This is a genomic window from Mycobacterium sp. NGS59 (assembly GCF_059812345.1).
Genome location: NZ_JCALCN010000008.1, coordinates 113,847 through 171,517, shown reverse-complemented (window position 1 = coordinate 171,517; position 57,671 = coordinate 113,847). Strand labels below are relative to the sequence as shown.

Annotated in this window: 53 protein-coding genes, 1 tRNA gene and 2 pseudogenes (2 of these 56 cut by a window edge); 29 read left to right on the top strand and 27 right to left on the bottom strand. The window is 64.8% G+C overall.

Translation table 11 applies throughout. The features are described from left to right. From AC5Y46_RS12150 to fadD8, 4 genes are all read right to left on the bottom strand, one after another. Positions 1-334, bottom strand: partial view of a 1,4-dihydroxy-2-naphthoyl-CoA synthase gene (locus tag AC5Y46_RS12150; protein WP_499991235.1) — the start only. 569 nt of this gene lie to the left of the window's left edge; 334 of the gene's 903 nt are visible here — the first part of the coding sequence; its start codon is at positions 332-334; its stop codon lies beyond the left edge, outside the window. Then, positions 331-1,017, bottom strand: a complete 687-nt coding sequence (locus tag AC5Y46_RS12145) for a hypothetical protein (protein ID WP_499991234.1) — start codon at positions 1,015-1,017, stop codon at positions 331-333. Before AC5Y46_RS12145 ends, AC5Y46_RS12150 begins: the two co-directional genes overlap by 4 nt. Then, entirely contained in the window at positions 1,017-1,466 is a 450-nt protein-coding gene (locus AC5Y46_RS12140; RefSeq protein ID WP_499991233.1) for a nitroreductase family deazaflavin-dependent oxidoreductase, read from the bottom strand. The genes AC5Y46_RS12145 and AC5Y46_RS12140 overlap by 1 nt, the downstream gene beginning before the upstream one ends. Positions 1,467-1,562: 96 nt before the next feature. After that, positions 1,563-3,164: a fatty-acid--CoA ligase FadD8 gene (gene fadD8 / locus AC5Y46_RS12135; RefSeq protein WP_499991231.1), complete on the bottom strand. Its 1,602-nt coding sequence runs from the start codon at positions 3,162-3,164 to the stop codon at positions 1,563-1,565. A 66-nt stretch (positions 3,165-3,230) separates the two neighbouring features. Here fadD8 and AC5Y46_RS12130 point away from each other — a divergent pair, with 66 nt between their 5' ends. Continuing rightward, the gene (locus AC5Y46_RS12130) at positions 3,231-4,829 is read left to right on the top strand and encodes an amidohydrolase (protein WP_499991229.1); all 1,599 of its coding nucleotides are present in this window, start codon (positions 3,231-3,233) and stop codon (positions 4,827-4,829) included. Here the strand turns inward: AC5Y46_RS12130 and AC5Y46_RS12125 are convergent. After that, complete coding sequence (locus AC5Y46_RS12125; protein WP_499991227.1) at positions 4,826-6,301, bottom strand: wax ester/triacylglycerol synthase family O-acyltransferase; 1,476 nt, start codon at positions 6,299-6,301, stop codon at positions 4,826-4,828. The two genes, AC5Y46_RS12130 and AC5Y46_RS12125, sit on opposite strands and share 4 nt — an antisense overlap. After that, positions 6,279-7,508 carry an alpha/beta hydrolase family protein gene (locus tag AC5Y46_RS12120; protein WP_499991226.1) on the bottom strand — a complete coding sequence of 410 codons (1,230 nt, stop codon included), beginning with the start codon at positions 7,506-7,508 and terminating at the stop codon, positions 6,279-6,281. Before AC5Y46_RS12120 ends, AC5Y46_RS12125 begins: the two co-directional genes overlap by 23 nt. A gap of 80 nt (positions 7,509-7,588) precedes the next feature. Here AC5Y46_RS12120 and AC5Y46_RS12115 point away from each other — a divergent pair, with 80 nt between their 5' ends. Together AC5Y46_RS12115 and AC5Y46_RS12110 are read left to right on the top strand one after the other, a co-directional pair. Further along, a complete protein-coding gene (locus AC5Y46_RS12115) occupies positions 7,589-8,569 on the top strand; it encodes an o-succinylbenzoate synthase (RefSeq protein ID WP_499991224.1) in 981 nt (326 codons plus the stop codon). Then, entirely contained in the window at positions 8,566-9,354 is a 789-nt protein-coding gene (locus AC5Y46_RS12110) for an alpha/beta fold hydrolase (RefSeq protein WP_499991222.1), read from the top strand. Before AC5Y46_RS12115 ends, AC5Y46_RS12110 begins: the two co-directional genes overlap by 4 nt. 2 nt (positions 9,355-9,356) lie before the next feature. Here AC5Y46_RS12110 and AC5Y46_RS12105 read toward each other — a convergent pair whose 3' ends face one another. Beyond that, entirely contained in the window at positions 9,357-9,857 is a 501-nt protein-coding gene (locus AC5Y46_RS12105; protein ID WP_499991221.1) for a hypothetical protein, read from the bottom strand. Continuing rightward, positions 9,854-11,332 carry a serine/threonine-protein kinase gene (locus AC5Y46_RS12100; protein ID WP_499991219.1) on the bottom strand — a complete coding sequence of 493 codons (1,479 nt, stop codon included), beginning with the start codon at positions 11,330-11,332 and terminating at the stop codon, positions 9,854-9,856. Before AC5Y46_RS12100 ends, AC5Y46_RS12105 begins: the two co-directional genes overlap by 4 nt. Positions 11,333-11,398: 66 nt before the next feature. Between AC5Y46_RS12100 and menD the strand changes: the two genes are divergently transcribed. The 8 genes from menD (at position 11,399) to AC5Y46_RS12060 (ending at position 18,575) form a co-directional block, all read left to right on the top strand. Next, a complete protein-coding gene (menD, locus tag AC5Y46_RS12095) occupies positions 11,399-13,039 on the top strand; it encodes a 2-succinyl-5-enolpyruvyl-6-hydroxy-3-cyclohexene-1-carboxylic-acid synthase (protein ID WP_499991217.1) in 1,641 nt (546 codons plus the stop codon). Then, positions 13,036-13,524, top strand: a complete 489-nt coding sequence (locus tag AC5Y46_RS12090; RefSeq protein ID WP_499944300.1) for a DUF3592 domain-containing protein — start codon at positions 13,036-13,038, stop codon at positions 13,522-13,524. Before menD ends, AC5Y46_RS12090 begins: the two co-directional genes overlap by 4 nt. A gap of 62 nt (positions 13,525-13,586) precedes the next feature. Continuing rightward, the gene (locus AC5Y46_RS12085) at positions 13,587-14,714 is read left to right on the top strand and encodes a glycosyltransferase family 4 protein (RefSeq protein ID WP_499991216.1); all 1,128 of its coding nucleotides are present in this window, start codon (positions 13,587-13,589) and stop codon (positions 14,712-14,714) included. Between the two features lie 17 nt (positions 14,715-14,731). Beyond that, complete coding sequence (locus AC5Y46_RS12080; RefSeq protein WP_499944302.1) at positions 14,732-15,424, top strand: demethylmenaquinone methyltransferase; 693 nt, start codon at positions 14,732-14,734, stop codon at positions 15,422-15,424. A gap of 101 nt (positions 15,425-15,525) precedes the next feature. After that, on the top strand, positions 15,526-15,669 hold the full coding sequence (locus AC5Y46_RS12075; protein ID WP_499991215.1) for a twin-arginine translocation signal domain-containing protein: 144 nt from the start codon (positions 15,526-15,528) through the stop codon (positions 15,667-15,669). A gap of 5 nt (positions 15,670-15,674) precedes the next feature. Next, positions 15,675-16,388 (top strand): FAD-dependent oxidoreductase, encoded by a 714-nt coding sequence (locus AC5Y46_RS12070; protein ID WP_499991214.1) that lies wholly within the window; start codon positions 15,675-15,677, stop codon positions 16,386-16,388. Next, a complete protein-coding gene (locus tag AC5Y46_RS12065) occupies positions 16,334-17,305 on the top strand; it encodes an FAD-dependent oxidoreductase (RefSeq protein WP_499991296.1) in 972 nt (323 codons plus the stop codon). Before AC5Y46_RS12070 ends, AC5Y46_RS12065 begins: the two co-directional genes overlap by 55 nt. A gap of 25 nt (positions 17,306-17,330) precedes the next feature. Next, positions 17,331-18,575: a TetR/AcrR family transcriptional regulator gene (locus AC5Y46_RS12060; RefSeq protein ID WP_499991213.1), complete on the top strand. Its 1,245-nt coding sequence runs from the start codon at positions 17,331-17,333 to the stop codon at positions 18,573-18,575. Here the strand turns inward: AC5Y46_RS12060 and AC5Y46_RS12055 are convergent. The 3 genes from AC5Y46_RS12055 to menJ all read right to left on the bottom strand — a co-directional run bounded on the left by AC5Y46_RS12055 (position 18,572) and on the right by menJ (position 20,986). After that, the gene (locus AC5Y46_RS12055; protein ID WP_499944305.1) at positions 18,572-18,907 is read right to left on the bottom strand and encodes a DUF732 domain-containing protein; all 336 of its coding nucleotides are present in this window, start codon (positions 18,905-18,907) and stop codon (positions 18,572-18,574) included. The two genes, AC5Y46_RS12060 and AC5Y46_RS12055, sit on opposite strands and share 4 nt — an antisense overlap. A gap of 33 nt (positions 18,908-18,940) precedes the next feature. Then, entirely contained in the window at positions 18,941-19,630 is a 690-nt protein-coding gene (locus AC5Y46_RS12050; RefSeq protein ID WP_499991212.1) for a class I SAM-dependent methyltransferase, read from the bottom strand. Positions 19,631-19,756: 126 nt separating this feature from the next. After that, positions 19,757-20,986: a menaquinone reductase MenJ gene (menJ, locus tag AC5Y46_RS12045; RefSeq protein WP_499991209.1), complete on the bottom strand. Its 1,230-nt coding sequence runs from the start codon at positions 20,984-20,986 to the stop codon at positions 19,757-19,759. Positions 20,987-21,007: 21 nt separating this feature from the next. Between menJ and grcC1 the strand changes: the two genes are divergently transcribed. Continuing rightward, positions 21,008-22,015, top strand: a complete 1,008-nt coding sequence (gene grcC1 / locus AC5Y46_RS12040) for a nonaprenyl/(2E,6E)-farnesyl/geranylgeranyl diphosphat synthase (RefSeq protein WP_499991207.1) — start codon at positions 21,008-21,010, stop codon at positions 22,013-22,015. Between the two features lie 335 nt (positions 22,016-22,350). Beyond that, positions 22,351-23,214 carry a zinc metalloprotease HtpX gene (htpX, locus tag AC5Y46_RS12035; protein ID WP_499944309.1) on the top strand — a complete coding sequence of 288 codons (864 nt, stop codon included), beginning with the start codon at positions 22,351-22,353 and terminating at the stop codon, positions 23,212-23,214. A 267-nt stretch (positions 23,215-23,481) separates the two neighbouring features. On the opposite strand, the gene AC5Y46_RS12030 is transcribed toward htpX, so the two are convergent. From AC5Y46_RS12030 to AC5Y46_RS12020, 3 genes are read right to left on the bottom strand one after another with little or no spacing between them, the layout of a single operon-like run. Next, complete coding sequence (locus AC5Y46_RS12030) at positions 23,482-24,507, bottom strand: NAD(P)H-dependent glycerol-3-phosphate dehydrogenase (RefSeq protein ID WP_499944311.1); 1,026 nt, start codon at positions 24,505-24,507, stop codon at positions 23,482-23,484. Positions 24,508-24,567: 60 nt separating this feature from the next. After that, positions 24,568-26,070 (bottom strand): flavin-containing monooxygenase, encoded by a 1,503-nt coding sequence (locus AC5Y46_RS12025; protein WP_499991205.1) that lies wholly within the window; start codon positions 26,068-26,070, stop codon positions 24,568-24,570. Between the two features lie 49 nt (positions 26,071-26,119). Further along, on the bottom strand, positions 26,120-26,611 hold the full coding sequence (locus tag AC5Y46_RS12020; protein WP_499991202.1) for a YajQ family cyclic di-GMP-binding protein: 492 nt from the start codon (positions 26,609-26,611) through the stop codon (positions 26,120-26,122). Positions 26,612-26,678: 67 nt separating this feature from the next. Between AC5Y46_RS12020 and AC5Y46_RS12015 the strand changes: the two genes are divergently transcribed. Beyond that, positions 26,679-26,762 (top strand) — tRNA-Tyr (locus AC5Y46_RS12015). A gap of 15 nt (positions 26,763-26,777) precedes the next feature. Here the strand turns inward: AC5Y46_RS12015 and AC5Y46_RS12010 are convergent. Continuing rightward, the gene (locus tag AC5Y46_RS12010; RefSeq protein ID WP_499991200.1) at positions 26,778-27,491 is read right to left on the bottom strand and encodes a tyrosine-type recombinase/integrase; all 714 of its coding nucleotides are present in this window, start codon (positions 27,489-27,491) and stop codon (positions 26,778-26,780) included. 419 nt (positions 27,492-27,910) lie between these two features. Between AC5Y46_RS12010 and AC5Y46_RS12005 the strand changes: the two genes are divergently transcribed. Next, positions 27,911-29,278: an esterase/lipase family protein gene (locus AC5Y46_RS12005; RefSeq protein WP_499991199.1), complete on the top strand. Its 1,368-nt coding sequence runs from the start codon at positions 27,911-27,913 to the stop codon at positions 29,276-29,278. A gap of 173 nt (positions 29,279-29,451) precedes the next feature. Continuing rightward, positions 29,452-31,656 (top strand): hypothetical protein, encoded by a 2,205-nt coding sequence (locus AC5Y46_RS12000; protein WP_499991197.1) that lies wholly within the window; start codon positions 29,452-29,454, stop codon positions 31,654-31,656. 260 nt (positions 31,657-31,916) lie between these two features. Here the strand turns inward: AC5Y46_RS12000 and AC5Y46_RS11995 are convergent. The 4 genes and pseudogenes from AC5Y46_RS11995 to AC5Y46_RS11980 form a co-directional block, all read right to left on the bottom strand. Beyond that, positions 31,917-32,135 (bottom strand): annotated as a pseudogene (locus AC5Y46_RS11995) (transposase); the annotation flags it as partial. 48 nt (positions 32,136-32,183) lie between these two features. Continuing rightward, complete coding sequence (locus tag AC5Y46_RS11990; RefSeq protein ID WP_499991196.1) at positions 32,184-34,124, bottom strand: tyrosine-type recombinase/integrase; 1,941 nt, start codon at positions 34,122-34,124, stop codon at positions 32,184-32,186. Further along, positions 34,121-35,173 (bottom strand): tyrosine-type recombinase/integrase, encoded by a 1,053-nt coding sequence (locus AC5Y46_RS11985; RefSeq protein WP_499991194.1) that lies wholly within the window; start codon positions 35,171-35,173, stop codon positions 34,121-34,123. Before AC5Y46_RS11985 ends, AC5Y46_RS11990 begins: the two co-directional genes overlap by 4 nt. A 124-nt stretch (positions 35,174-35,297) precedes the next feature. Then, positions 35,298-36,311, bottom strand: a pseudogene (locus AC5Y46_RS11980) (IS256 family transposase); the annotation flags it as partial. 215 nt (positions 36,312-36,526) lie between these two features. On the opposite strand from AC5Y46_RS11980, the gene AC5Y46_RS11975 reads away from it, so the two are divergent. The 9 genes from AC5Y46_RS11975 (at position 36,527) to AC5Y46_RS11935 (ending at position 46,628) form a co-directional block, all read left to right on the top strand. After that, complete coding sequence (locus AC5Y46_RS11975) at positions 36,527-37,234, top strand: DUF7255 family protein (protein WP_499991193.1); 708 nt, start codon at positions 36,527-36,529, stop codon at positions 37,232-37,234. Positions 37,235-37,322: 88 nt separating this feature from the next. Further along, positions 37,323-39,299 carry an N-6 DNA methylase gene (locus tag AC5Y46_RS11970; protein WP_499991192.1) on the top strand — a complete coding sequence of 659 codons (1,977 nt, stop codon included), beginning with the start codon at positions 37,323-37,325 and terminating at the stop codon, positions 39,297-39,299. After that, on the top strand, positions 39,296-40,543 hold the full coding sequence (locus AC5Y46_RS11965) for a restriction endonuclease subunit S (protein ID WP_499991191.1): 1,248 nt from the start codon (positions 39,296-39,298) through the stop codon (positions 40,541-40,543). The genes AC5Y46_RS11970 and AC5Y46_RS11965 overlap by 4 nt, the downstream gene beginning before the upstream one ends. A 2-nt stretch (positions 40,544-40,545) precedes the next feature. Continuing rightward, on the top strand, positions 40,546-43,671 hold the full coding sequence (locus tag AC5Y46_RS11960; protein ID WP_499991189.1) for a type I restriction endonuclease subunit R: 3,126 nt from the start codon (positions 40,546-40,548) through the stop codon (positions 43,669-43,671). Next, positions 43,668-44,402, top strand: coding sequence for a hypothetical protein (locus tag AC5Y46_RS11955; RefSeq protein ID WP_499991188.1), 735 nt, complete (start codon positions 43,668-43,670; stop codon positions 44,400-44,402). The genes AC5Y46_RS11960 and AC5Y46_RS11955 overlap by 4 nt, the downstream gene beginning before the upstream one ends. Further along, positions 44,402-45,226 (top strand): GIY-YIG nuclease family protein, encoded by an 825-nt coding sequence (locus AC5Y46_RS11950; RefSeq protein WP_499991187.1) that lies wholly within the window; start codon positions 44,402-44,404, stop codon positions 45,224-45,226. The genes AC5Y46_RS11955 and AC5Y46_RS11950 overlap by 1 nt, the downstream gene beginning before the upstream one ends. Positions 45,227-45,305: 79 nt before the next feature. Next, entirely contained in the window at positions 45,306-45,761 is a 456-nt protein-coding gene (locus tag AC5Y46_RS11945) for an SHOCT domain-containing protein (protein ID WP_499991186.1), read from the top strand. 92 nt (positions 45,762-45,853) lie between these two features. Then, positions 45,854-46,267 (top strand): hypothetical protein, encoded by a 414-nt coding sequence (locus AC5Y46_RS11940; protein ID WP_499991185.1) that lies wholly within the window; start codon positions 45,854-45,856, stop codon positions 46,265-46,267. Positions 46,268-46,424: 157 nt separating this feature from the next. Beyond that, complete coding sequence (locus tag AC5Y46_RS11935; RefSeq protein WP_499991183.1) at positions 46,425-46,628, top strand: zinc-ribbon domain-containing protein; 204 nt, start codon at positions 46,425-46,427, stop codon at positions 46,626-46,628. Positions 46,629-46,636: 8 nt separating this feature from the next. Here the strand turns inward: AC5Y46_RS11935 and AC5Y46_RS11930 are convergent, their stop codons facing one another. The 6 genes from AC5Y46_RS11930 to AC5Y46_RS11905 form a co-directional block, all read right to left on the bottom strand. Continuing rightward, a complete protein-coding gene (locus AC5Y46_RS11930; RefSeq protein WP_499991182.1) occupies positions 46,637-47,422 on the bottom strand; it encodes an emopamil-binding protein in 786 nt (261 codons plus the stop codon). Positions 47,423-47,513: 91 nt separating this feature from the next. Next, on the bottom strand, positions 47,514-47,792 hold the full coding sequence (locus AC5Y46_RS11925; protein WP_499991181.1) for a hypothetical protein: 279 nt from the start codon (positions 47,790-47,792) through the stop codon (positions 47,514-47,516). 16 nt (positions 47,793-47,808) lie between these two features. Beyond that, positions 47,809-48,378 (bottom strand): isomerase, encoded by a 570-nt coding sequence (locus AC5Y46_RS11920; RefSeq protein WP_499991180.1) that lies wholly within the window; start codon positions 48,376-48,378, stop codon positions 47,809-47,811. Between the two features lie 23 nt (positions 48,379-48,401). Continuing rightward, complete coding sequence (locus tag AC5Y46_RS11915; RefSeq protein ID WP_499944329.1) at positions 48,402-49,379, bottom strand: YihY/virulence factor BrkB family protein; 978 nt, start codon at positions 49,377-49,379, stop codon at positions 48,402-48,404. Positions 49,380-49,637: 258 nt separating this feature from the next. After that, a complete protein-coding gene (locus AC5Y46_RS11910) occupies positions 49,638-50,441 on the bottom strand; it encodes a mycofactocin-coupled SDR family oxidoreductase (RefSeq protein WP_499944330.1) in 804 nt (267 codons plus the stop codon). Between the two features lie 50 nt (positions 50,442-50,491). Beyond that, positions 50,492-50,758: a hypothetical protein gene (locus AC5Y46_RS11905; protein ID WP_499944331.1), complete on the bottom strand. Its 267-nt coding sequence runs from the start codon at positions 50,756-50,758 to the stop codon at positions 50,492-50,494. A gap of 134 nt (positions 50,759-50,892) precedes the next feature. Between AC5Y46_RS11905 and ligD the strand changes: the two genes are divergently transcribed. Both ligD and AC5Y46_RS11895 read left to right on the top strand, forming a co-directional pair. Beyond that, entirely contained in the window at positions 50,893-51,852 is a 960-nt protein-coding gene (ligD, locus tag AC5Y46_RS11900; RefSeq protein ID WP_499944332.1) for a non-homologous end-joining DNA ligase, read from the top strand. Positions 51,853-51,865: 13 nt separating this feature from the next. Then, positions 51,866-52,135 (top strand): hypothetical protein, encoded by a 270-nt coding sequence (locus AC5Y46_RS11895; RefSeq protein WP_499944333.1) that lies wholly within the window; start codon positions 51,866-51,868, stop codon positions 52,133-52,135. Positions 52,136-52,141: 6 nt separating this feature from the next. Here AC5Y46_RS11895 and AC5Y46_RS11890 read toward each other — a convergent pair whose 3' ends face one another. Then, the gene (locus tag AC5Y46_RS11890; protein WP_499944334.1) at positions 52,142-53,500 is read right to left on the bottom strand and encodes a hypothetical protein; all 1,359 of its coding nucleotides are present in this window, start codon (positions 53,498-53,500) and stop codon (positions 52,142-52,144) included. 168 nt (positions 53,501-53,668) lie between these two features. On the opposite strand from AC5Y46_RS11890, the gene AC5Y46_RS11885 reads away from it, so the two are divergent. Continuing rightward, positions 53,669-55,111 carry an amidase gene (locus tag AC5Y46_RS11885; RefSeq protein WP_499944335.1) on the top strand — a complete coding sequence of 481 codons (1,443 nt, stop codon included), beginning with the start codon at positions 53,669-53,671 and terminating at the stop codon, positions 55,109-55,111. Between the two features lie 29 nt (positions 55,112-55,140). Here AC5Y46_RS11885 and AC5Y46_RS11880 read toward each other — a convergent pair whose 3' ends face one another. Then, complete coding sequence (locus tag AC5Y46_RS11880; protein ID WP_499944336.1) at positions 55,141-56,373, bottom strand: cytochrome P450; 1,233 nt, start codon at positions 56,371-56,373, stop codon at positions 55,141-55,143. A 272-nt stretch (positions 56,374-56,645) separates the two neighbouring features. Here AC5Y46_RS11880 and AC5Y46_RS11875 point away from each other — a divergent pair, with 272 nt between their 5' ends. After that, a protein-coding gene (locus AC5Y46_RS11875) for an acyl-CoA dehydrogenase family protein (RefSeq protein WP_499944337.1) crosses the window boundary here: on the top strand, positions 56,646-57,671 show its 5' portion. Its footprint extends 153 nt past the window's final position; 1,026 of the gene's 1,179 nt are visible here — the first part of the coding sequence; the start codon lies at positions 56,646-56,648; its stop codon lies beyond the right edge, outside the window.

Sequence of the window (57,671 nt, the reverse complement as noted above, 5' to 3'; positions counted from 1 at the left end):
CCGTGTCGGCGGTGTCGCCGCTGGCGTACTGGTAGCCGCTGCGGCCACGGATGCGCTGATCGCCGCCCGAGCAGAACGCCCAGCCGCCGTCCTTGGGGGAGGGACCGTTGCCGGTCAGCAGCACCGCGCCGACATCCGGCGACATCCGCGCGTGGTCGAGCACCCGATACAGTTCGTCGACCGTGTGCGGCCGGAACGCGTTGCGCACCTCGGGGCGGTCGAACGCCACCCGCACCGTCGCGTCGGTAACGTGGCGGTGGTAGGTGATGTCGGTCAGATCGCCGAAGCCGTCTACCACTTTCCAGATTTCGGCGTCAAATGGGTTGTCGCTCAAGGTTCTTGAACTCCGTCCTGGTCGATCGTCAGGGTTCCGCAGCTGATCGTCTGTGCACTGGTCACCACCGGGTCCTGCGGTGACGCGGCCGTCACGGTATCGGAGCGGCCGGTGGCGGCACGGGTACCGTCGACGTTGATCTCGGTGCGGCGCACGGTCCATTGGCCGCCGTTGTCGAGCGCCTGCAACGCGACGAGGCGGCGGCCGTCGCCGAGGTCGCTGCATCCGACGCCGGTGCCGTTGCCGGCCAGGTTCTCCAGGTCGAAGAGGAAGGGCCTGCCGTAGTGGGCGTCGACCACGGTCTGGAGCCGGCAGTCGGCGAACGCGTAGAGGTGCGCGTTGCGGCCGGTGCTGACGATGACCTGGTGGCTGCCGTCTTCCTGGGCGTCGATCGCCAACGCGCGCAACGGGATTGGGCTTGCCGACGAGACTTCGACCTGGGAGCGCGCGCCGCTGGCGGTACTTATACCGACGACACGGTTGGTGCCACCGCCGGCGCCCGGCACTCTGCCGATCCACAACGCGTCGGGCAGGCCGTCACCCTCGAGATCACCCGCTTGGCGCTGGACGGCACCGGGCGGCAGGGCGGCGCCGCCGGCTGGGCAGCCGGGTGACGCGGACGCGATCGGGGCGTTGATGATTCCGAGGAACAGCAGCGGCACAGCGGGCAGTACGCGGCGCATCAGGCCGGGTCGAAACGGAAGACGGCGCAGCGCCCGGCCAGCGCCTCGAACTCCTCGGGCCGTCCCTCGGTGATCAGACCGGACCTCTTCATGAAACTGACTCCGGTCGGCACCTCGGTGGGGAACGCCCGCAGCACCGGCTTGGCGTCCTGCGGTGAGAGTTCGACCATCCGGATCCGCTCGCTGGTGCGGCCGCGCTGCAGCGTGACTTCACCTGCGGCTCTGACGTTTTGGACCCAGTCGGCGCCGGGGAAGCCGCCGACGACGTAGCGTTGGCCGGCGTAGTTCATCGGGGTTATCGGTGTGGAGCGCGGGATGCCGGACTTGCGGCCCGGGACCGTCAACACGACGGGGCTCTCGCCGCCGAACTTCAGTCCCAGCTTCGACATCTGGATGAAGACCTTGTTCGCCGGCTTGAGCCACCACGGCGGTTTGACCTTGTCAGCCATGCCCGCCACAGTAGTCACCTTCTTGGCGCGAGCAGACGCAAAAGCCCCCTGAAACCGCGGTTTCAGGGGCTTTTGCGTCTGCTCGCGCAACCAGCGCTAGCCGACCGCGCGGCCCGCGCCCTCCCAGAACCGCGCGCGGACGGCCTTCTTGTCCGGCTTGCCCAGCCCGGTCAGCGGCAGCGAGTCGACGATCTCGACGCGCTTGGGCGACTGCACCGAACCCTTGCGCTCCTTGACCGCCGCCTGCACCTCGGCGGTCATCTTCTCGATCGCGGCGTCGTCGCTGGCGGCGTCGGCGCGCAGCACCACCACCGCGGTGACGGCCTCGCCCCACTTCTCGTCCGGAGTGCCGACCACGCACACCTGCGCGACGGCAGGGTGCTCGGCGATGACGTCCTCGACCTCGCGGGGAAACACGTTGAACCCGCCGGTGACGATCATGTCCTTGACCCGGTCGACGATGAAGTAGAAACCGTCCTCGTCCTCGCGGGCCATGTCGCCGGTGTGCAGCCAACCGTCCTTGAATGTCTCGGCCGTGGCTTCGGGGAGATTCCAATACCCGGCCGCCAAAAGTGGTCCGCTGACACAGATCTCACCCGGTTCGCCCTGCGGCACCGGCTGGCCGTCCTCGCCCAGCAACGCCACCCGCGCGAACAGCGTGGGACGCCCGCACGAGGTCAGCCGCTTCTCGTCGTGGTCGGCCTTGGGCAGGTAGGTGATCACCATGGGCGCCTCGGACTGGCCGTAGTACTGCGCGAAGATCGGCCCGAACCGCCGGATCGCCTCGGCCAGCCGCACCGGGTTGATCGCCGAGGCGCCGTAGTAGACCGTCTCCAGCGAGGACAGGTCCCGGGTGTGCGAATCCGGGTGGTCCATCAGCGCGTACAGCATCGAGGGCACCAGCATGGTGGCCGTAATGCGTTGCTCCTCAATGACTCTCAGCACCTCGGCCGGGTCGAACTTGGCCAGCACCACCATCTCGCCGCCCTTGACCACCGTCGGGGTGAAGAACGCGGCACCGGCATGCGACAGAGGCGTGCACATCAGGAATCGCGGGTGCTCCGGCCACTCCCATTCGGAGAGCTGGATCTGGGTCATGGTGGCGATGTTTCCGGTGGTGCCCATCACGCCTTTGGGTTTGCCGGTGGTGCCGCCGGTATATGCCATGCCGCCGACGTGGTCCGGCGGCAGGTCCGCGACGACCAGCGGCTTCGGCTCGTACTTGGCCGCCTCGGCGGACAGATCCACCGCCCGATCCTGGAGAGCCTCCGGCACCGGCCCGATGGTCAGGATCTGCTTGAGTGAGTCCACCTTCTCCAGCAGACCCAGTGCGCGCTCGACGAACATCGGGTTGGGGTCGATGATCAGTGAGCTCGCTCCGGCATCGGAGAGCACGTAGGCGTGGTCGTCCAGCGACCCCAGCGGATGCAGCGCCACCCGCCGATAGCCCTGAGTCTGGCTGGCGCCCAGGATCATCAGCACTTCGGGACGGTTCAGCGACAACAGACCGACGGTGACCCCGGTGCCGGCGTTCAGCGCCTCGAACGCCTGGACGTACTGGCTGACCCGCTCGGCCAGCTGACCGCCGGTGAGTGTGGTGTCGCCGAGGAACAGCACCGGCCGGTTCTTGTGCCGCTTGAGTGCGCCGGCCAGCAGGTGGCCGTTGTGGGTCGGGTTGCGCAACAGATCGTCACTCATAAGAAGAGACTAGAACGTGTTGCAATTCCGGTCAGCCGGCACCCTCGATCACTAGTATTTGCGCACATGACAGGTGCCGATCTCGTCATCACCGGAACCGTACTGACCGTCGACGACAACAGGCCGACGGCCGAGGCGATCGCCATCGCCGACGGCCGGATCGTCGCGGTGGGGGACCGCTCCGCCGTCGAGCAGCACGTCGGCCCGGACACCCAGACCGTCGACATCGGTGACGGCTGCGTGCTGCCGGGCTTCATCGAGGCGCACGGTCACCCGCTGATGGAGGCCATCGCGCTGTCGGACCGGATCGTCGACATCCGGCCGGTCACCATCCGCGACCCTGACGCCGTCGTGGAAACGGTGCGCCGGGAGGCCGCCAAGCGCGGGCCCGAAGGCGCCTACCTCAACGGCTGGGACGCCCTGCTGCAACCCGGGCTGCCCGACCCGACCCTGAGCTGGCTGGACGACATCGCACCGGACGGCCCGCTGGTGATCATCCACAACTCCGGGCACAAGGCGTACTTCAACTCCAAAGCCGCCGTCCAGGCCGGCCTCAACCGCGACACCCCGGACCCCAAGGGCGCCAAGTACAACCGCGACGCCGACGGCGAGCTCGACGGCACCGCCGAGGAGATCGGCGCGGTGTTCCCGCTGCTGGGCGGGGCAATCCAAGCCGGCACCTACCCGGACATGCTGCGCGCCGAATGCGTCCGCCTCAACCGCGCCGGGCTGACCACCTGTTCGGAAATGGCGTTCGATCCCAAGTTCGGTCCGCTGATCGCCCAACTGCACGACGAGCTGACCGTCCGGCTGCGCACCTACGAAGTCTCCAACGCCCAGATGCACACCGACGCGACCCCCGGCCAGGGCGACGACATCATCCGTCAGGTCGGCATCAAGATCTGGGTGGACGGCTCGCCGTGGATCGGCAACATCGCGCTGTCATTTCCGTACCTGGACACCCCGGCCACCCGCAGCGCCGGCATCACACCGGGCTCCTGCGGCTGCGCCAACTACACCAAAGAGCAGCTCACCGAGATCGTCGGCGCCTACTTCCCGCACGGCTGGCAGATGGCCTGTCACGTGCAGGGCGACGCCGGCGTCGACACCATCCTGGACGTCTACGAGGAAGCCCTGAAAGCTAATCCCCGCGACGATCACCGCCTCCGGCTCGAACACGTCGGCGCGATCAGGCCCGAACAGCTGCAGCGCGCTCAAGCGCTCGGCGTCACCTGCAGCATCTTCGTCGACCAGATCCACTACTGGGGCGACGTCATCGTCGACGGCCTGTTCGGACCCGAGCGCGGCTCCCGCTGGATGCCGGCCGGATCCGCGGTTGCCACCGGAATGCGCATCTCGCTGCACAACGACCCACCCGTCACCCCGGAAGAACCGCTGCGCAACATCAGCGTCGCCGCCACTCGGACGGCGCCGAGCGGACGGGTGCTCGGTGCGGAAGAGCGGCTCACCGTCGAGCAGGCGATCCGTGCCCAGACCATCGACGCCGCCTGGCAACTGTTCGCCGACGACGTCATCGGCTCACTGGAAGTCGGCAAGTACGCCGACCTGGTGGTGCTGTCCGCCGATCCGCGCAACGTGCCGCCGGAGCGGATCGCCGATCTCGAGGTACGCGCGACCTATCTGGCGGGACGGCGGGTGCACTAACTGCCGTTGCGCGCGCGGGCGGCGGTAAGCAGTTCGTCGACGGCGTCGCTCAGGCACTGCTCGTACACCTCGGGGTCGGGCAGGGCGGCGCGGTCGGCGGTGAAGCAGAACGTCACCCGGTCGCCGTAGCTGCCGATGCCGTTGTTCAGGCCCATCCCGTCGAGCACCGGGCCCAGCCCGGTGGTGTCGACCATCTGCGCGCCGCAGAAATACATCGGTGTCAGCGGTCCGGGCACGTTGCTCACCAGGGTGTGGGCCGCAACGGTCCGCCCGCGCCGGCTCAGGGCGCGCACCGCAGCCCGCTGCACCGTGCCCATCAGGCCGCCGAGCGCCTCCTCCGACATCTCGATGAGTGAGCGCACGGGATGGGCGCCGGACTCCTTCACGTGCGCTGTCGACGCCACGATGCGGGCCAGCCGGACCAGCGGATCGGCCTCGTCGGTCGCCATCGTGATCGGCGACACCGAATATTCGTTGCCGCTCGTCTTAGAGCTGGTCTTAGTGCTGGTCGCGCTGCCGGCACTGCCGCTGGCGCGGGTGCTGGTGGGCCGGACGGAGATCGGCATCATCGCCACCATCGCCTGGTCGGGAAGCTCGCCCTTGTCGAGCAGGTAGCGGCGGATGGCTCCGCCGACGATCGCCAGGCCGATGTCGTTGATCTTGGCCTCCGGCATCGCGGTACGGATCTCCTTGAGGACGTCCAGCGTCGTGTAGGCGGTACCGAAGACGCGATGCGGCGACACCACCTGGTTGAAGCGGGTCGCCTTGGGCAGCGACGCGGGCGACGTGACGTCGGGGTCCCGGTTGTCGAACACGATCGTGGGCAGCTGGCCCGCGACTTTGCGGACCTGACGCAGCACGTCGAAGGGCCGGATGACGCCGTGCAGCGCGGCGCGGCTGAGCAGCTCGGCATCGGACGGGACGGAGTCGGGTTCCCAGTGGTAGCCCTCGGGCGCAGGTGGCGGCGCGCCGTCGGGCTCGTGGGTATGGATCGCGGTGAGGATCTCGGCCCCGGCGACACCGTCGATGGCGGCATGGTGCACGCGGAGGAACACCGCGAAGGCGCCCTCGGGCAGGTGGTCGACGCCGTCGAGCCCGTCGATCAGATACAACTCCCACGGCGGCCGGCTCAGGTCCAGGGGCCGGGCGTGGATGCGGGCGATCTGGGTGCACAACTGCCGCCAGCTCCCGGGCCGGGGCAGGGCGATGTGCCGGACGTGGTACTCGAGGTCGAAGTCGCCGTCCCGGATCCACCACGGCCGATCGGCCGCGAAGGGTACGTGCACGAGCCGTTCCCGGAAGCTTTCGGCGACGTGCAGCCGCGCTTGGACGTAGGACAGCACTTCCTCGTAGGTGACGGGTTCGCCGCCGCGCGTGGCGGGATCGTAGATGCCGACGATGCCGATGGTGTTGTGCGCGTTCGAGGTGTCGAGTGACACCATCGTCCAGTCAGCGCTGGACAGCTGGCGCATAGCCGCCCTTTTCTGCTTGGTGTCGCAGTCCGCACGACGTGAGGACCGCGGCGATGTGGTCGTCGTAGTCTCTGCCGCGCCATGCGGTGAGGTGGCCGCGCGGGCGCCAGGCGATCGACGGCTGGTCCCAGTGTTCCCACAGTTGGACAGCGCCGCGGGGCGGGGCGATCCCGTCGACCTGGCCGGCCACGATGTGCCGCCGTTCGCGGGGAACCAGGCACGGCCCGGCAAGCGGCGACACGACCCGGTGCACGAGCGTCGACCGATCGTCATGCACCTCGCGGTGTAGCCGGCGCCGCGCCGGGGTCAGCGGCGCCGCCACCCGCATCGACGCGGCCAGGTCGCTGGTCGGCACCACCGCGACCAGGCAGTCGAGATCGCCTTCGAGCGTCGAGAGCAGGCTGATCACATACGAGCCGAGCGACACGCCGAGCAGGCCCAGTGCCCGAGCCCGCTGGTCCTCGCGCAGCCACCGCAGCAGCCGCCGGATGTCCCACACCGCCTGGGTGAGCCCCAGCACGTTGTTCGTCGCGAAGATGTTCGAGGCGAACTGCCGGTAGGGGGACCCGAAAAGGGATGAGCCGCCGGCGCGTGGGCCATGCAGGGGGAGCACGGGGAGGGCGACGTTGATGCCGAGTTGCTCGTGCAGGCGGCGCACACGCAGCATCCTGACGTCGGACGACCGTCCCATCCCCTGCCCGTGGACGACGACGAGCCACGGTCGGGGCGCACCCGGGTGACGCAGCAGCCGGACCGGCACGGAGTCGTTGGCGCCGAACGACATCCAGCGCTGCGCGCCGGGCTCGCCCGGCTCGGGCTGCCAACCACTGTCGAACCGGGCCAGCTCGATCCCGCTCGATAGCGATCCCACCTGACAGTCGGGCGCGTCGGGACGCCGGTGCCGGCGCGCGGGCTCGTCGAACCAGCCGGCGTCGCGGTAGTAGACGACGGCGGCGTCGAGTTCGGCCGAGGCCACCGCGTAATGCTCCGGCGACCCGAGCGAGGACAGCAGCGGCATCGGGCCGGCCACCAGCGCGTCGAGCGCGGCGGCAACACCGAGGCCGACGGACGGCTGCGCCACCGGAACGCCCTCGTAAACGGTGCCGCCCGGCCGGCACGCCCGCTGGGCCGCACGGACGCCCGCCGCGCCGGCCGCCGCCGCAACGGTGGCCGCGGCGACCAGACCAAGCCGGGCGGACCATCTCACCGCCACGCTCCCTCCACCACTCAAGAACAACCTTCTCTTTTAATGAGAATCACATTATCACAATGACCGCTTAACCTGCATTGATGCCTCCGCTCCCCGCCCTCGATGCCTTGCTGGACCGCCTGCATGTCGTCGCGTTGCCGATGCGGGTCCGATTCCGCGGCATCACCACCCGCGAGGTCGCCCTGATCGAGGGTCCCGCCGGGTGGGGCGAGTTCGGCGCCTTCCTGGAATACGGGCCGGCCGAGGCGGCACACTGGCTGGCCTCAGCCATCGAGGCCGCGTATCGCCGGCCGCCGCCGGCGCGCCGCGACCTGGTGCCGATCAACGCCACCGTCCCGGCCGTCAGCGCCGCCGAGGTTCCCGACGTACTGGCCCGCTTTCCCGGCGCGCGCACCGCCAAGGTCAAGGTCGCCGAGCCGGGGCAGGGTTTGGCCGACGACGTCGCCCGGGTGAACGCGGTGCGCGCGCTGGTGCCGACCGTGCGGGTGGACGCCAACGGTGGGTGGGACGTCAGGCAGGCCGCCGAGGCCGCCGCGGCCCTGACGGCCGATGGCCCGCTGGAGTATCTGGAGCAACCCTGCGCCACCGTCGCCGAGCTTGCCGAGCTGCGTCGGCGGGTCGACGTGCCGGTGGCCGCCGACGAAAGCATCCGCAAGGCGCAAGATCCGCTGGCCGTGGTGCGCGCCGGCGCCGCCGACGTGGCCGTGCTCAAAGTTGCTCCGCTGGGCGGCATTTCAGCGATGCTGAAGGTCGCCGAGCAGATCCCGATCCCGATCGTGGTGTCCAGCGCGCTCGATTCGGCCGTCGGCATCAGCCGCGGACTGGCCGCGGCCGCGGCGCTGCCGGAACTGCGGCACGCGTGCGGGCTCGGCACCGGAAGGTTGTTCGTCGAGGACGTCGCCGACCCCGCCGCGCCCGTCGACGGCTTCCTCCCGGTCCGCGCGGTGAGGCCCGACCCGGCGCGGTTGCAGGCGCTGAAAGCGTCGGCGGATCGGCGGCAATGGTGGATCGACCGGGTCAAGGCCTGCCACCGGTTGCTTGTACCGTCGACCGGGTGATCAACCTGGCTTACGACGACAAGGGGACCGGTGAGCCGGTTGTCTTCATCGCCGGTCGCGGTGGTGCCGGCCGCACCTGGCACCTGCACCAAGTCCCGGCGTTCCTGGCCGCCGGATACCGCTGCGTCACGTTCGACAACCGGGGGATCGGTGCCACCGAGAACGCCGGCGGATTCACCACGGCGACCATGGTCGCCGACACCGCCGCACTCATCGAATCGCTGAACCTGGGCCCGGTCCGCATCGTCGGGGTGTCCATGGGTTCGTTCATCGCGCAGGAGCTCATGGTGGTGCGCTCCGAACTGGTCAGCTCCGCGGTGCTGATGGCGACCCGCGGCCGATTGGACCGCTCCCGGCAGTTCTTTCACCGGGCCGAATCCGACCTGGACGCGGCCGGGGTGCAGCTGCCCGCCACTTACGACGCGAAAACCCGTCTGCTGGAGAACTTTTCGCGCAAGACCCTCAACGACGACGCCGCGATCGCCGACTGGATCGCGATGTTCAGCATGTGGCCCACCAAGCTCACGCCGGGCTTCCGTACCCAACTGGACGTCTCGCCGCAGAGCAACCGACTGCCCGCCTACCGCAACATCGCCGCACCGGTGCTGGTGCTCGGATTCTCCGACGACGTCGTCACGCCCCCGTATCTGGGACGCGAGGTCGCCGACGCACTGCCCAACGGCCGCTATCTGCAGATCCCCGACAGTGGGCATCTCGGGTTCTTGGAACGGCCGGAGGCGGTCAACGCGGCGATACTGAAGTTCTTTGCCGGGGTCAGGGCGTAGGTCTAGACCGGATCGAACTTCTCGATCAACCACTTGCCCTGAACCCTGGTCAGGCTCACGCGCGCGGAGCTTGCTGTGTTCTTTGGCTCCGGGTAGTCCTTGGCCGTCGTCGTCTGATTGACGAAAACCAGGATCGTCGCGGAATCTCTGGTGAGGGTCTCCACGCCGGTCCGCGCAACCTTGGCTGTAGCCGACAGGCTCTTCTCCTTCGCCGCCGGCGCGAGAACTTGTTTTGTGAACGTGTCGTAGTAGTTCAAGAAGTCGCCGGTGAGGCATGCTCTGGCCGCAGCGAAGTCCTGGTCCATGGTGCCGGACGTATAGCTCAAGATTTTCACGGTGCAGTCATTTGCGGCTTGGACCACGGTCTGTCGGGCTGCGGCCTGATCTGCCACGGGGAGCGGCTGCCGGCTCTTGGTGATGAATAGCCAGCAGCCCACCGACGCGGCGGCAAGCGTCGCGGCGGTCAATCCGGCGATGAGGAGCCACCAGGCGACGCGCCTCACGACACGAACTCCACTTTGGACACCTTGTAGTCGTCGCCGACCTTCTCGACCCGCATCATCATTCGCCACGAACGTGGCTCGTCCTTGGCGCCATTGCTGTTGGTTATTTTCGATGTCGCCGCGACCAGTACCTGGGCCGTCGTGCCCTTGATCGAGTCCAGGGCGGCGCCGCTGACGGATCCCTGGGTGTCGACGTTGGACTGCTCGACAACCTTGCGGAACTCGGAGCTTCGATTTGCGAAGTCGTCGTGGAATTCGCCTGTCGAGCCGTCGAGGAGGCGTTGGATGTCGCTGTCGGCGGATCCTGCTCTCAGGCTGGTCAACCAGACCGTGAACTGCTTGGCGTAGTCGACATACGGTTGCCACTGCGGTGCCGCGGTGGACGGCTGCGCCTGCGGACGCAGCACCTGCGTCGCGGCGAAGGCGAGCGCGCCGGCCAGCAACATCGCCAGCACCAGCGGAACCACGATCGCCGGCCAGCGCGGACGCGTGGCCACCGGCATCGGCGGATACGGCATCGGCGGGTACGGTGTCGGCGGCATGGGTCCCGGCCAGATCGGCGCGTGTTGGGTCGTCGGCTCGACGGGCGCAAACTCGATCGGTCGGGGCGCTGTCATCTCGGTCGCCGGCGCCGAAGTGCCTGCCATCGCCGCACCAAGCGCCCGCGCGAAATCAGCACAACGCGCATACCGCTGGTCCGGATCCTTGGCCATCGCCTTGGTCAACACCGCATCGAGGCGCGCCAGGTCGGGCCGGTGTTCGGCAAGCAGCGGCGGCGGCGCGGTGAGATGTTTGCCGACAATGGCTGCCGCATTGGAAGACTCGTACGGCAACACACCGGTCAGCAAGTGAAAAGCTGTGGCGCCCAACGCATATTGATCGGCCCGACCGTCCAGGGCTTGGCCCATGAGTTGCTCGGGAGCTGCGTAGGTGATCGAGCCGAGCGTCACGTTAGTCGCCGTCAAACCGCTGATGTCGTCAGCGCGTCGCGCAATTCCGAAGTCGGCCAACAATATCCGCCGCCGATCCGCGTCCGACGCGATCAGGATGTTGGCCGGTTTGACGTCGCGGTGCAGCAGATTTCGCTCATGCGCGTAGTCCAGCGCATCGGCGACAGCGGTGACGATGTCCAGTACGTCGCGCTCGGGCAGGCCGCTCGGTCCGGCATCCCGCAGTGCGCGCGCCGCATCGGTCCCGTCGACGTAGTCCATGGTGATCCAGAGTTGACCGTCGTACTCACCGCGATCGTGCAGACCCACGATGTTGGGATGCCACAGCGTGGCCGCGAGGTCGGCTTCCCGGTTGAAACGCTGCCGGAAGTCCGAATCGTCGGTCAACGAGGTGGGCAGGATCTTCAGTGCGTCCAGCCGCGGCAGTCTCGGATGCCGGGCCAGGTAGACCTCGCCCATCCCACCGGCCCCCAGGAGCCGCATGATGGTGAATCCAGCAAAGTCGTCGCCATCACCTAGTGGCATAGCGGAAAATCCTACTGGCGCGCCGGTGCCGCCGGTCAGGGCGTTCGGTTGTGACACCCTGTAGTGGTGAACCCCTCGACGACCCAGGCGCGCATCGTCGTCGACGAATTGATCCGCGGCGGCGTACGCGACGTGGTGTTATGCCCGGGCTCCCGCAACGCGCCGTTGGCGTTCGCGTTGCACGACGCCGACCGGTCCGGACGGATCCGGCTGCACGTGCGCATCGACGAACGCACCGCCGGGTTCCTCGCGATCGGTTTGGCGGTCGGGGCGGACGCGCCGGTGTGTATCGCGATGACGTCGGGGACCGCGGTGGCCAACCTGGGCCCGGCGGTGGTGGAGGCGAACTATGCGCGGGTGCCGCTGATCGTGCTCTCGGCCAACCGGCCTTACGAACTGCTGGGCACCGGAGCCAACCAGACCATGGAGCAGCTGGGCTACTTCGGCACCCAGGTACGGGCCGCCGTCAGCCTCGGGCTGGCCGAAAATGCGCCCGAGCGGATGGATGCTCTCAACGCGACCTGGCGATCGGCCACCTGCCGAGTATTGGCCGCCGCCACCGGATCTCGCAGCGCCAACGCCGGTCCGGTGCAGTTCGACATCCCGCTGCGCGAACCCTTGGTACCCGACGCCGATCCGATCGGCGTGCCCCTCCCGCCGGGTCGGCCCGACGGCCAGCCGTGGACCTACACCCCGCCGGTCACCTTCGATCAGCCACTGGACATCGACCTGACCCCGGACACCGTCGTCATCGCCGGGCACGGGGCGGCCCTGTACCCGAACCTGGCCGATCTGCCGACGGTGGCCGAGCCGACGGCGCCGGTTGCCGGCAGCAACCCGTTGCACCCGTTGGCGTTGCCGCTGTTGCGTCCGCGTCAGGTGATCATGCTGGGCCGCCCCACCCTGCACCGCCCGGTGTCGGCGCTGTTGGCCGACCCGAACATTCCGGTGTACGCGTTGACGACGGGACCGCGCTGGCCCGACGTCTCGGGCAACTCCCAGGCCACCGGCACCCGCGCGGCGGTCAGCGGTGCGCCCGACCCGGCCTGGCTGCGCCGCTGCGCGGATCTGAACCGCCAGGCCCTGAATGCGGTGCGCGGCCAGCTCGCCGAGCACCCGCTGACCACCGGCCTGCACGTCGCGGCCGCCGTCGCCGACGCGCTGCGCCCCGGTGACCAGCTGGTATTGGGTGCGTCCAACCCGGTGCGCGACGTCGCGCTGGTCGGGCTGAACACCTCCGGTGTCCAGGTCCGGTCCAACCGGGGCGTGGCCGGCATCGACGGCACGGTGTCCACCGCGATCGGGGCGGCTCTCGCGTACGAGAGGGTCGACCGGGGACGCACAGTCGCGCTCATCGGTGACCTGACCTTCGTGCACGACAGTTCCGGACTGCTGATCGGACCCACCGAGCCGACCCCGCGCGACCTGACGATCGTCGTCTCCAACGACAACGGCGGCGGCATCTTCGAGCTGCTCGAACAGGGGGACCCACGGTTCTCCGACGTGTCCTCGCGGATCTTCGGTACCCCGCACGACGTGGACGTCGGCGCGTTGTGCCGGGCGTATCACGTGGAGAGCCGGCAGATCGAGGTCGACGAGTTGGGCCCGGCCCTGGACGAGCCGGCCGGTGGGATGCGGGTGCTGGAGGTCAAGGCCGACCGTTCTTCGCTGCGGCAGCTGCACGCCGCCATCCGGGCAGCCCTGTGAAGTCGCCGAAGGCGTTGGCGCGCATCCTGATTCACGGAACCACCGAAGAGCTACCGGACACCCGACCCCGCATCGTCGTGCGCTGGGTGCGGATCGCGGTGCTGATCGTGGTGTTTCTGGTGACGTTGCAGTCGGTGCTGCTGGTGGCCGGCGCGTGGCGCAACGACCTGGCGATCCGGCGCAATATGGGAGTCGCGCAGGCCGAGGTGCTCAGCGCCGGCCCCCGCCGCTCCACCATCGAGTTCGTCACACCCGAGCGCGTCACCTACCGGCCGGAACTGGGCGTGCTGTATCCGTCCGAATTGGCCAAGGGCATGCGGATCTACGTCGAATACAACAAAAGAGATCCCAACCTCGTTCGGGTGCAACACCGCAACGCCGGGCTGGCCATCATCCCCGCCGGGTCCATCGCCGTGGTGGCCTGGTTGGCCGGCGCGATCGCGCTGATCGGTCTCGCTCTGCTCGACAAACGCCTGAAGCACTGATTTCGCGTCGCGTATCCCCGTCGGCAACCTCCAGGACAGTCGATGCTGCCACGGTTGACGGCGTGCGCGTCGCAATCGTCGCCGAATCGTTCCTGCCGCAGGTCAACGGGGTCAGCAACTCGGTCGTCCGGATACTAGAGCAGCTGCGCCGCGCCGGTCACGAAGCACTGGTGATCGCTCCCGACAACCCGCCCGGCCAGCCCCGAGCCGACCGCCTGCACGACGGGATCCGGGTGCACCGCACACCGTCGCGGATGTTCCCCAAGGTCACCACGCTGCCGCTCGGCGTGCCGACCCCGCGACTGCTGCGGGTGCTGCGGGGATTCGACCCGGACGTGGTGCATCTGGCCTCCCCGGCCCTGCTCGGCTACGGCGGGTTGAAGGCGGCCCGCCGCCTCGGCGTGCCGACAGTGGCCGTCTACCAGACCGACGTACCGGGATTCGCCGAGAGCTACGGCATCCCGATGGCCACCCGCGCCGCCTGGGCGTGGTTTCGGCACCTGCACAGTCTGGCCGACCGCACCCTGGCGCCGTCCACTCCCACCATGGAAACCCTTGCCGCTCAGCGCTTCCCGCGTGTCCACCGATGGGGGCGGGGGGTGGACCTGATCAGGTTCGCGCCGTCGGCTCGGGACGAGCGGCTGCGACGGTTGTGGTCTCCGGACGGAAAGCCGATCGTCGGCTTCGTGGGGCGACTCGCCCCCGAGAAGCACGTCGAGAGGCTCGCGGTTCTCGCGGCCGGCGGCGCGGTACGACTCGTCGTCGTCGGTGACGGCGTCGACCGCGCCAAGCTGCAATCAGCAATGCCCACAGCGGTTTTCACCGGCGCGCTCTACGGCGACGCGTTGGCCACCGCGTATGCCAGCATGGACGTCTTCGTGCACCCCGGCGAGCACGAGACGTTCTGTCAGGTCGTGCAGGAAGCGCTGGCGTCGGGGCTGCCGGTCATCGCCCCGGACGCCGGCGGCCCGCGCGATCTGGTCGCCCCGCGCCGCACCGGCCTGTTGCTGCCCGTCGAGGACTTCGAGGCGCTGCTACCGGGCGCGGTCGCCCACCTGCTGGCCGAACGTCAGCGCTACGCACTGGCGGCGCGACGCAGTGTGCTGGGCCGCAGCTGGGCGGCGATCTGTGACGAACTCTTCGCGCACTACGAGGCGGTGCTGGGGACGCGACGGGCTCAGGCCGCGTAGCGGGTAGCGTCGAACGGGTGAATCGCGCGGACCTCGACAAGGATCCCAAGGACGTCGCATCGATGTTCGACGGCGTCGCCCGTCGCTACGACATCACCAACACCGTCCTGTCGTTCGGTCAGGACCGGTTCTGGCGGCGGGCCACCCGATCGGCGCTGCGCCTCAAGTCCGGCCAGAAGGTACTGGACCTGGCCGCGGGCACCGCGGTCTCCACCGAGGAACTGGCGAAGTCCGGGGCGTGGTGTGTGGCGGCCGATTTCTCGGTCGGGATGCTGGAAGCCGGCAGCGCCCGCCGGGTACCGAAGGTCGCCGGGGACGCCACCCGGTTGCCGTTCGCGGACGAGGTGTTCGACGCGGTCACCATCAGCTTCGGGTTGCGCAACGTCGTGGATTTCCGCGCCGCGTTACGCGAGATGGCCCGCGTCACCCGCCCCGGTGGACGGCTGGCGGTATGCGAATTCTCCACTCCCACTAGCACTTTGTTCGCCACCGCCTACAAGGAGTATCTGATGCAGGCGCTGCCGCGGGTGGCGCGAGCGGTGTCGAGCAACCCCGAGGCTTACGTCTACCTCGCCGAGTCGATCCGAGCCTGGCCGGACCAGACGGCACTGGCGCAAGAGATTTCGCGGTCCGGGTGGTCGGCGGTGCGGTGGCGCAACCTGACGGGTGGCATCGTGGCCCTGCACGCCGGCTACAAGGCGCTGCGCTGACTTCTCCGACGCGGCGCAAGAGCAACAACCCCCCTTCACATCGTGGCGAAACGCCGAAAGCAATACCGCCACAATGCCAGAACACCCATTAACTTATTGGCGTGAGTCCGCGCAGCACCCAGTTGGTGTCACGGCGGTCGGTGCTCGCCGCAACCGCCGCTACCGCCGCGGCCGCGCTGTCGTACACGATGCCGGTCAGCCGGGCGGCTCCCGGAAATCGGTCGCCATCTTCGGAGCCGGGGTAGCGGGATTGACGGCGGCACACGAGCTGGTGGACCGCGGTTACACCGTGACCGTGTACGAACGCAAAGCCCTTGGCGGCAAGGCGAGGTCGATCCCGGTGCCGAACTCGGGCGCCACCCCGCTACCGGGCGAACACGGCTTCCGGTTCTTTCCCGGCTTCTATCGCAACGTCACGGACACGATGCGCCGAATCCCGTTCCCGGGCAACGCTAACGGCGTCTGGAACAACCTGACGCGGGCCACGTCGTACCTGCACTCCGGGCTGGGACGCGCCGATCTCACTGTCCCGCTGCCGTTTCCGTTGCCCACCGTTCCCAACCCGATCACCCCGAAGGCATTCGTCGAGTCGGTCACCACCGTATTCCAGACGTTGTTCCGGCTCCCGTTGTGGGAGGCCGCTTATGCCGCACAGAAACTCGCCGTCTACGTCACCAGCTGCACCGAACGCAAGCTCGGCCAGTGGGACAACATGACGTGGGAGGACTACATCGGCGCGAACAAGAGGTCGCCGGAATACAACCGCTACCTCGCCGACGGGATCATCGCAACCTGGCCGCCTCGAAATCCAAAGACGCCAGCGCCCATTCGATCGGGTTGGTGGGCGAGGCATCGGTCTGGTCGATCCTGCTGTTCGGCAACGACCGCGACTGCAAGGGATTCGACCGGGTGCTCAACGGTCCGACCAGTTCCCAATGGATCGACCCCTGGGTCGAGCACCTGACCGCCAAGGGTGTGACTTTCAGGGTGGGGCAAGCCCTTTCGCGTCTCACACCCAACGGATCACACATCGCGTCCGCCACCGTGGTCGACGGGAACGGATTCCCGCAGCCGGTGGTCGCGGACTGGTACGTGTCGGCGATCCCGTGCGAAAAGCTCGCCGCCGTACTCACTCCCGACGTGATCGCCGCCGACCCGGCGTTGTCCAACGTCGCGCTGTTGCGCACCGAATGGATGAACGGGCTGATGTTCTACCTGAGGGAGCGTGTCGACGTCACCAAGGGGCACGTCAACTACGTCGACTCGGGCTGGGGCCTCACCTCGATCAGCCAGGAGCAGTTCTGGAAGCGCAGCCTGACCACATACGGCGACGGCGGCGCCAAAGACTGCCTCTCGGCGATCATCTCGGATTGGAGTACGCCGGGAAACTTCAACGGCAAGAGCGCACGGCAGTGCACGCCGGCTGAGATCGCGCAGGAAGCGTGGGCGCAGATCAAGGCGCACCTCAACGACACCGGCCATGTGGTCGACGATGCGATGGTGCACTCCTGGTTTCTGGATCCTTCGATCATCGACTCCGGCACACCCAACGTCCGCAACGACGAACCGCTGTTCATCCAGGATCCGGGTTCGTGGGCGCGCCGGCCCGGCGCGGTCACCGCCATCGACAACCTGTTCCTGGCGGGGGAGTGGATCCAGACCGACCAGAACGTGACCACGATGGAAGGCGCCAACGAAGGAGGGCGGTACGCCGCCAACGGCGTACTGCAGGCATCGGGCTACTCGGGCCAATTGGCGAAGGTGGTCAATCTCTTTCAAGCGCCGTGGTGGGTGCCGCTGAAGACCGCGGACCGGCTGCGCTACCGCAAAGGGTTGCCCAATGCTCTCGACATCCTCGACACGCGAAGGCCGAACCACTAGATCCGCCAGCCGATAGAGTACGGCTATGGCGACTTCGTCTATGTCGGAACCCAATTCGGGGTCCGACTCGCCCGCCGAGCGACGACGCCGTCCCAAGGACCGCAAAGAGCAAATCGCCCAAGCTTCGGCCGAGGCGTTCAGCGAACTGGGCTACCACGGCGTGAGCATGGAGCTCATCGCGGCGCGCGTCGGGGTGACGGCGGCGTCGCTCTATCGGCACTATGCCCGCAAGTACGACCTCTTCCGTGAGGCTGTGCTGAATCTGGGCGAGCAGTTGGTGGTGTGTACGGCTTTCGTCGACGACTGGGACGGCGACGATGTGGACGCCGAGCAGACGTGGGATCGCGTTGTGGCAGAGCTCATCACCACGACGCTGAAGAATCGGGCCAGTGGCGGTCTGTACCGCTGGGAAGGACGTTATCTGGCAGCCGAGGACCAAGCGGTGCTCAACGCGCAGATCAAGCTGGTCAACCGGCGGTTACACAAGCCGTTGTCCCGATTGCGGCCGCACGTGGGTTCGCGTCAGCGCTGGACGCTGTCCTCGGCGGTGTTGAGCGTCATCGGCAGCATCACCGATCACCGCGCGCAACTGCCCGAGACGCAGATCCGCAGCACGTTGACGCGGATCGTGCGTGCCGTGCGCGACACCGACCTGCCCGACGAGGAACCCGGCACCGCTCCGGCGGCGAAGCCCGCGCCGGGCATCGACGTCGGTGACTACGAACAGATCCTGCAGGCCGCGATCACGCTGTTCAACGAACGGGGGTATCGCGAGACCGGCATGGACGACATCGCGGCCGCGGCGAACCTGCCCACCACGAGCCTGTACCGCTTCTTCAGTGGCAAGGGATCGATACTGGCGACCATCTACCGGCGTGCGGCCGACCGGGTGTCCGGCGATGTGTCCGAGATACTGGCCGCGGCGGCCGGCCCGGCGGACGCGGTCGCCGGACTGGTCGATGCCTATGTGCGCCGTTCCTTTGCCCGTCCCGAGCTGGCTTACGTCTACTACGCGGAACGCAACAACGTGCCGGCCGACGAGCGGACCGCGCTGCGCAGCATTCAGCACGCGACCGTCGAGGCGTGGGCGCGTCAGGTATCGCTGGCCAGACCCGAGATCACTACCGGCGAAGCACGATTCGCCGTGCATGCGGCGTTCAGTCTGGTCGTCGACCTGGGCCGGCTGATGCGGTACGAGAACACCGCCGGTGCCCGCAGGGTGGTGTGCCATCTGCTGCGCACGACCCTGCTGGACGCGATGGGGAGTTAGCTGCCCGCCCGCTGCAGGAAACCGACGTTTTCCGGGCAGTAGTGGTCGATCGCGGCGCCGAGGAACTGGAACGCCTGACCCTGCGTGGTCCTCAACGGCAGATTGCGCTGCAAGAAGGTCGCCGACTTGTAGGCGTCGCCGTCCACGCCCCGCTCAATACGTTGACAGCTGATCTTGGCGAGCCAGGCGTTGTAGTCCTGCGGGCCGTAGATGCCGTATGTGTGCAGCTGAGCGTTGAAAGGCGCGTCGTAATCGTCGGCCTGCGCGGGCGCCGCAAACCCGACAGCGGCGACCGCAAAGGCGGCGAAAGTAGCCAGCTTAGTCACCTTCATTAGACTGACTATACACCTGGCCGGTGGCTGCTATCAGCCCAGATGGGCGGACAGCAACCACGCACCGACCGACTTGCGACCGTCGCCCTCGTCGCGCGCCTGGAAGCCGGGCATCTCGGCGATGTCGGAAGGGACCTGGGCGTGGATGCGGGCCGGCCGGATCTCGTCGATCACCCAGTACTTGGAGACCACCTCGCGCAATTCGTCCTCGGTGACGGCGTTGACCGGACCTTCTCCGGATATCGCGGCCCGGTCGAAGACCAGGACGAAGTACGAGGCGCCGGGTGCGGCGGCACGGACGATCGCGCGCTGGTAGCCCTCGCGCAGCTCGACGGGCATGGAGTGGAACAACGTGCTGTCCACGATGGTCTGGAAACGGCCGGCCGAGCCCGAAGGATAGGCATCGAAATCAGTGATGTCGGCGACGGCGAAGGTGGAATTGGTCACACCCCGCTTCTCGGCTTCCTGCCGGGCCAGTTGGATGGCTGTGGGCGAGGAGTCCAAACCGACTGTGGTGTGCCCGCGCTCGGCCAGCGCCAGCGAAATGGCGCCCTCGCCGCAACCGGCGTCAAGGACGTCGCCTCTGAACTTGCCCTGCTCGATCAGGGCGGCCAACTCGGGCTGCGGTACGCCGAGGCTCCACGGGGGCCGGACGCCGTCGCCGAACGGACCGCCGTCGCCGCGGTATGCCGACTCGAACTCGAATTCCACATCTGAAGTCATGCTTCCAGTATATCAACACACCTGATATATGTCAACCAGCCTGATATGTCCCGTCCTTGGCGCGAGCAGACGCAAAAGCCCCCAAATCGAAACGATTTTGGGGGCTTTTGCGTCTGCTCGGCACACTCAGGTGAACGGCGGCCGCCGGTCGATCAGCCGGGAAGACCGCCCGCCGCTGCGCCACAGCCGGGCAACCCAGTCGGCGTCTTCGTCGGTGACCAGGTTCGCCATCACCCGCACGGCGATGCGCATCAACGTCGTGGAGCGCATCGCGATCGGGCCCGTCGCCGGCAGGAACCGCTGAAACGTCAACAACAACGCCAGCCTGCGGGCCACCGAGAATCCGCGGGCGTAGTGGTCGGTCAGCAACGCCGGCCACAACCGCGAGAGATCGTCGGTGTCCAGCACCTCGGCGGCCAACCGCCCGGTCTCCAGTCCGTAGTCGATGCCCTCGCCGTTGAGCGGATTGACGCACGCCGCCGCGTCGCCGATCAGCATCCAGTTCGGCCCAGCCACCCCCGACACCGCGCCGCCCATCGGCAGCAATGCCGAGGCCACCGCCCGCGGCGGACCCTCGAAGCCCCACTCGTCACGGCGCAGATCGGTGTAATAAGAGATCAGCGGCCGCAAGGCCAGATCCGCGGGCCGCTTGGTCGTCGACAGCGCTCCCACACCGATGTTCACCTCGCCGTTGCCCAACGGAAAAATCCAGCCGTAGCCCGGCAGCACCGCACCGTCGGGGGAGCGCAGTTCCAGATGCGACGTCAGCCACGGGTCGTCGGCGCGTTCGGTGGCGAGATAACCGCGGGCGGCGACACCGTACACCGTCTCCTGGTGCCACCGCCGGCCCAGTTTGCGGCCCAGCGTGGATCGTGCCCCGTCGGCGACAATCAGTTGCCGGCAGGACACCTCGGTGTGGTCGGCCAACGTCAGCGACGTCACCCGTCGAGACGAATCATGATGCACCGCAACGGCTTTGGATCCCAGCAACATGCGCGCCCCGGACTCCTCGGCGACCTTGCGGATCCGGTCGTCGAGCTCCAGACGGGCCACCGCGCTGCTGTAGGACGGAAACGACGGCGCCGGCCACTCGATCTCCACCTCACCGCCGAACCCGCTCATCCGCAGACCGCGGTGCGCGATACGGCCGGCCAGCCAGTCGCCCAGGCCCAGTCGTTGCATCTCCTCGACGGCGCGCGGCGTCAGCCCGTCGCCGCAGGCTTTGTCGCGCGGAAAGCTGGCCGAATCGATGACGAGCACGTCGCGGCCCGCTCGCGCGGCCCAGGCCGCCGCCGCCGATCCGGCCGGTCCGGCGCCCACGACCACCACGTCGGCCTGGGAGACTCTGGTGTTCACGTCCACCAGTATGTTGGTCGAATGAGAACTCCGGCGACCGTGGTGGCGGGCGTTGACCTAGGCGACGCCGATTTCGCCGCGACCGTGCGCGACGGTGTCGCCCGGGTCGAGGAGCTCATGGATGCCGAGTTGCGCGGTTCCGACGAGGTGCTCACCGAGTCGTTGTTGCACCTGTTCAAGGCCGGTGGCAAACGTTTTCGTCCGTTGTTCACGGTGTTGGCCGCGCACACCGGGCCGCGCCCGGCCAGTCCCGAGGTCACCTTAACCGGTGCGATCGTCGAGCTCATTCATCTTGCGACGCTGTATCACGACGACGTCATGGACGAGGCCGAGGTACGCCGCGGTGCGCCGAGTGCCAACGCGCGCTGGGGTAACAACGTGGCGATCCTGGCCGGCGACTATTTGCTGGCCACCTCGTCGCGGTTGGTGTCGCGGCTGGGCCCGGAAGCGGTCCGCATCGTCGCCGAGACGTTCGCCGAGCTCGTCACCGGCCAGATGCGCGAGACCCGCGGCGCGCCCGAGGGCGCGGACCGCATCGAGCAATACCTGAAGGTGGTCCACGAGAAGACCGGCAGCTTGATCGGTGCTGCGGGTCGGTTCGGCGGAATGTTCTCCGGCGCCGACGATGAGCAGGTGGAGCGGTTGAGCCGGCTCGGCGCGATCGTCGGCACGGCGTTTCAGATCGCCGACGACATCATCGACATCGACAGCGAATCCGACGAGTCGGGAAAGCTGCCGGGCACCGATCTGCGAGAAGGCGTGCGCACGCTGCCGATGCTCTACGCCTTGCAGGAGACCGATCCCGAAGGCGCACGACTGCGCGAGTTGCTGGCCGGTCCCATACACGACGACGCGGATGTATCCGAGGCGCTGACGCTGTTGCGGGCGTCCTCGGGCATGGCCAAGGCGAAGGAAACTCTCGCCCAGTACGCAGCTCAGGCGCATCACGAGCTGAGTTTGCTGCCCGAGGGGCCGGGCCGCGGGGCGCTGCAAGCCCTGGTGGACTACACCGTCAGCCGCCACGGCTAGCCGCTACGGCATTCAGCGTGCAGCCTGGGCATTGAGCGTGAAGCCTGGGTGTTCAGCGTGAAGCCTGGGCGTTGAGCGTGAAGCCTGGGTGGGATCCCGTCGATTTTCCCGCCGTGGGTTCACCCCGAAAGCCGTCATTTCACAATCAACGCCAAGGATGCACACTCAACGCCCCACCTGAGTCTGCTGCCCGAGGGGCCGGGCGCGGCAAGTCCTGGTGGACTACACAGTCAGTCGCCACGGCTAAATCCGATGAGCCGGAACCTTGACTGTCCCGTCGGGCGTTGATCGGCTGTAATCAGACAAAGCCGAAGTGTTCGTAGGAGGACACAGCAATGACTTGGCATCCGCATGCCAACAGGCTGAAGACGTTCCTGTTGTTGGTGGGCATGTCCGCGATCATCGTGTTCGTCGGGGCGCAGTTCGGCCGGACGGCGCTGATTCTGGCGACGCTGTTCGCCGTGGGCATCAACGTCTACACATACTTCAACAGCGACAAGCTGGCGTTGCGGGCTATGCATGCGCAGCAGGTCTCCGAATGGCAGGAACCCACGATGTACCGCATCGTGCGCGAGCTGGCCACCGCGGCTCGCCAGCCGATGCCGCGACTGTTCATCAGCGACACCAGCGCACCCAACGCGTTCGCCACCGGGCGCAACCCGCGCAACGCCGCGGTCTGCTGCACCACCGGCATCCTGCGCATCCTCAACGAGCGTGAGCTGCGCGCCGTGCTGGGTCACGAGCTCTCGCACGTCTACAACCGAGACATCCTCATCTCCTGTGTGGCCGGCGCGCTGGCCTCGGTGATCACCGCCCTGGCGAACATGGCCATGTGGTTCGGTGCATTCGGCGGGAACCGGGAAGGCGGCACGAATCCCTTTGCATTGCTGCTGGTTTCGCTGCTGGGGCCGATCGCGGCGACGGTCGTGCGGCTGGCGGTGTCGCGTTCGCGCGAGTACCAGGCCGACGAATCAGGTGCGGTGCTGACCGGTGACCCGCTGGCGCTGGCCTCGGCGCTGCGCAAGATCTCCGGTGGGGTGCAGATGGCGCCGTTGCCGCCGGAGCCGCAGCTGGCGAACCAGGCGCACCTGATGATCGCCAACCCGTTCCGCGCGGGTGAGCGCATCGGGTCGCTGTTTTCGACGCATCCGCCGATCGAAGACCGTATCCGTCGACTGGAGGCGATGGCGCGCGGCTGATCCGCCAAGCGGGACCGTCGGCGCTCAGACGGCGACTTCGGGTACCTCGCCTCGCTGCCGGCCATCGACACCAGCCGGCCCCGGATCAAATATCACCGAAGACGTAACATGTTGACGCACAAGCGAATCCGCCTGACCAAGAACGACGGTGTGCTGAGCTGAGCCGCCTGGCAGCCAATTCCTGACGGTATTGCTGGGCACCAAAGGCGGCAACCGGGCGCGCTATAGCGAACACAAACTTCATTTGCGACGCCCGGATTGAGAACGCTAGAAGCCTGAGCCGTGGACCTCGTGTCCGGGCACCTCGGCGGCCAAACCCTTGTAGGCCTGTTCGACGGTGGAGCCGTGGTTGATGACGGCGTCGACCTCGCGGGCGATCGGCATGTTCAGCCCGAACTCGTTGGCGAATTCCATGATCACGCTGGCGGCTTTGACGCCCTCGGCGACCTGGTTCATCGAGGCGATGATCTCGTCGATGGGCTTGCCCGCGCCCAGCTGTTCGCCGACGTGACGGTTGCGGCTGCGCTGGCTGGTACAGGTGACGATCAGGTCGCCGAGACCCGCCAGACCGGGGAAGGTCTCGGTGTTGCCGCCCATCGCCACGCCCAGCTTGGTCATCTCGCGCAACGAGCGTGCGATCACCAGAGCGCGGGTGTTCTCGCCGATCCCCAGCGAGTAACCCATGCCGACCGCGATCGCGAACACGTTCTTGAGCGCGCCGGCCATCTCGACGCCGATCACGTCGTCGGTGGTGTAGACGCGGAAGAGGCGGGTGCGGAACAGCCCGGACAATCGCGTTGCCAGGTGCTGGTCGGGCATGGCCAGCACCGCGGCCGCGGCGTAGCCCTCGGCGACCTCGCGGGCGATGTTCGGCCCGGCCAGGATGCCCGCGGGGTGCCCGGGCAGGATGTCCTCGATGATCTGCGACATCCGCATGTTGGTGCCCTGCTCGAGACCTTTGACCAGGGACACCACCGGCACCCACGGCCGCAGCTCTTTGCCCAGTTCGGTGAGCACGTCTCGGAACCCGTGCGAGGGAACGCCCATCACGATGACGTCGGCGCTGTGCGCGGCCTCGGCGAAATCGGTGGTGGCGCGCAGGTTTTCGCATAGCTCGACCGCGTCCCCGAGATAGCGGGTGTTGCGGTGGTTGTCGTTGATGTCCTTGGCGGTGTCCTCGGAACGCACCCACTGCAGCGTCGGTCCGCGGCGCGCGCAGATGGATGCGACGGTGGTACCCCAGGAACCGCCACCGAGGACAACGACTTTGGGTTCGCGTTTCTGGGCTGCCATGGACTTCACCCTATTGCGGTCACCCGGCATTTGACAGCGGTTCACCGACCGCGCGTCGTTCTAACCGGCCAGCGCGGCCCGGTCATCCGCGCGGCCGAAGGCCATCGCTTCCTCGATCCGGTCGAACCGGTAATCGATGGCGTCGGCGAAGTAGTTCTGCCGCACGTTCCACGGCCGCTTGGTGCCCGACTTGGGCAGCGCGTGCAGGGCCCGTCGTACATAGTTGGCCTGGATGTCCCAGGCCGGCTTCTCGGCCATCGGTTGGTCGCCCAGATGCGGGCTGGCGTGCGTGTAGCCGTGGACGGACATGTACTCCAGCAGTTTCGCCGTCGCGCGCGCGGTCATGTCGGCCCGCAGGGTCCAGGATGCGTTCGTGTAGCCGACGCACCAGAACAGATTGGGCACGTCTTCGAGCATGTGCGCCTTGTAGACGAAACGGTCGGTGGGGTCGATCGGTACGCCGTCCATGCGCAGCGTGACGCCACCGAGCGCCTGCAACTGCAGGCCGGTGGCGGTGACGATGATGTCGGCGTCGAGGTGCTTGCCGGATCTCAGCGCGATGCCGGTGGCGTCAACATGGTCGATGATGTCGGTGACCACTTCGGCCCGGCCCTCGCTGATGGCGTTGAACAGATCGCCTTCCGGTATCAGGCACATCCGCTGATCCCACGGGTTGTAGCGGGGCTTGAAGTGGATGTCGACGTCGTAACCCTCGGGCAGGTTCTGAATGGCCTTACGGCGCAGCGACCATTTGATGAATGCCGGTGTCTTGCGCGAGAGGAACCAGATCAGCCCTTCCGTGAGAGCGTTATAGAAGCGGACGACCATATGGGATGCCTTGCGCGGCATCATTTTACGGCTGACTCGCGCCAACCTGCTGTACCTGGATGCCGAGACGATGTAGGTCGGTGAGCGCTGCAGCATGGTCACCTTGGCGGCGCGTTCGGCCATTGAGGGGATGAGGGTTACGGCGGTGGCTCCACTGCCGATCACCACCACCTGCTTGCCGGCGTAGTCGAGGTCTTCCGGCCAGTGCTGGGGATGTACGACGGTGCCGGCGAAGTCTTCGAGGCCGGGAATGTCGGGTGTGTAGCCCCGGTCGTAGTCGTAGTAGCCGCTGCCGAAGAACAGGAACCGGCTTCGGCATTGCCTGGTGACTCCGTCCTGTTCGAAGGTGACGGTCCAGGTGTCGGTCCCCGAATCCCAGTCCGCACTGCGCACGTAGCTGTTGAACTGGATGTGGGAGTCGATGCCGTGCTTGCGGGCGGTGTCGACCAGGTACTGGCGGATATGGTCGCCGTCGGCGACACCTTCCTCGCGCGTCCACGGTTCGAACGGAAAGCTGAGCGTGAAAATGCTGCTGTCCGAACGGACTCCGGGATATCTGAACAAATCCCAGGTGCCGCCGATGCGTTCGCGCCGTTCCAGGATCGTGTAGGTCACTGCGGGGTTGCGCTGGGTGATCCGGTAGGCGGCTCCGATGCCGGAGATGCCGGCGCCGACGATCAGGACGTCGACTTGGGCCGTCTCGGCGGGGGCGTGGTCGGCTTCTTGAACGGTCACTTCACCAGAGTAGGCACCCACCGGTTGGTCGGGCCAGGGACCGTGGGTTCTATCGGTAGTTCACGAATTGCAGCGCGACGTCCAGGTCGGCTTGTTTGAGCATCGAGATGACGGCCTGCAGGTCGTCGCGTTTCTTGCTGGTGACGCGCACCTCGTCGCCCTGGATCTGGGTCTTGACGGTCTTGGGCCCCTCGTCGCGGATGAGCTTGGTGATCTTCTTGGCGTTCTCGCTGCTGATGCCCTGCTTGAGGGTGCCGGTGACCTTGTACGTCTTGCCCGAAGCCTGCGGCTCGCCCGCTTCGAAGGCCTTCATCGAGATGTCGCGGCGGATCAGCTTCTCCTTGAACACGTCGACGGCGGCCTTGACCCGCTCCTCGGTCGACGAGGTCAGTTCGATGCCCTCTTCGCCTTTCCAGGCGATCTTGGTGTCCGTGCCGCGGAAATCGAAGCGCGTGGACAGTTCCTTGGCGGCCTGGTTGAGCGCGTTGTCGACCTCTTGTCGGTCGACCTTGCTGACGATGTCGAACGATGAGTCGGCCATTCGGTGGGTCCTCCTTCGGGGCTAGCCGTTTGTGAACTGTCTACCCGGTCGTTGTACCCTGCTAGGCGGCAGGTTGCCCGAGCGGCCAATGGGAGCGGACTGTAAATCCGTCGCGAAAGCTTCACAGGTTCGAATCCTGTACCTGCCACCACCAGGTCAGAGGGGTTTACGTCTGACGCAACGGCCCGGAGATTTGTGATCGCCCGCAGGTCGCCTCCAGCAGTCTCAGCGGCCACGTCGAAAGAGGCTGCCACCGCGTCGAGGTCTTGGGGAACAGGTGCCCGTAGCGGTCCAGCGTCAGCACCGCCGACTTGTGGCCCAGCAACTTCTGCACCACCTTCAAGTTTGCTCCGGCACTGATCTCCAGCGACGCCCAGGTGTGCCGCAGATCGTGCAACCGGACCCCCACGCTACCGTCCACGGCTGCTGCCGCCTTCTGGAAGGTGTAGCGGGCCTGACCGAGCGTCAGGTGCCCGCCGCGCGCCGACTCGAATACCAGCGCCCCGTCGGCGCGGTCGGCGATTTCGGTCGCCAGTAACTGGGCCATGAATGCGGGCACCGGCACGGTGCGCGCGGTGTGGTTCTTCGTCGGACCCTCGACCAGTCCGGTCTTGCGCACGTACGTAATGGACCGGCGCACCCGTATCCGGCGGGCCGACACGTCGACATCGGCAACCCGAAGGGCGGCGGACTTACCAAAACGAAGACCGCAGTAGCCCAGCACCAGCACCAGGGCCCGCAGACGCCCCGACGCCACCGCCACGCGGTAGAGCTGCTCATTCGTAAGGTAGCGCTGGTCGACTTCCGGCAGCCGGGGCAGCTCGATGCCGTCGGCCACGTTGGTCGGTAGATGCTTGGCCTTGACGGCGAACTTGAGCACCGCGCCGACAAGCTGGTGGGCCTGTGGACACTGTCGACCGAGCCGTCTCCGCGTTTCAGGAGGGCGCGAAGGTTGGGGTGTTCGCCGAGCTTAGGTTCCGCGAACGGCAGATGGGTACGACATGGAGCGCACGCCAAGATATGCGCATCCGGTACGTCGCACCCCAAACCCGGCGACACGGACCCCGCGACAGTATGCGACCTTGAGGAACTATCGCGATCTGTAGGTCGTCCTGGATGACTAGCCACGCAGGTTGAGTTCGGGGCGGCGCAAACGACAGCCGGACGAACTCGCGCTATCGTTCCAAGTTCAGCCGATGGCGTACTAGCAATCTGGGGTGGATTTGTTGCAGCGGGTTGGTGGCCTCATCGAGCGGTTATCGGTGCGGTGGAAGCTCAACGAGTCGTGTGGTACATCCTGTGATTAACGAGCGACAACAGATCCACTTCGATTCGTTTGATTTCGAATCGAGCGCGATGAACTTGCACACGCACCCCCCGTCCGCTAACGATGTCGACGTCGCGGTCGTCTTTGTGCACGGTCTGATGGGCGCTGGGTACAAGACTTGGGGCAAGTTCCCCAAGTATTTATTCGAACAAACGTTTTCCCGCGCCTGCGATGTGGCAGTATTCGATTACAACAGCGGCCATCGACGCAGGTTCAAGGTGCGACCAAGTATCACACAAGTCACAGAATCGTTGGCTGAGCATCTGGCAATTTTGGGAAGACGGTACACCCATGTCTATCTAATTGCTCATAGCATGGGCGGCCTGATTTCGCAGATCGCGCTCAGGCGATATCTTGACACTCATGATCGTCAGATAGAGGCTCTAAAGCCCATCGCCGGCATAATAATGTTTGGATCGCCCCTGGACGGGTCGCGATGGTCGTCCCGCGCATTTTGGCTAATTTTTACCGAGGTCGGATTTCTCAGAAGGCATTCACCTCATCAAAGGGCGATTCGTGACTTTATGTTCAACAGCGTGGAGACCCGCAACATCGCTTATTTCGGAACCCGTCCATATCAGGCGATCCTTTATAGTGGGTACGGTGACTTCGACCGGTTTATTACAAAAGCAAGCGCGACCATAGGAGTGTTAGACACGCAATGCCAGAGCTTCGTGCAAGATCATCCCGGCCTTGTGAAGCCCGAAAACGCGACATCACCGCAAGTCATTTGGGCACAACAGATCATCGAAGAGGCATCAAGGAATCGCGAAAGCATACGAGAAACTTTACGTAAGGCGACAGAAAGCCGACGTATCGTTGCACCGAGGTTTCCCGGAGGCGCAGGCGACGAAGACCGCCTAGTTACCGAACTGCTACGGGAGTTTGATGCTCATGATTGGTGGACGATTTACCGTGAAGCAATCCGAGATTCTTCGAGTCAAAACATCCAAGTCGTTGATCGGTTGGATATAAGCCCTGGGCCAGCCGCGCCCGACTTGCTGATGTGTGTGTCCGATGCTTCTAACGTTATTGGTCGAAACCGCGAAACGTGGCAGTTAGTCGACGAAGCCCGTCGTGTATATGAAGGTGGAAATTCAGAAGTACGAATAGTGACGATTGGCAATGACTTGAGTAATGCCAAGCGCGCCGTGATGGATAGCTTGGATCCGAGCAGTGCTAGGTCGAATCCGCATAGCATTTTTGTCGATGCTGTCGAAGACGGCGCGGAACTCTACCGAAGATTCCGAAAATATATGGCCGTCCTCGTCGCTCACATCGAAGATAGATTACAGCTGGAATCTGATGATGACGGATACGCAGAAGGGCGGAGGCAATGAATTTGGCATGGATCGCCGCAGTCCTAAGTCCGTTCGAGGTCGCACCCCATCCCAACTTCGGATCGGCCCCTGGGTACCGACCGGAGTCTGACTTGGCACTGTTTGTCATGGAAAGGAGTCCTTCCTGGGACTCAATCGAACGCCGAATGGGCGTGTCCTCGGACGATCCAGCCGTGGACGAGGGCGTGAAGTTGATCTACGACACTTTTAACGACAGATCAACCGATCAGTCGGTAGATATATACGAATATCTGCTGACGTATCCCGCCGATGGTGACCCGGCTCGGAGGACTGCGTTGACACTCCTTGCATGCGTGCTAGCGGGAACGGCAGATGATTTTACGATGTGCGAGAAGCTCATTGGGAGTGCGCTAGAGGGTCTTCAGGAGGGTGAGCAAGAGGCCGATTTATGCCGCGCAGCCTTATTGCAACAGCTTGCACTTCGACAATTCGACGCGGGCGAGTCGGCGGTCAGCTCTTCGGTCGATGCTGCGGCGCTTCTCGACCAGATAGACCCCGCATCTTTTGGGAATTTTCAGCTAAACGGCGTGACGCCAATGACAACCTCAGAGGTGGTCGCGCGTATGGTCGAGGCACTAAAGCGGGCTGCATGGAGCACCGCGGGACTCGACATCTTCGACCCGAACGGTATCGGATCCATACCTTCTAGGCGCGACCAACTGTTCAAGGCCGAGTCGAGCCGTTTTTCCCGCGTGAGGGGCGACGAACTGTCGGAGTACTACCGGGTTATTGAAAATCAGTTTAGCCAATTATTCAATCGAACTGCCCGCACTGTGATGGGTGGCCGAGATCCAGATCTATATTTCGAAATGCTCGCATACGAGTTATACGGCCATGCAGGTGTCACGTATATCCGTAAGCAGGTCGCGATGATGCGGTCAATTCAAGGATTCCCGTTCCTCGTAGACGTGAACTTGGGGAATTCACTTCGTCTGCTGCGGCAAGCTGCAGCCGAATCCGAGCTGAGACAACTGATCGCACATGTCGAATCAAGTGGGCCGCTCTTAGGAGTTGTAGATGATGCCCGCAGGATTTTGACGAATCGACGACGAGTTCACGCGATCCGCTCGGTTGAATTGGTGGTATTGGCGGCGGCGGCGGACCTCCTCGGAGAGCCTGAGGCTGCTGAAATCCTGGATCTCATTTTCGCCGTCATCGATGGCGGTGGCCCCGTGGACCCGCCGGGCCGTTGGCAGATCGACTCGAAACGGTACGAGACCGCAAGCGCTTCAGCCCTTGCGGTTGGTGAGGCCGTGGGTTCGGTTGGGAGAGTGGCCGATTATTTGTTGCAGTCGGTGACTGCTGAGAGAGTCTCGGACGAGTTGTGGGACAGAGCGTTTGCAAGCGTAATTCGTGGAATCGACTGGGATTCGGTTCCAGACACAATTCGGGCCGCTTGGCGCGAAGTTCTGCACACTAAAGAGTTCGCCAATAGCATCTCAGCTCGAACTTTCGACAGAGACCTTCCGCCTGACGCGAAACTGGATTTAGATCCCGCCAAAGCGCACTCGCTGGCTGAGTGCGCAGAGTTGATCAACCGGTACATAAGGCATGGTCAAGCGATTCCTGAGGTGATTGTCGACCGCGCCTCAGAATTAAGTCAGCAAGGAGTCGCACGGATACGATCTGATGCGCCAAATAGGTATGGCAAAAGCGTCCCCGATCCCGCCGAAATCATGACTGTCCTCGCTCTGGAAACAGATAGACAGGAATTGTGGGAGCCTCTGCTCGGGCTCCTTTCAGATCCGAACGTGCCACAAACGGCGAAACGGCGGAGCTTTGACCTCTTGGCGGTCGAAAAGGTCGATATTGATGCTCAAGCGCTCGCAAACCACCGCGATGCGTTGCTTAAAGTGGTCACAGGAGCGGACCCATTCGCGGTATTCGACGACCGAAGCGGTGTGATTTTTCCTGCTGCGATGCGCTTCGCTGCGGTCTACGAAGTTATCGATGGCCCTACCGTCTTCAACTATGTTTGGACTTTGGCAACCGCTGATGATTGGTTCAACCGAATCGAGGCAGCGCGGAGTCTCCGGGCATTTTTGCGCAACAAACCATTCGATTGGCTGCTGACCGTTGCGCTGCAACTGAGCTATGACGTGTTTCCGGAGGTCAAGGTCCACGCGATTGACGTGCTGTCAGGCCTCGTTCATATCAGAGAGCGGGATTTGCCTACCGCCGCCGACCGATTGGGTGAGTTGCTCGATGAGGACGGAGTACTGATTCCATTGACGGTCTTGCAAGCTGTCGCCGGTCGCGGGGTCACTGACTCGCGGCTCCGCGCGAAGGCGAAGGCACTAAGATCGGGGCACCTGTCTCGGCGGGTGCGTCTAGTCGCGGCAGACATCGGCGAATAGGCCGTGCTATCTCAGACCTCCGTCCCAGGGGATCCGGAGACGAGCGCGGTTTGGCACAGCGACCCTTCTGCGCCCGCAGATCGCCCGCAGGAGCTTCAAGTCGACTTCCCGAAACCATTACGACTAAGCCCCTTCAGCTGCGACTTTGCGCGGTTTCCAACGCAGTTAAACCGTACAAACGCGAAGAAGGGCAGACTGTAAATGGTCAAGTCCAGGGACGTGGTGTACGACGTCGTCGTGTGATTCTTCGTCGTAGTGGTTCAGGCGGTCAGTGCCGCGGGGGTGTCCTCCTTGTCTGTCTGGGTCTCGCCGACGGTGCGTGATTTGCTCAGGACGTCCAGGCCCAGGTAGCGCCGGGACTCGGCCCATTCGTCGTGTTGTTCGGCCAGCACGGCCCCGACGAGGCGGATCAGAGCGCCTCGGTCGGGGAAGATGCCCACGACGTCGGTCCGGCGGCGGATCTCCTTATTGAGGCGCTCCTTTAACCGGCCCTCGGGGGCAGGGTCAACCGCTGTGCACGTTTGGTGTCAGTGATTGAGGCGTTGGAGGTGGTCGGTGAGGGCGTGTGCGACCCGGTCGTGGCGGGCGGCTTCGTCGGTCCAACCGCGGTTCTCGGCGTCGGATTTTAGGACTTGGATGTCGGCGAGTTGGTCGCTGAGGGCATCCCGGAATTCGGGCGCAGTGATGTAGTTGTCGCAGCTTTCGCAGATGTTGGCATACGGACAGGCGCCGGCCGCCGGGTGGCGGGCGCAGTAGCCGTGCGCGACACGGGTTTTGAGCATCTCGCTGTGTAGCCAGCCGACCTTGTCGGGCAGGATCGGTTTGCCGACCGGGGTGAGGGTGAATTGGCGGCGCATCTTGCCCATCGCGTGGTCGTAGGCGGCGCGCAGGGCGGGTGAGGCCAGGGTGGCGTAGCGCAGCGTCATCTGTGGGGTGACGTGTCCGAGTAGGGCCATCAACGCTTGCAGACTCATGCCGGCATTCGCCAGCTCGGTGGCCCAGGTGTGGCGCAGCTGATGCGGGGTGAGGACAAGCGCGCCCCCATCGGGCGCGCGTAATCCGGCGAATTGCGCGGCGGCGAGCAGCCCATTCCGCAGTCGGGCATAGCCGAGACGGCGCCCACGCTGGGTGAACAGAAAATCGGTGAGCACACCGGTGCGGGGGTGCGGCAGAGGTCGGTGCACGCCACGCAGGGTGACCCACTCGTCCAGGGCGGCGATGGTGGCCGCCGACAGCGGCACCATGCGTTCGGTGGCCAACTTGCCCAACGGCACCTTCAACCAGGTGCCAGCGGGCCCGTAGTTGATGATGCTGCCCAGTTCCAAGTCGAGCAACTCGCCGGCCCGCAGCCCAGCACCGCGCAATACGGTCAACCCAACCCGGGCGAACGGATCCTCAAGGCGAGCAATGGCGTTCATCACCGCCACATCGATGTCAGGAGCCAGGGCCCGCGGCAGCGGCTGATCCAGTTTGGGGACATCGGCGGCAAAGACCAGCCGTCGCGACGGTGCTTGCTCCCAGCCCCAGACGGTCATGTCTTCGAGCAGGTTGCGCAGACTCAGCACCGCGGACTGGGCGACCGCGGCTGACACCGTGCGCCCGGCGCCGGCTGCGGCACGTTGCCCGCGCCAGCCGCGGGTGCGGTTCCACGCCAGATAGCCCTCGACGGCGGCCCTGTCCAGCTGGCGCAGGCTGGTCAGCTGCGGGTGATGGGCGGTGAGGTATTCGGCGAACGGGAGCAGATCATTGACCAGCGATTCCACCGACTTCGGCCGCAGCACCGCCGCCCGCACCTGGACATAGCGCAGCAGGATGTCCCGGATCGGGTCGGCCATCGCCACATCGGTGAAGCGCTGCTCGATGCCACGCGCCCACGGCCGCCGCCGCGGCGCAGTGTCGAGCACGCGGGTCTCATACAACAGCTGGCGCAAGCTGGCCAACCGCGCTCGATAGGCACGCCGTGATGAGGCCGGGATGGAGCTTGTCGACAGCGCGGCGTCGAACTCGTCAATTACCCGCGTAGTGAGGTCGGCGGCCAGCCCGCCGCGCCAGGCCAGCACCACCGCTAGGCACTCGCCGAGCACGTTCTCGACCCAGGAACTGGTCCAGCCCAACCGGTTTCCCGCCCCTCGCAACCCCGCGAAACCAGCCGGATCGCGTGCCTCGACCGCGGCACCAAGTCCGGTCAGCTGCTTGACTGCGGCCAGCTCGACATCCAGCAGGATCCGGCCGACGCCGATGGCATAGCACAACAAGGGCCACGCCCGGCTCGCGCGCAGTTCGGCGGCCCGCTCGGGCGTGGGCAGTGCCATCCACAAAGTCAGATCCGGGTGACGGGACAGGAATGCCCGCGCGATACGGGTCCGATCTCGGACTGCGCGCCCACTCAACCCTAAGCCGGCGACGTGGTCGAGATAGCCGTTCAGCAGCACGTCGGCGTCGATGCAGCTGGCAATAGCGGCGGTCACCGCGGTCCTCCCGCCAACGACGCGCGAGCAGCGCCGTACTCGGCGGCGAGTTGTTCGACGGATAGGTGCACGTAACGCGCCGTTGTTTCTGGCGAGGTGTGACCCATCAACGCGCGCAATGCGAGCAGATCGATTCCCGCCGAAGCCAATTCGGTGCCGTACGTGTGACGCAGCCGGTGCGGCCGCACCCGGGCCGCGCCGGAGAGCTCCCGGTGGCGGCGGAACAGGCTGCGCAGCCCGGCCTCGCTGACCGGCGCCCCGATCGTCGGGCCGCGCAAGACCACGAAACACTGCGGCGTCGCCAGCCCCGGCGGACGCTCACACCGCAGATAGGCCGCCACCTCGGTGAAGAACGCCGCATCCACCGGCACGTGGCGTTCCTTGCCGCCTTTACCGATCACCCGCAACCGTCGTCGACCCATGTCTACATCTTCCAACAGCAGCCCGCGCACCTCCGCCGACCGCAGTCCGCCCAGCAGCATCGCCAACACCATGGCCCGATCCCGATGAGTACCCAACGAGGCAGTGAATGCGTCGATGTCGTTGGCTGGCAATGATTCCGGCAACAGCAGCGGCTGGCGCACCAACCTGCCGCCGGCACGGGCCCGCCCGGGACCCAGATGACCCAGCAGCCCGCGTTGCGAGCGACGCAGCCCCGCACCGCGCCGCGGCGAGGGCACCGGGTTGTCAGCACGCTGTCCCGTCATCTCCAGGTACCCGAAGAAGGCCCGCACCGCCGCTACCCGACGGTTCACCGTCGACGCCGCCGCCGTACGCGTCCGGTCCGCGCTGCCACGACCACCTAAGCGGCGCACGCCCTGCCAATCGATCCAGTCAAACACCAGCGGCACATCGACAGCTGCCAGCGTGACATTGTGCTCTTTAAGGAACCGCGCCAGGTTCACCACATCGAATGCATAGGCACGCACCGTGGCCGGGCTGAAGCCTCGCCCGCTCAGGTGAGCCAGGAACGCATTCGCAGGATCAACCCCGTCCCAGTCACCATCGATCCGATACCCGCCATCGACCTCGCTGACCCGCACCGCCATCGCTGTCTCCCGCCCTTCTCAGTCAGGGGCCCTGTTCTGAGCAGCATCCACCCGCTCCGGGGAATCGGTTCGGATCTCACGCCGCTACCCGGCTCGTGTCCGCTGAGAGCCGGTTAACGGATAGGGGATTGTTCGACCAGATCTGGCGCCAGATCTGTTTGGGGAACGCGGTGAACGCCAGCAGATCCGCGCGGGCGGCTTCCAGGTGTTCGGCGACCTTGGGCAGCTTGTCGGCTAGGGCGTCGATGATCCGATCATATTGGGCTCCAACGGATTCAGTGTCAGGTTGGTCGAACACCGAATGCAATAGTGTCCGCACCCACGGCCACGACGTCTTGGGCGTGATGGCCATCAGATTCGTTGTGTAGTGCGTTCGGCAGCGCTGCCAGGCCGCCCCGGGCAGGGTGGCCCCGATCGCGGCGACCAGACCGGCATGGGCGTCGCTGGTGACCAGTTTGACCCCGGACAGCCCGCGCGCGGTCAACGACCGCCAAAACGTCAGCCAGCCCGCCCCGTCCTCGGCGGTGGACACATCGATGCCCAGGATCTCCCGATAGCCGTCGGCGTTCACCGCAGTGGCGATCAGGGCGTGCACGTTGACCACCCGACCCTGCTCGCGCACCTTGAGCACCAGGGCGTCGGCGGCCACGAAGGTGTACGGGCCGGCATCGAGTGGCCGGGTGCGAAACGCCTCCACGGCGGCGTCGAGTTCCTTGGCCATCACGCTGACTTGCGACTTCGACAGCGACGTGATGCCGAGGGTCTCGACGAGCTTGTCCATCCGACGCGTCGACACCCCCAGCAGATAGCAGGTCGCCACCACGGTGGTCAGGGCCCGCTCGGCGCGTTTGCGGCGTTCCAGCAGCCAGTCCGGGAAGTACGAGCCCTGCCGCAGCTTGGGGATCGCAAGATCCAAACTGCCTGCGCGGGTGTCGAATTGGCGGTGTCGGTAGCCGTTGCGGGAATTGGTGCGCTCGGCGCTGCGCTCGCCATATCCGGCACCGCACAGCGCATCGGCCTCGGCACCCATCAGGGTATGGATGAACGTGGCCAGCAGCTCACGCAGCACATCGGGGTGGGCGGTGGTGAGTCGTTCGGCGAGCACAGTGGGCAGGTCGATATTGTGGGCAGTGGTCATCGCGTCGATTCCTTTGCTCGAGTGACTTTTGCGGGTCTCTCGAAGAATCACGCGATGACCTTCAATCATTCGGCTACGACACGCCGGTACCGCTCATCAGGTCCGACTCGTACACCACTCTGCTGGACGCAACCCTGTAAATCCGTCGCGAAAGCTTCACAGGTTCGAATCCTGTAGCTGCCACCACAGCGTCAGAGGGTGTTCTCTCCGATGCAATGGACTTGCGGATGCGCGTCGTCCGCAGCGCACTGAGCGGCCGCAACACCTGCTGGCACGGGCCGTGGAAGACTCGCCAGATGCCCGAGCAACAAGACCAGCTGTTTGCCATTCTGGCCGAAATGGGCTTCCGTCCCGCGTCGAAGCCGTCAAATCTCCGGCTCGACACGCTGCCTTCAGCGGCCCGGGCGGCAATCGTGGAACTGTACCGCGAACTCGGAGGCGTCCATCCCGAACCGCGCCTGGCGCCGGGCTCGTGGGATTCCTGTTACGAATCTGACCTGATTGTCGAATTTGACGAGAGCCAGCACTTCAATCGCTACCGCGCGACGACCCTCGGTCCCGACTGGGCAGCAGATTTGCCGTGGCGACACGACTACCTCAGCTATTGCGATCAGTTCGAAGGGGACTGTCTGAAGTCGCGGGGATGGGGCGGCTATTGGAGCAACGACTCGACAGAGCGGATGTTCGGTACGGCCGGCTCTCCGCGCGAGCTCGCCGGCGCAGGCTCCCCTCGGTGGAAGCAGAGGGCGCTGTATGACGCGATGCGTGACATTGCTGCCGCCGAAGGAATCGTCCGTCTCGCGCGGCTTGCCGTCTACGACACCGTCGGAGGCACCACACTCGGGCACATACTCTCGCGCCCTTCGCCGGTGGACGGTGCTGCGCTCAGAGCGCTCTTGGAATTGCGAACCATCTCCGGTTGATTTGAAAGCACGTGGAACGGCTGACGCTACTTTCTGTCGCCTATAGGTTGTAATTTTCACCTGTCTCTGCGGGGGAGTGAATCGACATATGGCCCAGACGAATGCCAACCTGATCTGGAAGATCGCCGACCTGTTACGTGGGCCGTATCAGCCCAACCAGTACGGCGACGTGATCTTGCCATTCACGATCCTGCGTCGCCTGGACTGCATCTTGTTGCCGACCAAGGACGAGGTGCTCGCCGAGTACAAGAAGATCCAAGCGACCAAGGTCGATCCTGGTGTGTTCTTGAAGGCCAAGTTCAAGCTGCCGTTCTTCAACACCTCGAAGTGGAGTTTCGCCTCTTTGATCGGCGATCCGGAGGGTGTGGCGGACAACCTGATCGATTACATCGAGAACTTCTCCCCGAACGTGCGCGACGTGTTCGACGGGTACAAGATGCTCGACGAGATCGCCAGCCTAGCCAAGTCTGACCGGCTCTACCTGATCGTAAAGGCTTTTGCTGCCGTCGATCTGCATCCAAAGGTCGTCACACAACACGATATGGGCTACATCTTCGAGGAACTGATCCGCAAGTTCGCCGAATCCAATTCCACACAGGCTGGCGATCACTTCACCCCTCGCGAAGTAATCGCTTTGATGGTCGACATCCTGTTCTCCACCCAGGACGACGTGCTCACCAAACCTGGTGTTGTTAGAACGATCTACGACCCTGCGGCAGGCACTGGCGGGATGCTCTCCACTGCCTTTGATCACCTTGTCGAGATGAATCCCAAAGCGAGTCCGGTGCTGTACGGGCAGGACATCAATCCGCGTTCCTACGCACTGTGCAAATCCGACATGATCATCAAGGGTCAGGATGTTGACAACATCTACCTCGGTGACACGCTCACCGACGACGGCTTTCGCACAGAGCATTTTGACTTTCTGCTGTCCAACCCGCCGTTCGGGGTGGCTTGGAACACTCAACAGAAGAAGGTCACCGACGAACACGAACAACGTGGCTTCGCAGGACGTTTCGGTCCCGGCCTGCCCCGCGTCTCCGACGGTTCACTGCTGTTCCTGATGCATCTGATCTCCAAGATGCGGCCAGCCAAGAATGGCGAGGGTGGCAGCCGGCTCGCCATCGTCCTCAACGGGTCACCGCTATTCACTGGCGGTGCCGGTTCCGGGGAGTCCAACATCCGGCAATGGATTATCGAGAACGACCTGCTCGACGCGATCATCGCGCTGCCGACCGACATGTTCTACAACACCGGAATCTCCACCTACATCTGGATCCTGGACAACAACAAGACCGTCAAACGTAGAGGCAAAGTGCAGCTCATCAATGCCGTCGACATGTACGGCAAGATGAAGAAGTCTCTTGGCTCCAAACGAAAAGAACTGCGGCAGGAGGACATCGAGCGGATATGCCGCCTGTATGAAAGCTTCCGCAACGAGCACGGCTCCGACGTACACGAAGCCCACTCGAAAGTCTTCAAGGGTAAGGAGTTCGGCTACTCCACCATCACCGTCGAACGCCCTCTGCAACTGCGGTTCACCCCGACCGAGGACAAGATCGAAGAAGTTTTTGCGCAGAAGAGTATCGACAAGCTCAAGGACGGCGACAAAGCGGCATTGCGAAAAGCGCTCAGTTCGCTGACGGGATGGGAATGGAAGGACCGCGACGAGTTCGTCGCCGAACTCAAAGATGCACTGCGCAAGGCCGGACTGACGAAACCGCCTGCGCCGCTTGTCAAGACAATCTGGACGACCGCCGGCGAGCACGACGACGACGCCGTAATCGTCACCGACGCTAAAGGCAACCCCGAACCGAATCCCGCGTTGCGTGACACCGAGAATGTTCCGTTGACTGAGGATATCGAGGAGTATTTCGCCCGCGAAGTTCTCCCCCACGTCCCGGACGCCTACATCGACCACGACAAGACCAAAGTCGGCTACGAGATCCCCTTCACCCGCCACTTCTACCGCTACCTACCGCCCAGGCCCCTTGAGGAGATTCAAAAAGACCTTCGGGTCCTCGTCAGTGAGATTCAGACCATGCTTGCTGAGGTCGGAGCATGAAGCTTCGATACTGCTATCAAGAGGTCGACACACGCCTTAGAAATAGCGCGCCACCGACCTTGCTCTCAGTTTCGCAGTATCGCGGCGTAGTGCCCAGGAGCGCTCTCACCGATGATCAACCACGTGCCGACAATTTCGAGAAATACAAAGTGTGCTGCCAGGGCGATCTTGTGCTTAACAGATTCAACGCCTACAGAGGATCGCTCGGTTTGGCGAGAGAGGGCGGGATCGTCAGCCCAGACTATTTGGTGTTGCGGCCAACGGCGGAGTGGAGCGGCATATTCCTTGAATACCTGCTTCGGTCAGACCCGCTGTCTAACGCGATGAAGCGCGGCATGGGCGGCATCGGCGGATCAGACCCCGATTCATCTGGCTTTGCGCGGATCGACACCCGAGACCTCGGACGTTTCGAACTCAATTTCGCCCCTGAGCTGGAAGAGCAACATGCAATTACACGATATCTGGACCGCGAGACCGCCAAGATCGATTCGCTCATCGCCAAGCAGGAGCAGCTCATCGCCACCCTGCGCGAGGACCGCGCCGCCACCATCAACCAAGCCGTCACCAATGGTCTAGACCCGGCTGCGCCGAAGCAAGACGTAGGCATTGAGGGACTTGACTCTATCCCTCTGGGGTGGTCTGTGAGGCCGTTCCTGCGGTGTGTAAATGGTCGAGTCGACTATCGAGGGGCGACCCCGAAGAAGGTCGACGGCGGTGTAGTCCTGGTGACTGCGCGAAATGTGCGACCTGGCTGGATCGACTACGACATCTCCGAGGAGTACGTGTCTGCCGAGGAGTACGACGAGATCATGCGTCGGGGCCTCCCAGAGATCGATGACCTACTTTTTACGATGGAAGCCCCACTAGGTAACGCCGCGCTAGTGGATCGGATAGATATTGCGTTGGCTCAGAGGATTATTAAGTTTCGCCCTGATCGCCAACTGGTGCTGCCCCGGTTTCTTCTGTACTCAGTCATGTGCGAATGGTTCCAATCTCAGCTTGTCGCCCGGGCGACGGGTTCGACAGCACTGGGGCTGAAGGCCAGCAAGCTGCCAGAGCTGCGCATAGCGCTGCCGGATCTAAGAGAGCAATCCCTCATAGTTGAGTTTCTCGAAGAGCGGTGCACGAAGATCGATGAGTTGACTGCGAAGGCCGCCCAAGTGATCGACACTTTGCGCGAGTACCGTTCGGCTCTGATCACCGATGCAGTGACGGGCAAGATCGACGTGCGCGGGGCGGCGTAGCGATGGCCCAGCAGCATCACGAGTCGTCATTCGAGGTCGAGATCTGCGAATACCTCGCCGAACACGGCTGGCTGTACTCGCCAACCGATGCGGGTTACGACCGTGAGCTGGCGTTGTTTCCGGAAGACGTGTTCGGTTGGCTGGCAGACACCCAACCGGAACAGTTGGCCAAGCGGGTCAAGCCGGGACTATCCGGAGCAGCATTGGGCAAGGCGAGGGCCGGGGTGTTGGCGACTCTGGTGAAGCAGCTGGGCGCTGATCCAAAGGTGAACGGCGGGACATTGTCGGTGTTGCGCCGTGGGTTCAAGGACCTCAACGCACAGTTTGCGATGTGTCAGTTCCGGCCCAACACCACTTTGAATGAGACTACCGAGAAGCGTTACCGCGCAGTCCGTTTGCGGGTGATGCGCCAAGTTCACTACTCGACACAGAACGCCAACAGCATCGATCTGGTGTTCTTCGTCAACGGCATCCCGGTTGCCACCGCCGAACTGAAGACTGACCTCAGCGTCCAGAACGTCACGGACGCAGTGCTGCAGTACAAGCATCACCGGCTACCCAAAGGGGAACCGTTGCTGCAGTTCGGTTCTCGCGCCGTGGTGCACTTCGCGGTGTCGAACTCCGAAGTGCAGATGACCACCAAGCTCGCCGGCAAGGACACCGTCTTTCTACCGTTCAACCGAGGCGATCACGGTCATGCCGGAAACCCGGCCAACCCGCACGGCTCGCCAACGGCCTATCTGTGGCAGCAGATCCTCGAGCGTGACACCTGGCTCGACATCCTCGGACGGTTTCTGCATTTGCAGATCGACGAGAAGATCGACCCGATCACCAACAAGAAAGTCCGCTCTCAAAGGATGCTGTTTCCCCGCTACCACCAGTGGGACGTCGTGTCCCGTCTGGTCAACGACGCGCGCGTTAAGGGGCCGGGGCAGCGTTACCTGATTCAGCACTCCGCCGGCTCAGGCAAGACCAACTCTATTTCGTGGCTGGCGCATAGACTTTCGGTGCTGCACGACGACAGCAACAAACCGGTATTCGACTCCGTCATCGTGATCACCGACCGAAACGTCCTTGATGCGCAGTTGCAAGAGGCGATCCGCCAGATCGACCGCACCCCAGGGGTAGTCGCCCATATCGCCGGGCTGGGCGGCGCCAAATCTCAGGAGCTGGCTGAGGCGTTGACCGGTGGCACGAAGATCATCATTGTCACCATTCAGACCTTCCCCTACGCCCTGCAACTGATCCAGGAGCAAGCCGACCTCAAAGGCAAGAGCTTCGCGATCATCGCCGACGAGGCCCACTCCTCCCAGGCGGGCGAGGCCTCTAAACGGCTCAAGGCTGCGCTCTCGGCAAGCGAACTCGAAGACCTGGAAGACGGCGGGGCCGTCGACGCTGAAGATGTGCTGGCCGATGAGATGGCCGCCCGCGCCGAATCAAAGAACCTGTCGTTCTTCGCCTTTACTGCCACCCCCAAGGCCAAAACCTTGGAGTTGTTCGGCCACAAATCGAGCATCGACAGCAAACCGCACCCCTTTCACCTGTACTCAATGCAGCAGGCCATCGATGAGGGCTTCATCCTCGACGTACTGCGCAACTACACCCCCTACAAGACGGCATTTCGGCTCACGCACCACGGGCAGACCTTCGAGACTGAAGACACCGCCGCATCAGGCACCGTTCAGGTCTCGGCTGAATCCGCCTGTGAATTGGTGGACAAGAGTGCGGCGATCAAGTCGGTGATGAACTGGGTCAAGCTGCACCCCACCAACATCAGTCAGAAGGTCGCGATCATCGTCGAGCACTTCCGCGACAACGTAGCGTGGCGGCTCGACGGCAAGGCCAAGGCCATGGTGGTCACCTCCTCGCGCAAGGCAGCAGTGCGCTACAAGCTGGCCTTCGACAAATACATTGCCGAGCGCAGCTACACCAATATTGCGGCATTGGTGGCCTTCTCCGGGGAGGTCACTGATCTCGACTCGGGGCTGGAGAAGGTCACCGAGACCAGCATGAATCCGGGACTCAAGGGTCGCGATCTACGCGATGCGTTCGCCACCGACGAGTACCAGGTGATGTTGGTGGCCAACAAGTTTCAGACCGGATTCGATCAACCGCTGCTGGTCGCGATGTACGTCGACAAACGCTTAGCAGGGGTGGCGGCGGTCCAGACCTTGTCGAGACTCAACCGGACTGCACCGGGGAAGGATCAGACCTTCGTCCTGGACTTCGCGAACACCGCCGAGGACATTGTGGAGGCATTCGAGCCCTACTACGCTGCTACCACCCTGGCCGATGTTACCGACCCCAATATCGTGCACCAGACGGTCAACAAGCTTGATACTGCAGGGATTTACAAAGAGTCCGAGGTCAACGGTCTGGTCGCGGATTACCTCAAATACGCCCAGCAGCCTGGTAAAGGCCATGAGGCACTGAACAAGTGGGTCCAGCCGGCGCGAGACGTGTTCCGGGACCGGGAACGCCGAGCTCGCGATCACGGCGACAGCCTGGCTTTGGAAGAGTTGGACATCTTTCGCAAGGACATCGGCACGTTCCTGCGCCAGTACGACTTCCTGTCTCAGATCGTCAACTACGAAGACCCCTCGATCGAGAAACTCTCGATCTACCTACGGCACCTCGCGCCCGTGATCGCCGGCGAGCAGCTTCATCATGAGATCGACCTGTCCGGCGTCGACTTCGATTACCTAGCCCAGCACGCCGGGAGTTCCACCGACGGAAAGCTGTCCGGTGGTGTGATGCTCGAACCGGCGAAAGCCGGGGGGACCGGGATGGCCCACGATCCCGAACTAGTCGCCCTGGAACAGGTCATCGCCCAGATCAATGACCTGTTCTCTGGAGACCACCCCGACTCCAGCGTCCGCAACGTCGTTACTCACATCAAGGACCGGCTCGAAGAAAGCGAAATCCTGCAACAGCAGGCCCAGAACAACACGCTGGCCCAGTTTTCGGTCAGCCCGGACCTGAAGAACGAGTTCGTCAGCGCCGTGATAGGCGCGATGGCCTCCTCCGAGGACTTGTCCACGCAGATCCTGGGCAATCCCGAGCTGTCGTCGAAACTGCTCGGCGAACTTGTGCCCATCATCTATCAGGGGTTGAAGCCGACGGCATGACAGGCTCCTCGCCCGCAGCCTTGTTGCTGCGCAGTAGTTCTCAGTGGAGTGTGGCGATCCAGAATTTGAGCGACCTCAACCGCGCTCATGGTGCGGAAGCCCAAACGAAGGCGCTTGACTTCGTCACGAAGTATGAGAACTCGCGAGGTGCAATGATTGTCGACGTGGTTGCGTCGAGGCAACGTCGGTATACGACGCGGGTGCACGACATCGTGGCAGACTGGAAAGCGCATAACGCCGAGCACACCATCGCGTGGCTAGCCGCCCACCCTCTGCAACGAGACAAGTACGGTCTTTCCGAGGACGAAGTTGCGACGATTCACGAAGTGGCAAACAGGCTCTGCGCCTTTGCCTCCCAGGAGGGGCTGACTACCGCAGACCAAGAAGGCCAACTATGTCGGGTTTGGGCTGAGCGTTACGGAGCATTCGAGCATGCGCCCAAGCTCGACCCCGTAGTCGGTTCGGTCAAGGGTATCGGCGTCGCGCTCTTCGCCTATGCCCGGATGCGTTCAGGTGCCGATGCCATCAAGCCCGACACGCGCGTCGTGAAAGCACTGCGCTCACTTGGATTCTCGGTACCCGAAGATCCGCACGCGGTGCTCCTGGTGGCCCGAGCTGCTGCCGACGACATAGATGTATCACGACTTGTTCTCGACCAACTGTTGTGGTGGCAAGACAACGAGGACGTCCCAGTCTTTTCCCGACAAACCGTCACGGAAGGTCTTAAATGATGGCTGCGATCCCGCTGAGGAGCTTGATCGGCGACCTTGAACCAACCGAGTGCAAATTGCACTGCGCGGTGTGGAACGGTGAAGACCACCCCATTGACGTGTTGACTCGCTCATGGGACGAGTGGGTCAATTGGAGCCAATGGCGGCCAGCTCGCGACGAGTTCAACCGGCGATACATCTTCGCGATGGCACGAAGCCGAAATGACCCATCGCACTGGCTTTTTGGCGGTGTCTTCGAGGTACTGAAACGTCGCAACACTCCAAATGCCTATTCGTACGAGATCGCTCTTCGAGAGGATCTATTGAGTCCATTCATCAAGCGTCTATGGGTGCAGTTCCGCCCACCAGGGCGTGCCATCCGACTGAACCTGGAGACTCACCTGGACAACATCGAAGTAGTATCCATTCTCCGTCTTCCCTACGCAGGGGAGCCTTTTCCAGGCCATGACAGGATCAACCATCCGCTCGGAATATTGGAAACCGCAGTCACCCAAGATTGGAATGACTGGCGCGGTGCGCTTCAGTACATGAAGGGCGTGTACGTCATCCACGACCAGGAGACCGGCCAGGCTTACGTCGGCTCTGCCTGCGCCGACACCGGGATTTGGTCGCGGCTGCGTCAGTATGTCGATAGCCTGCACGGCAACAATGCCGCGCTTCGCGAGTTGGTAGGCCAGAAAGGGCCCGACTACGCGCGCAAGAATCTTCACTTCGCTCTTCTCGAGTTTTGGTCGATGCGAACCGACGACAATGAGGTGCTGGCCCGGGAGAGATATTGGAAAGACGTCCTGCTCTCGCGCAAGTTCGGCTTCAATAGGAACTAACGTCGTGCTGCAATGCCAGGTGTCCGATATTAGGGGTGTTTCTCGCGCGCTGATTAAGAACGAGGAAGGACTGAGTGCCGTGGCAGGCAAGCCAATCTCACATGGGCTGGGGTTCGGGAACGGAGGCTTGATTGAGCACCCTGACGGGACGGTCGAGTATCGGCAGACGGGGAAGCTGTTGCCTGCCTTCAGAGTGCGGGTGCGTGATGTGGCGGGGTTCTCGGTTCGAAGGGTGACTCGGGACGATAAGAAGCGCCTGAAGGCGTCGAGTTTGCAGGAGGTGCTGACCGTGCAGGGATCTGGCACCACCCTCGCGGAGGTCGCGATCAACTATGGAACGGCTCAGAAAATCGAGGACTGGTTCCGCGCCCACCCAGATTTCGGACCCGCTCTGCAACCGCACGAGTCACGGCTTCCACCGCACCAGGCACCGACATCCGTCGCTGACGAGCTGATGAAACTTGTTCAGCTCAAGGATGCTGGCGTGCTCACGCTGCAGGAATTTGAAGCGCAGAAAGCAAAGCTTCTTGGTTGAACGGGATGATCACGGAGCCGGTTCGGGTACAGCCGTTCCGGTCCCGGACATGGATCGTGGCGACTGGGAACAGATTTTGGACAGGTGGCACCGTGGCTGAGAACGAGGACCGCCTCGCAGCGCTTCGGATGCTGCCGATGCTGGCCAAGTCGCAGCGCTTCGCATCGGAGCGTGCGCAGACGCAGGATCGGGCCGAGTTCGCTGTGGTTTGCCTTCCCACCGACCGGTACTGGGACGTTGTCGAGAAGACCCGCCGCTACCCCGGCTGGGTGATCGTTTTTGTGGTGACGCTGCCGCCGGGCGGCAGTGGTGAGGCGAACGTCGATATTCGTGAGTTCTTCCCGAGGCAGTCGCAGTCGGGTGATATCGCCGCTGCAATGGATCTGACCATTGGGCAAGCGATGGCGATGTTTGCGCAGGCAGAGGCGGCGGGGATCGACCTACTCGAGCGGGACAGTCCGGTTGCCGGCTCACACGCGCGGCAGCGTCCCGCCGCGCGTGTGTAGACGATTATTTGGCGCCTCTGGATAGTCGCGCTTACCACTTCAGACGTATTCGCATCTCAAGCACTGTTCGGCAATTCCGTCGCGAAGTTCGAATCCTGTACCTGCCACCACAGCACCGTCCGCGCGTGACGCCGGCGAACACCCCTACGCTGGTGTCGTGTTGCTCTTCTTCGGCTACGGCATCAAGCAGAAGTACGTTGGCGCTGGCCAAGTCCGGGACTGCCCGCGCTGCCACAACACCACGCAGTGGTCGCGGATGCGGGAGTACAAGCAGATCAGTCTGTTCTTCATACCGGTCGCGCGCTGGAACCGTCAGGAGTTCGAGCTCTGCGGCATCTGCGGTGCCGCGGTCGCCGGCTGAGCGAAAAGTCACACCCGCGACGTGAGGACCCCCGCCCGCCGGGTCAGATAGTCGATCTGCCGATGGATCGAGTACAGCACCAGCGGGGGCAGCACGATGAACGGAATGTTCTCGGCGATGAACTTGAACCCGAGCCCCCACGCGCCCTGGCCGATGTGGCTGAAACCGGCGCCCACTTCGGCCAGGAAGTAGACGGCGGTGCTGCTCATCAGCACCGCACACCCGGCGAAGGCGACCCACAGGCAGCGGATCCGCGACTCGTCCGGCAGGTTCGACCGGATCAGGCGGGTCCACATGACGAACACGGTGGTCCCAGTGATGACCCCGACCACCTCGAGGGCGAAGATCCACGGATTCCCGCTGACGTAGCGGGTGTCGGCCAGTCCGTACTGCCACCACAACCACTTCCAGCCGGGATCGGTGGTGGGTGCCCAGAGTCCGAACGGATGCCCGAGCAGGAACACCAGTTCGTAGCCGATCTGGCTGCCCGCGGTGTAGGGCAGATAGAACAGGGTCAGCTCGGTCGCCTTGTCCAGCCCGGACCGATTCTCTCCCGGCGCGGTCCACAACAGGACCAGCGGCAGTAGCAGCACCGGGACGCCGAAGATCAGATTCACGACGACATCCACGGTGAAGCTGGGCGGGATGATTCCGGTGCCGACACCTACGGTCACCAACAGGAATACGGCGAAGGTGAAAAAGGCTGTGGCTTTGTAGATTCGGAGTCGATGGGGAGCCCACGGCTGGGCGAAGTCGGGTTCGCGTTGGTCGACCGTCGTCACGTCACTGTGCACGCTGCGTCCTCCGTCGCCGGTAAGTATCAACTACTTGTGATAGCGCGGAGCATACCCGTGGCGCGGCTGAGTTCGGAAGATGCGCACTCAGTTATCGAAGGTCTCGATCCGCACGCAACTGCGAACGGACGGCCTTGACAGTGAGCACAATCCCGACCAGTGCAATAGCGGCGAACAGCAAACAAAGCGCCATGTTCGTCGCTTCTCCTTGCAGGCACGTGCCTCCGCGACTGCCGCTGCCGCAGGCGTAGGCGCGGTTGGCCTCGTCGTACGCCAGCCACTTGTAGCCGAAGAAGGCGGAAATTGCGATGAATGCGGCGATCCCCACCGTGGCAAGCACCGCGTTCAGCCACAGTCCGGCTCTGGTCATGGCACACGCTAACCCGTCAGCGGCGAAACCGTTTGCCGACCAGCTTGGCGAACTCCACCGCCGAACGGCGAACCGACGCGAATTCCAGCGACACCAACAACGTGTCCACCATCGCGAACGGCAACGTCGTGACGACGGCACCTCGGCCGTATTCGATGTGCCACGAGCCGGGGTGGATCGTGAGGCCCCGGGCATGGCCTTTTTCCAGGCAGGTGTGCTCACCCGGAAGCAACGTCATAGCAGCCGTGTCGTCGGACTCCACGTCGTAGGAGTCGATCCGGCCGGCGATCAGGAACTTGTGGATCTGCACACGCTTGTAGCGACCCGAAAAGCCTTGCGTGCCAGTGGGAGTGCCGAAGATGACAATGTACTCGCGGGGACTGAAGTACAGGAAGCGGACCTTGCCCAGGATGCCGCCCGCCTTGCTGGCCACCCACCGCCCGGGGGCGGGGTCGACGAGGTCGGGGTATTCGTCGGCCAATAGCCGGATCGCCTGGGCGATCAGTTCGTCGCCCTCCAATCGCAGGCCGACGACCTGCTTGGCGACCTTGCCCAACACGTCCGGATCGATCCGGTAGGAGGTCATCAGCGAACTCTAGCCGCCACTTCTCACGGCACCTGGTTCGGCTTGTGGGTGAGGTCGTCGAACTTGACGCTGACGCGCTGAAAGCCTTTGACGCGTTCGGCTTTCGCCTTCCTGGTGTAGGTCTTGCGGTCGGCTGTCGTCAGCTCGGCGTCGTCGGTGAACGGGGTGAGCAAGGCACGTGGATGCAGTTTCTCGACCAGTACGACGTTGAGCTCGGCGCACAACACCAACGTCGAGGACACCAGGAACAGGAAGGCCAGCATCCCGAGGACCAGCGCGAAGACGCTGTTGGTCGCACTCGATGTCTTGACGACGTGCCCGATGTATCCCGCGCCGAACCATTGCAGGATCTGCCAAATGAACGCCGCCGCAACAGCTCCCGGCCACACCTGCCGGTAGGTGAGTTCTCGCGCGGTGGTCAGCCGGAACGCCACCAAGCAGATCCCCGCGTTGACGGCCACCGCGGCGACGACCACCCCGAACTTTCCCACGATCCCCAACGAGTCGGTCAAGTGGCCGATCCCGGAGAGGACGGTGGTGGCAATCACCGCCGAACCCAGCACCAACAACAGCATCAGGCTGTGACTGCGGGAGCGGAACGCGTCGCGACGCTGGTGCCGGGGTACCGCCCACACCGAGTCCATCGCGTTCTGCACGGCCTGGCCTACGCCCAGACCGCCGTACAGTGCGCCCACGACGCCGATGATCACCGCGGCCGGTCCGCCGCTGAGTCCTTCAGGTTGCTGCAGCTGACTGCCGATGACCGGGAACTGGCTCAGGGTGCTCTGCAGGACATGAGCCTGTAGGTCAGGTCTGCCCCGGAGCAGCACACCGAGTCCGGTGGTCAACAGCAGCAGCATCGGGAACAGCGATACGAACGCGTAATAGGTGATCAGCGCGGCCAGGTAGCTGCCCTGATCGTCGACATACTTGTAGACGACGGCGACGGCCAAACCCACGCCGCGGTTACGTCGCTGCAGCCTGTCCAGCCAGCCGACCATCGCCGCTCACTTCTGTCCCCGTCGTCGTCCCCATCCCAGGGCTGCCCGGGTAAATACCCCGAATAGGCGGTCGCCAACCGAGCCGGCCTCGCTAGGGACTCCGCCAGACGAAGGCGTCGACGGGATGCTCGCGGCCCCGGGTTTCCGATCGCGGCAACGGTTTCACCCGAGATAGCAACCACGCCGACGATCACGCGCGGCCGGCGGGTGGCACATGGGGCGATTGCCTCAAGAAAGGCAACGGTTTTCGTAGATCCGTCAGTGGATGCGGGCGCTGCCGCCCAGGCCGACCTCCAGCACGCTGCCCGTCACGACCCCGCGGTCGGTGACCAGATAGAGCACCCCGTGGCTGACATCCTCGGCTTCGATCCAGGGCTGCGGTATCGGGTTGGCCTTCATCATGCGGCGCACCAATTCGTCGGGAACGCTTTCATCACCTTCGGGCTGCACCATCGGCGTGCGGGTCGTGGTCGGACAGATGACGTTGACCGTGATGCCGTCCTTGGCCACCTCGAGCGCCACCGATTTGGCGAGCCCGATGATGCCCCACTTGGTGGCGTTGTAGGCCGCCAAATCCGGGATGCCCATCCGGCCGCCCATCGACGAGGTCACCACGATCCTGCCGAATTGCTGGCGGCGCATCACTGGGATCGCCGCCCGCAGCGTGTGGAAGACGCCGGTCAGGTTGGTGTCGACCAGCTGCTGCCAGATGAGATCGCTGACCTGGTCCAACGGCCCGGTACTGACCACCCCGGCATTGGCCACGACGATGTCCAGGCTGCCCAGGTCGGTGACGGTCTGCGCGATGGCCGCCTCGACCTGCGCCGGGTCACGCACGTCGACGGTCAACGGCAGACAGCGCCCGCCCAGCTCCTCAACCAGCTTGGCCGTCACCCGCAGGTCGTCCTCGGTCCCAAGGGGGTAGGTCAGGTCCTGCATCGGCGCGGGCGCGTCGGCCGCGACGATGTCGGCGCCTTCGGCGGCCAGTGCCAGCGCGTGTGCGCGCCCCTGACCGCGAGCTCCTCCGGTGATCAGCGCGACGCGTCCGTCCAAGGCACCCATGGACGACGACGTTAACCGTTGCCCTCGAACCGGTTGCGGCGGGGCGTAGTTCAGCGTGGGGGCTTGGCCTTGGGCGGGTTGGGCTTGGGGATGCACACGCCTCGGACGCACCCCAGGACACCGCGGGGGCGTTGCGGTGCTGCCGCCGGTGGCTGCGGGGCGCATCCTTGGTCGCTGCAAGGCAATTCGTCGGGATCGTTGCCCACAAAGTGCATCTGGCTCAGGGCCGACGGCGCGGCTTGGACCGTTGGGGCGTCCCCCAGCGTCACCGCACCCGCCAACAGCACGCCTGCCGTCAGCATCTTCACAGCGGTCATCTTCATCGGTCCCCGACCCGTGTTACGTCCGGGTTACGACGCTACTCCGCGGCGCCCGCTTCGGGAACGTTCGGATGCGGCGCGAATTTAAGTCGCCAGGGTCCCAGCGCCGCGCCCGGGCTTAGGCTGAACGGATGGGTTCCGGGGAGCAGCGCGCCGGAGTCGATCTGAGCAATCTGGACCAGCCGCTGAGTCCCGACGCCGGCGCCACCAAGCGCGACCTGGTGGACTATCTGGACGCCGTAGCCGATCGGATGTTGCCCGGTCTCGTCGACCGCCCGCTCACCGTGCTGAGGGTGCTGCGCGGGCGGGCGCCGTTCATGCAGAAGAACGTCCCCAAGTACACCCCGGACTGGGTGCGGACGGTAGGCATCTGGGCGGAGGCTTCGCACCGCGAGGTGCGCTATCCGGTTTGCGACGACCGGCGCACCCTGCTGTGGCTGGCCAATCAGCGCGCCGTCGAGTATCACCCGGCCCTGGGGTTGGCCGACGACATCTACCGGCCCACCCACCTGGTGCTCGATCTCGACCCGCCCGAATCGGGAGGCTTCGCCGCAGTGGTTCAGGTCGCCCACCTGGTGCGCCGGGCCCTCGCCGACTGCGGCCTGGCCGGGTCGGTCAAGACCAGTGGCGCCAAGGGCTTACACGTCTTCGTACCCATCGACGACCACGCACCCGTCGACGACGTCGCGGCGGCGACCCGCGCGCTGGCCGCTCGTGCGGAGGCGCTCGATCCCGACACGGCGACAACGGCTTTCATCGTGGAGGACCGTGCCGGCAAGGTGTTCGTCGACGCGACCCGCGCCGGCGGAGCCACCGTCGCGGCCGCCTACAGCCCACGGCTACGACCCGGTACGCCGGTGTCGTTTCCGTTGGACTGGTCGGAACTGGATCGGGTGAGCCCCGCCGACTTCACCCTTCACACAGCTGTCGATGCCCTGTCCGGGCGCGCCTCGTGGGCCGAGTCGATGCCCGCGCCGCAGCGCCTGCCCAGTGATTTGATCGAGCAGGGCCGCACAATTCCAGTGGCACGCGTGGCCGCCATGCATGAAGGAAAGCGACGCGCCCGGGCACGACGAGCCCACGAGAACTGAGGAGCAGCGCGAGTTGTCTACGTTCAAGCGGTACCTGGTGATTCAGGGAATGATGTTCGTCTTCGGCATCGTCGGACCGATCTTTCTGCTCATGTTCTTCGCCTCGCCACCGGATCCGGCGCTGCGGTGGGCGTTCTGGTTCGGGCTGGTCATCACCTACGCCGACATCATCATCGCGCTGGCGCTGACCAAGGGAACCGTCGCCGGTGACAAGATGCTCAAGCGCGTTCAAAGCAAGCGCGATCGGGGCATCAGCCTCGACAAGTCCGCGTCGTCTGACTGACCGTCGTCAGAACCAGGGGCCCGGATAGCGGCCGTCGGCGTCGCGCACCAGCAGAATCTCGCGGCACTCACCGCTGGGCGGCGCGACGGTTTCGCCCTGGCACACCAGCGTCCAGCCGACTATGCGGCCGAACGGCCGGCCCGACCACGTGGACGCCACCGGATCGGTACCGGGCAACGCGAACACCGCATAGGTGTTTCCGGCGTTGGTCACGTACAGGTGGTCGCCGAAGAAAGCCAGTTTGGAAATCGGCGGCGTCCTGGCTTCGTCCCGGCTCTTCAGCCAATCCCAATGCTGGGTACGCAGATTCCACACGCCGTACCCGAATGACGAAGTGTCCGAACCTCGGCCGTCGACGAACAGTTTGCCGTCGGACAGCGTCGCGGTCAGTCCGGCACCGGGCAGGCGGTCGGTGTCGCCGATTTTAATGGGCGACCTGGAAGTGAGGTCGAAGAACATGGTCGACTGGACCGGCGGACTGTGCGAATCCCAGCGGGTGAGCTGTACGAGTTTGTCTGTGCCGTCGGACAATTCGCTGTCGACGCTGGCGATGTCGTTGTCCTGGAAGATGGGTTCCCCGGTGGGCAGCCGCAATTCGAAGCCCGTCGTGCTGCCGGGCACAGTGCTGCGCGGGAAGGCCAGGACGTCCTGCCAGACACGACCGGGCTGCGGGTCGTCCCACAACGTCGACAGATCGGTATTCGACAGGATCACGGTTCTCGGTGGTGACGCAGCACCGCGCGCGTCGGCGAAAGCGTTGACCCACGCCACACCCGGAGTGGTTGGCGCCAAACGCCATTCCTTGGCCGACGCCAGTTTGAGCGCCGGGTTCGGCGGTTGCAGTTCCTTGGTCGCCAACGGCTGGCTCGACTTCAGGTCGAACACATAGCCGGTGGTCTTGGCGACTTCGGGTTGGGTGCCGTTGGCGGGTTTGACGGTCGCGACGACGTAGACGACTTTCATGTCGCTCTCGATGTTCGACAGCGCGCACATTGCGCCGGTGACGGTTTCGCCCGCGGCGACGGTCGGCACCGCCGGCATTATCAATTCGGCGGTCTTGGTATCGAGGACTTTCGGCCGGATGTCCTCGAGAGCGGATTTGCTGAGCGTGAATTCGGTGGGGCAACCGAAATAAACCGTGCCGCCATAGGTCTTCCAGTCCTTGGCGAGCGGACTGATATGCGGCGGGGGCGGCGCGACGGTGTTCGCGGCCGCCTTCGAGGTCGGTGCGGTGGTGGTCGCGGACTGGGTCGCCGGTGGTGACACGGTCGCTGAAGTGGAGCAAGATGCGGTGGCCAGGCAGGCAATGGCCGCGACCAACGCACGTATGCGCTCGGACGCGAACAACCTGTTCGGCACCTTCATCAGCGTTCCCCCCGTTGAGTGCTGGGTTCTTTGAGCCTAGGGCCGTCGGCGGTGCGGGGCGAATCGGACCATTTGCGGTGCACGGCTTGCGGTCTTACGAGTTTGCACGGATGTTTTGCTGTGATAGCGCACGCCTGATGCAAGGGCGGACCTGGTAGACCAACAGTCATGACTGGTCTTGCCGAAGAGACGCGCTGGATGGACGCCACGGACCAGGCGGCGCTGGTCGCCGCCGGCGAGGTGACGCCGCGCGAGCTGCTGGACGCGGCAATCGAACGGATCGAGCTGTCCAACCCTGCGCTGAACGCGGTGGTGATCGAGTGGTTCGAGCATGCCCGGTCGGTGGCGGCCGAACCGTCGCTGCCCGACGGTCCGTTTCGCGGGGTGCCGTTTCTGCTCAAAGACCTCTACACCAGCTTTGCGGGTCAGAGGTTGTCCAACGGCAATGTGGCGCTGAAAGAGGCGGGCAAGCTCGACACCGCCGACACCACATTGGTCTCCCGGTTCAAGGCGGCCGGACTGGTGATCGCCGGGCGGACGAACAGTCCCGAGATGGGGAGCCTGCCCACCACCCAGCCGCTGGCATGGGGCCCGACCCGCAATCCGTGGGCGCTGGATCGCACCCCGGGCGGGTCGAGTGGCGGTGCCACGGCGGCGGTGGCGGCGGGGATGGTCCCGTTCGCCAACGCATCCGACGGCGGCGGCAGCATCCGCATTCCGGCGTCGTGCTGCGGACTGGTGGGGCTCAAGCCGAGTCAGGGGCGGATCACGGTCGGCCCGCGGCGGGCCGAGGTGGGCCTGGGGGTGGAACTGGGTGTCAGCCGTACGGTGCGTGACACGGCGGGTTTGCTCGATGCGGTGTGCGGTCCCGGAGTCGGTGACAGCGTGATCGCACCCGCACCGCAGCGGCCCTACGTCGAGGAGCTGGGCGCCGACCCGGGCAGCTTGCGGATCGGGTTGCTCGATGTTCATCCGCGCGGTGGGTTCCTGCACCCGGATTGTGTTGCGGCGGTGCGCACTTCGGCGTCGTTGCTGGAGGAGTTGGGGCACATTGTCGAACCGGCGTGGCCGTCGTGTCTTGCCGACAGCACGTTGCAACAGAAGTTCATGGCACTCTGGGCGACGCAGATGGCCATGGCGGCGCGCGGGTTCGCCGCGACGCTGGGCCGGGAGGTCACCGCTGCGGATATCGAGCCGGTGAACTGGGTCCTGATCGAACGGGCGCAGCAGGTGACCGCCGTCGACTACGCGGTTGCGCAGGATGCGGTGTACGCGTTTCGGCGCGCGTTGCAGCAGTGGTGGGCCGACGGCTGGGATCTGTTGCTCACTCCTACGGTGGCCGAGCCGCCTCCGGCGCTGACAGAATTCGACAACGACCCGGCCCACCCGACGGCTCCGATGCGCCGCGGGGGTGAATTCGCCGCATTCACCCCGCCGTTCAACATGAGCGGGCAGCCGGCGATCAGCCTCCCGCTGTACCGCAACGCCGACGGGCTGCCGATCGGTGTCCAACTTGCCGCGGCCTACGGGCGGGAGGATGTGCTGATTCGCGTTGCCGCGCAACTGGAGTCGGCTCATCCCTGGTCTTCGCACCGGCCCGCCGTGCCGTGACGCAAAGGACGCGCGGCCAGGGTCGGTAACTACCGGCTTTCGAACGAGATCGGCAGACTGACGGGCCCGCTCAGGCTCACCATCGGCTTCCACGGTGCGGGGCCGGTGATGCGCGGATTCTTGATGCGACGAGTGAGCACGGTGAGCGCTTCGGCGAGTTCGCGCCGGGCCAAGTTCGCGCCCAAGCAGTAGTGGATGCCGCCACCGAAGGTCAGGATGGCCGGAGCACCGTCCCGGGTGATGTCGACATGCTCCGGATTTTCATAGACCGCCGGGTCGCGGTTGGCCGCAGCGGTATTCACCAGGATCATGGTGCCGGCGGGGAACCGGTAGCCGTCGATCTCGGCATCCTGCGTCACGAGGCGAAGGGTTCCGCAGGCGATCGGGGAGTGACGCATTGTCTCCTCGACGGCATGCATGGCCAGTTCGGGACGTTCGGTCAGCAAGTCCCACTGTTCCGGATGCGCACAGAGCACCTGGACGCAGGCGGCCAGTTGATTGCGGGTGGTGTCGGTACCGGCCAGCAACAGACCCCCGGCCAGCATGCGCAGCTCGGCGGACGCGAGGCGGTCCCCGTCGTCCTCGGCGCGGATCAGGTCGGAAAGCAGGTCGTCGGTCAGGCTGTGTCGGCGACGGGCCACCATCTCGTCGACGTACCGGTCGAGTTCGGCCCATGCGCGCATCACGGCCGGTTCGATTTCGCGGACACCCGCTATGAAGCTGAATGCCTTGAAGATCTCATCGGCCCAGAACGAAAATTGTTGCCAGTCTTCGCGGGGCGCGCCCAGCAGAGCGCAGATGACCGGCACGGGATACGGCCGCGCGAGGTCGGTGACCACGTCACTGCTGCCCCGCTGCACCACCCGATCGACCAGGCTGTCCATCGTCGACACCATCGTGTCGTGCAGGCGCGAAGTCGCTCTCGGCGTGAACGCCTTCGACGTCAGGCTGCGCAGCCGATGGTGTGCAGCGCCATCCAGGCACAACAAGCTGTTGGTCACCTTGTCCCACAGCGGCCCCGAAGTGATGCCTTGCACAACGAGATTCAGGCCGGGTGGGATCTGAAATCGCGGATCGCGCAGCACCGAGCGGACCAGGTGATAGGAGAGCACCTCGGGACCGAAAGGGCCCAGCGCAATCGGCGCCTGGCGCTGCGCGGTCCGGATGCGCGGGTAGACATCGGCGGGGATCTCGGTGGCCTCGTAGGCCAGGGTCGGCAGATCGGCCTCGAAAACGCTTGGCGCAGCGGTGCCCACGGTCATAGCGGTCTCCTCGAGTTCGAACTGCAGGTGCCCGCCGACTGAACGCGAATCCGCCGGCACACCGCCGCGCGGACAACATCTCCAACAAGGTATGGCCGATAGTGGGCACTGTCAACGACATCATGGCGGGTGGCTGGCCCGATCGTCCGCGCGGCATACAGAATGTGAACAACGTATGGTCTAGAACCGGTCGACGGTATTGACCGGGTCGAAGCGCGCCGTCGTGGGCCTGTCCGGCCAGGTGTAACCGGGGTGGGACTAGTGTCGCCGGTGTGGACTTCGAGCTCGACGACGAGCAGCGCGCCTGGCTGGCCGAGGTGCGTGAGTTCCTTCGGCAGAACGTCACTGCGGCGTTGCGCGCCGAGCTGGCCGAGCATGACCTCGAGTTTCGCGGCGGCGAGTTGTCGGCATTCCGTCGCAAGATCGGCGAGCGCGGCTGGTTCGGCCTGAACTGGCCGCGCGAGTACGGCGGACTCGGGCTCACCGCCATGCATCAGCACCTGTTGATGAGCGAATTCGAATACTGGGGCGTGCCGGGGCCCGACCTGACCGTCACCTCGGTCGCACCGATGATCATGCGCCACGGCACCGAACAGAACAAGACCGAGTTCCTGCCGCCGATCGCACGGGGCGAGATCATCTGCGCCGTCGGCTATTCCGAGCCCAACGCCGGCACCGACCTCGCCGCTCTGAAAACCCGCGCGGTACGCGTCGGCGACGAATGGGTGATCAACGGATCCAAGATCTGGAACAGCGGGGCTCAACGCTGCACCCACGAATGGTTGTGCGTGCGAACCGATCCCGATGCACCGCGACATCGCGGCATCTCGGTGATCATGGTGCCCATCGACGCGGCCGGCATCGAAATCCACCCGCTGTACGCATGGTCGGGCTACCGCACCAACGAGACGTTCTTCCACGACGTGCGAGTGCCGGTCACCAACCTGATCGGTGAGGTCGACAAGGGTTGGACCTACATCACCGGGGCATTGGACTTGGAGCGCGGGGCGCTGACCAATGCCGGAGATCTGCGCCGCGCCCTCGACGACTTGATCACGCTGGCGGTGCGACCACTTCGCGACGGGACGGTGCCCGCCCACGACCCGGCCTTCCGTCGCCGTCTCGCTGCGGCGGAGGCCGATGTCGAAGTTGCCAAGCTGATGGGCTACGAGGCGGCCTCGCTGCTCGACTCCGGTGCCATCCCCACCGTCGAGGTCAGCGTCGAGAAGATCTTCACCAGCGAATTGCGCCAGCGCATAGCGGATTTGGCGATCGACCTACTGGGACCCGACGGGCTG

Excerpts from the sequence above, each read along its gene's own strand:
- AC5Y46_RS12145 (WP_499991234.1), bottom strand. The coding sequence starts at position 1,017 with ATGCGCCGCGTACTGCCCGCTGTGCCGCTGCTGTTCCTCGGAATCATC.
- AC5Y46_RS12140 (WP_499991233.1), bottom strand. The coding sequence starts at position 1,466 with ATGGCTGACAAGGTCAAACCGCCGTGGTGGCTCAAGCCGGCGAACAAG.
- fadD8 (WP_499991231.1), bottom strand. The coding sequence starts at position 3,164 with ATGAGTGACGATCTGTTGCGCAACCCGACCCACAACGGCCACCTGCTG.
- AC5Y46_RS12130 (WP_499991229.1), top strand. The coding sequence starts at position 3,231 with ATGACAGGTGCCGATCTCGTCATCACCGGAACCGTACTGACCGTCGAC.
- AC5Y46_RS12125 (WP_499991227.1), bottom strand. The coding sequence starts at position 6,301 with ATGCGCCAGCTGTCCAGCGCTGACTGGACGATGGTGTCACTCGACACC.
- AC5Y46_RS12100 (WP_499991219.1), bottom strand. The coding sequence starts at position 11,332 with ATGCCACTAGGTGATGGCGACGACTTTGCTGGATTCACCATCATGCGG.
- AC5Y46_RS12060 (WP_499991213.1), top strand. The coding sequence starts at position 17,331 with ATGGCGACTTCGTCTATGTCGGAACCCAATTCGGGGTCCGACTCGCCC.
- AC5Y46_RS12055 (WP_499944305.1), bottom strand. The coding sequence starts at position 18,907 with ATGAAGGTGACTAAGCTGGCTACTTTCGCCGCCTTTGCGGTCGCCGCT.
- AC5Y46_RS12050 (WP_499991212.1), bottom strand. The coding sequence starts at position 19,630 with ATGACTTCAGATGTGGAATTCGAGTTCGAGTCGGCATACCGCGGCGAC.
- grcC1 (WP_499991207.1), top strand. The coding sequence starts at position 21,008 with ATGAGAACTCCGGCGACCGTGGTGGCGGGCGTTGACCTAGGCGACGCC.
- htpX (WP_499944309.1), top strand. The coding sequence starts at position 22,351 with ATGACTTGGCATCCGCATGCCAACAGGCTGAAGACGTTCCTGTTGTTG.
- AC5Y46_RS12030 (WP_499944311.1), bottom strand. The coding sequence starts at position 24,507 with ATGGCAGCCCAGAAACGCGAACCCAAAGTCGTTGTCCTCGGTGGCGGT.
- AC5Y46_RS12020 (WP_499991202.1), bottom strand. The coding sequence starts at position 26,611 with ATGGCCGACTCATCGTTCGACATCGTCAGCAAGGTCGACCGACAAGAG.
- AC5Y46_RS11985 (WP_499991194.1), bottom strand. The coding sequence starts at position 35,173 with ATGGCGGTGCGGGTCAGCGAGGTCGATGGCGGGTATCGGATCGATGGT.
- AC5Y46_RS11975 (WP_499991193.1), top strand. The coding sequence starts at position 36,527 with ATGGACTTGCGGATGCGCGTCGTCCGCAGCGCACTGAGCGGCCGCAAC.
- AC5Y46_RS11970 (WP_499991192.1), top strand. The coding sequence starts at position 37,323 with ATGGCCCAGACGAATGCCAACCTGATCTGGAAGATCGCCGACCTGTTA.
- AC5Y46_RS11965 (WP_499991191.1), top strand. The coding sequence starts at position 39,296 with ATGAAGCTTCGATACTGCTATCAAGAGGTCGACACACGCCTTAGAAAT.
- AC5Y46_RS11960 (WP_499991189.1), top strand. The coding sequence starts at position 40,546 with ATGGCCCAGCAGCATCACGAGTCGTCATTCGAGGTCGAGATCTGCGAA.
- AC5Y46_RS11955 (WP_499991188.1), top strand. The coding sequence starts at position 43,668 with ATGACAGGCTCCTCGCCCGCAGCCTTGTTGCTGCGCAGTAGTTCTCAG.
- AC5Y46_RS11950 (WP_499991187.1), top strand. The coding sequence starts at position 44,402 with ATGGCTGCGATCCCGCTGAGGAGCTTGATCGGCGACCTTGAACCAACC.
- AC5Y46_RS11925 (WP_499991181.1), bottom strand. The coding sequence starts at position 47,792 with ATGACCAGAGCCGGACTGTGGCTGAACGCGGTGCTTGCCACGGTGGGG.
- AC5Y46_RS11920 (WP_499991180.1), bottom strand. The coding sequence starts at position 48,378 with ATGACCTCCTACCGGATCGATCCGGACGTGTTGGGCAAGGTCGCCAAG.
- AC5Y46_RS11915 (WP_499944329.1), bottom strand. The coding sequence starts at position 49,379 with ATGGTCGGCTGGCTGGACAGGCTGCAGCGACGTAACCGCGGCGTGGGT.
- AC5Y46_RS11910 (WP_499944330.1), bottom strand. The coding sequence starts at position 50,441 with ATGGGTGCCTTGGACGGACGCGTCGCGCTGATCACCGGAGGAGCTCGC.
- AC5Y46_RS11905 (WP_499944331.1), bottom strand. The coding sequence starts at position 50,758 with ATGACCGCTGTGAAGATGCTGACGGCAGGCGTGCTGTTGGCGGGTGCG.
- ligD (WP_499944332.1), top strand. The coding sequence starts at position 50,893 with ATGGGTTCCGGGGAGCAGCGCGCCGGAGTCGATCTGAGCAATCTGGAC.
- AC5Y46_RS11890 (WP_499944334.1), bottom strand. The coding sequence starts at position 53,500 with ATGAAGGTGCCGAACAGGTTGTTCGCGTCCGAGCGCATACGTGCGTTG.
- AC5Y46_RS11885 (WP_499944335.1), top strand. The coding sequence starts at position 53,669 with ATGACTGGTCTTGCCGAAGAGACGCGCTGGATGGACGCCACGGACCAG.
- AC5Y46_RS11880 (WP_499944336.1), bottom strand. The coding sequence starts at position 56,373 with ATGACCGTGGGCACCGCTGCGCCAAGCGTTTTCGAGGCCGATCTGCCG.